The organism is Actinosynnema sp. ALI-1.44 (genome assembly GCF_001984155.1).
Classification (GTDB): Bacteria; Actinomycetota; Actinomycetes; order Mycobacteriales; family Pseudonocardiaceae; genus Kibdelosporangium.
In genome coordinates, this window is the sequence record NZ_MTQO01000052.1 from 794,879 (window position 1) to 852,022 (window position 57,144).

The 57,144-nt window shown below is 68.8% G+C and carries 55 protein-coding genes (2 of these 55 only partly in view); 32 read left to right on the forward strand and 23 right to left on the reverse strand.

The features are described 5' to 3' along the window. Positions 1-453, reverse strand: the 5' end (the start) of a protein-coding gene (locus tag ALI144C_RS41520) for an MFS transporter (protein ID WP_076992680.1). The gene continues 927 nt to the left of window position 1, outside the view; 453 of the gene's 1,380 nt are visible here — the first part of the coding sequence; its start codon is at positions 451-453; its stop codon lies off the left edge, out of view. Positions 454-555: 102 nt separating this feature from the next. Here ALI144C_RS41520 and ALI144C_RS41525 point away from each other — a divergent pair, with 102 nt between their 5' ends. The 5 genes from ALI144C_RS41525 to ALI144C_RS54965 all read left to right on the forward strand — a co-directional run bounded on the left by ALI144C_RS41525 (position 556) and on the right by ALI144C_RS54965 (position 4,880). Beyond that, the gene (locus ALI144C_RS41525) at positions 556-1,416 is read left to right on the forward strand and encodes a helix-turn-helix domain-containing protein (RefSeq protein WP_076992681.1); all 861 of its coding nucleotides are present in this window, start codon (positions 556-558) and stop codon (positions 1,414-1,416) included. A 15-nt stretch (positions 1,417-1,431) separates the two neighbouring features. Next, positions 1,432-1,776: a VOC family protein gene (locus ALI144C_RS41530; RefSeq protein ID WP_076992682.1), complete on the forward strand. Its 345-nt coding sequence runs from the start codon at positions 1,432-1,434 to the stop codon at positions 1,774-1,776. A gap of 67 nt (positions 1,777-1,843) precedes the next feature. Then, positions 1,844-2,761, forward strand: a complete 918-nt coding sequence (locus tag ALI144C_RS41535) for a DUF2207 domain-containing protein (protein WP_076992683.1) — start codon at positions 1,844-1,846, stop codon at positions 2,759-2,761. Between the two features lie 39 nt (positions 2,762-2,800). Next, a complete protein-coding gene (locus tag ALI144C_RS41540; protein ID WP_143231166.1) occupies positions 2,801-4,297 on the forward strand; it encodes an amidase in 1,497 nt (498 codons plus the stop codon). A gap of 85 nt (positions 4,298-4,382) precedes the next feature. Further along, on the forward strand, positions 4,383-4,880 hold the full coding sequence (locus tag ALI144C_RS54965; RefSeq protein WP_143231167.1) for a hypothetical protein: 498 nt from the start codon (positions 4,383-4,385) through the stop codon (positions 4,878-4,880). Between the two features lie 20 nt (positions 4,881-4,900). Here ALI144C_RS54965 and ALI144C_RS41555 read toward each other — a convergent pair whose 3' ends face one another. Continuing rightward, positions 4,901-5,518, reverse strand: coding sequence for a response regulator (locus ALI144C_RS41555; RefSeq protein ID WP_076992686.1), 618 nt, complete (start codon positions 5,516-5,518; stop codon positions 4,901-4,903). Continuing rightward, positions 5,515-6,696, reverse strand: a complete 1,182-nt coding sequence (locus ALI144C_RS41560; protein ID WP_076992687.1) for a sensor histidine kinase — start codon at positions 6,694-6,696, stop codon at positions 5,515-5,517. The genes ALI144C_RS41555 and ALI144C_RS41560 overlap by 4 nt, the downstream gene beginning before the upstream one ends. Before the next feature lie 112 nt (positions 6,697-6,808). Here ALI144C_RS41560 and ALI144C_RS41565 point away from each other — a divergent pair, with 112 nt between their 5' ends. Continuing rightward, positions 6,809-7,333 (forward strand): hypothetical protein, encoded by a 525-nt coding sequence (locus ALI144C_RS41565; protein WP_076992688.1) that lies wholly within the window; start codon positions 6,809-6,811, stop codon positions 7,331-7,333. Positions 7,334-7,399: 66 nt separating this feature from the next. Here the strand turns inward: ALI144C_RS41565 and ALI144C_RS41570 are convergent, their stop codons facing one another. Both ALI144C_RS41570 and ALI144C_RS41575 read right to left on the reverse strand, forming a co-directional pair. Continuing rightward, entirely contained in the window at positions 7,400-7,957 is a 558-nt protein-coding gene (locus ALI144C_RS41570) for a hemerythrin domain-containing protein (protein ID WP_076992689.1), read from the reverse strand. Positions 7,958-8,048: 91 nt separating this feature from the next. Beyond that, entirely contained in the window at positions 8,049-9,053 is a 1,005-nt protein-coding gene (locus ALI144C_RS41575; RefSeq protein WP_076992690.1) for a hypothetical protein, read from the reverse strand. A 249-nt stretch (positions 9,054-9,302) separates the two neighbouring features. Between ALI144C_RS41575 and ALI144C_RS41580 the strand changes: the two genes are divergently transcribed. The 4 genes from ALI144C_RS41580 to ALI144C_RS41595 all read left to right on the forward strand — a co-directional run bounded on the left by ALI144C_RS41580 (position 9,303) and on the right by ALI144C_RS41595 (position 14,154). Further along, a complete protein-coding gene (locus ALI144C_RS41580; protein WP_076992691.1) occupies positions 9,303-11,099 on the forward strand; it encodes an FAD/NAD(P)-binding protein in 1,797 nt (598 codons plus the stop codon). Positions 11,100-11,163: 64 nt separating this feature from the next. Continuing rightward, positions 11,164-12,399: a putative PEP-binding protein gene (locus ALI144C_RS41585; RefSeq protein WP_076992692.1), complete on the forward strand. Its 1,236-nt coding sequence runs from the start codon at positions 11,164-11,166 to the stop codon at positions 12,397-12,399. A gap of 217 nt (positions 12,400-12,616) precedes the next feature. Next, complete coding sequence (locus ALI144C_RS41590; protein ID WP_076992693.1) at positions 12,617-13,732, forward strand: S1 family peptidase; 1,116 nt, start codon at positions 12,617-12,619, stop codon at positions 13,730-13,732. 149 nt (positions 13,733-13,881) lie between these two features. Further along, the gene (locus ALI144C_RS41595) at positions 13,882-14,154 is read left to right on the forward strand and encodes a hypothetical protein (RefSeq protein ID WP_143231168.1); all 273 of its coding nucleotides are present in this window, start codon (positions 13,882-13,884) and stop codon (positions 14,152-14,154) included. Between the two features lies 1 nt (position 14,155). Here ALI144C_RS41595 and proS read toward each other — a convergent pair whose 3' ends face one another. Continuing rightward, positions 14,156-15,598, reverse strand: coding sequence for a proline--tRNA ligase (proS, locus tag ALI144C_RS41600; RefSeq protein ID WP_076992695.1), 1,443 nt, complete (start codon positions 15,596-15,598; stop codon positions 14,156-14,158). Between the two features lie 156 nt (positions 15,599-15,754). Here proS and ALI144C_RS41605 point away from each other — a divergent pair, with 156 nt between their 5' ends. From ALI144C_RS41605 to fusA, 5 genes are all read left to right on the forward strand, one after another. Further along, positions 15,755-16,096, forward strand: coding sequence for a GntR family transcriptional regulator (locus ALI144C_RS41605; RefSeq protein WP_076992852.1), 342 nt, complete (start codon positions 15,755-15,757; stop codon positions 16,094-16,096). Further along, a complete protein-coding gene (locus ALI144C_RS41610; protein ID WP_237774565.1) occupies positions 16,093-16,881 on the forward strand; it encodes an ATP-binding cassette domain-containing protein in 789 nt (262 codons plus the stop codon). Before ALI144C_RS41605 ends, ALI144C_RS41610 begins: the two co-directional genes overlap by 4 nt. Further along, positions 16,878-17,627, forward strand: coding sequence for a hypothetical protein (locus ALI144C_RS41615; protein ID WP_076992696.1), 750 nt, complete (start codon positions 16,878-16,880; stop codon positions 17,625-17,627). The genes ALI144C_RS41610 and ALI144C_RS41615 overlap by 4 nt, the downstream gene beginning before the upstream one ends. A gap of 65 nt (positions 17,628-17,692) precedes the next feature. Next, positions 17,693-17,839, forward strand: coding sequence for a hypothetical protein (locus ALI144C_RS56000; RefSeq protein ID WP_168211484.1), 147 nt, complete (start codon positions 17,693-17,695; stop codon positions 17,837-17,839). A 310-nt stretch (positions 17,840-18,149) separates the two neighbouring features. Next, positions 18,150-20,180: an elongation factor G gene (gene fusA / locus ALI144C_RS41620; protein WP_076992697.1), complete on the forward strand. Its 2,031-nt coding sequence runs from the start codon at positions 18,150-18,152 to the stop codon at positions 20,178-20,180. 38 nt (positions 20,181-20,218) lie between these two features. On the opposite strand, the gene ALI144C_RS41625 is transcribed toward fusA, so the two are convergent. Continuing rightward, the gene (locus ALI144C_RS41625) at positions 20,219-21,928 is read right to left on the reverse strand and encodes an amidohydrolase (RefSeq protein ID WP_237774566.1); all 1,710 of its coding nucleotides are present in this window, start codon (positions 21,926-21,928) and stop codon (positions 20,219-20,221) included. A 120-nt stretch (positions 21,929-22,048) separates the two neighbouring features. On the opposite strand from ALI144C_RS41625, the gene ALI144C_RS41630 reads away from it, so the two are divergent. Further along, positions 22,049-23,071: an LLM class flavin-dependent oxidoreductase gene (locus ALI144C_RS41630; RefSeq protein WP_076992698.1), complete on the forward strand. Its 1,023-nt coding sequence runs from the start codon at positions 22,049-22,051 to the stop codon at positions 23,069-23,071. On the opposite strand, the gene ALI144C_RS41635 is transcribed toward ALI144C_RS41630, so the two are convergent. Beyond that, entirely contained in the window at positions 23,068-25,089 is a 2,022-nt protein-coding gene (locus tag ALI144C_RS41635) for a hypothetical protein (protein WP_076992699.1), read from the reverse strand. The genes ALI144C_RS41630 and ALI144C_RS41635 overlap by 4 nt on opposite strands. A 114-nt stretch (positions 25,090-25,203) precedes the next feature. On the opposite strand from ALI144C_RS41635, the gene ALI144C_RS41640 reads away from it, so the two are divergent. Together ALI144C_RS41640 and ALI144C_RS41645 are read left to right on the forward strand one after the other, a co-directional pair. Next, the gene (locus ALI144C_RS41640) at positions 25,204-25,830 is read left to right on the forward strand and encodes a ClpP family protease (RefSeq protein WP_076992700.1); all 627 of its coding nucleotides are present in this window, start codon (positions 25,204-25,206) and stop codon (positions 25,828-25,830) included. Beyond that, positions 25,827-26,417 (forward strand): ClpP family protease, encoded by a 591-nt coding sequence (locus ALI144C_RS41645; protein ID WP_076992701.1) that lies wholly within the window; start codon positions 25,827-25,829, stop codon positions 26,415-26,417. Before ALI144C_RS41640 ends, ALI144C_RS41645 begins: the two co-directional genes overlap by 4 nt. A gap of 4 nt (positions 26,418-26,421) precedes the next feature. Here ALI144C_RS41645 and ALI144C_RS41650 read toward each other — a convergent pair whose 3' ends face one another. The 4 genes from ALI144C_RS41650 to ALI144C_RS41665 form a co-directional block, all read right to left on the reverse strand. Next, complete coding sequence (locus ALI144C_RS41650; RefSeq protein ID WP_076992702.1) at positions 26,422-26,781, reverse strand: helix-turn-helix domain-containing protein; 360 nt, start codon at positions 26,779-26,781, stop codon at positions 26,422-26,424. 71 nt (positions 26,782-26,852) lie between these two features. Beyond that, positions 26,853-27,317: a DUF4396 domain-containing protein gene (locus ALI144C_RS41655; RefSeq protein WP_076992703.1), complete on the reverse strand. Its 465-nt coding sequence runs from the start codon at positions 27,315-27,317 to the stop codon at positions 26,853-26,855. Positions 27,318-27,403: 86 nt separating this feature from the next. Next, entirely contained in the window at positions 27,404-29,974 is a 2,571-nt protein-coding gene (locus ALI144C_RS41660) for an FtsX-like permease family protein (RefSeq protein WP_083753881.1), read from the reverse strand. Between the two features lie 5 nt (positions 29,975-29,979). Next, positions 29,980-30,720 (reverse strand): ABC transporter ATP-binding protein, encoded by a 741-nt coding sequence (locus tag ALI144C_RS41665; RefSeq protein ID WP_076992704.1) that lies wholly within the window; start codon positions 30,718-30,720, stop codon positions 29,980-29,982. Between the two features lie 143 nt (positions 30,721-30,863). Between ALI144C_RS41665 and ALI144C_RS41670 the strand changes: the two genes are divergently transcribed. From ALI144C_RS41670 to ALI144C_RS41690, 5 genes are all read left to right on the forward strand, one after another. After that, a complete protein-coding gene (locus ALI144C_RS41670; RefSeq protein WP_076992705.1) occupies positions 30,864-32,063 on the forward strand; it encodes a sensor histidine kinase in 1,200 nt (399 codons plus the stop codon). Next, positions 32,051-32,695, forward strand: a complete 645-nt coding sequence (locus tag ALI144C_RS41675) for a response regulator transcription factor (protein WP_076992706.1) — start codon at positions 32,051-32,053, stop codon at positions 32,693-32,695. Before ALI144C_RS41670 ends, ALI144C_RS41675 begins: the two co-directional genes overlap by 13 nt. A 160-nt stretch (positions 32,696-32,855) precedes the next feature. Further along, positions 32,856-33,347 carry a DUF6294 family protein gene (locus tag ALI144C_RS41680; RefSeq protein WP_076992707.1) on the forward strand — a complete coding sequence of 164 codons (492 nt, stop codon included), beginning with the start codon at positions 32,856-32,858 and terminating at the stop codon, positions 33,345-33,347. Between the two features lie 128 nt (positions 33,348-33,475). Beyond that, positions 33,476-34,114: a hypothetical protein gene (locus ALI144C_RS41685; RefSeq protein ID WP_076992708.1), complete on the forward strand. Its 639-nt coding sequence runs from the start codon at positions 33,476-33,478 to the stop codon at positions 34,112-34,114. Then, positions 34,111-35,370 (forward strand): hypothetical protein, encoded by a 1,260-nt coding sequence (locus ALI144C_RS41690; protein ID WP_076992709.1) that lies wholly within the window; start codon positions 34,111-34,113, stop codon positions 35,368-35,370. Before ALI144C_RS41685 ends, ALI144C_RS41690 begins: the two co-directional genes overlap by 4 nt. 87 nt (positions 35,371-35,457) lie before the next feature. On the opposite strand, the gene ALI144C_RS41695 is transcribed toward ALI144C_RS41690, so the two are convergent. Continuing rightward, the gene (locus ALI144C_RS41695) at positions 35,458-36,396 is read right to left on the reverse strand and encodes a LysR family transcriptional regulator (RefSeq protein WP_076992710.1); all 939 of its coding nucleotides are present in this window, start codon (positions 36,394-36,396) and stop codon (positions 35,458-35,460) included. 163 nt (positions 36,397-36,559) lie between these two features. On the opposite strand from ALI144C_RS41695, the gene ALI144C_RS41700 reads away from it, so the two are divergent. Next, positions 36,560-37,489, forward strand: coding sequence for a M64 family metallopeptidase (locus tag ALI144C_RS41700; RefSeq protein ID WP_330359644.1), 930 nt, complete (start codon positions 36,560-36,562; stop codon positions 37,487-37,489). Positions 37,490-37,543: 54 nt separating this feature from the next. Here the strand turns inward: ALI144C_RS41700 and ALI144C_RS41705 are convergent, their stop codons facing one another. From ALI144C_RS41705 to ALI144C_RS41715, 3 genes are all read right to left on the reverse strand, one after another. Continuing rightward, positions 37,544-38,755 (reverse strand): Cmx/CmrA family chloramphenicol efflux MFS transporter, encoded by a 1,212-nt coding sequence (locus tag ALI144C_RS41705; protein ID WP_076992712.1) that lies wholly within the window; start codon positions 38,753-38,755, stop codon positions 37,544-37,546. Positions 38,756-38,828: 73 nt separating this feature from the next. After that, positions 38,829-39,413 (reverse strand): TetR/AcrR family transcriptional regulator, encoded by a 585-nt coding sequence (locus ALI144C_RS41710; RefSeq protein WP_076992713.1) that lies wholly within the window; start codon positions 39,411-39,413, stop codon positions 38,829-38,831. A 386-nt stretch (positions 39,414-39,799) separates the two neighbouring features. Beyond that, entirely contained in the window at positions 39,800-41,029 is a 1,230-nt protein-coding gene (locus ALI144C_RS41715) for an MFS transporter (RefSeq protein WP_202819175.1), read from the reverse strand. A gap of 307 nt (positions 41,030-41,336) precedes the next feature. On the opposite strand from ALI144C_RS41715, the gene ALI144C_RS41720 reads away from it, so the two are divergent. From ALI144C_RS41720 to ALI144C_RS41750, 7 genes are all read left to right on the forward strand, one after another. Next, positions 41,337-42,116 carry an MTAP family purine nucleoside phosphorylase gene (locus tag ALI144C_RS41720; protein ID WP_076992715.1) on the forward strand — a complete coding sequence of 260 codons (780 nt, stop codon included), beginning with the start codon at positions 41,337-41,339 and terminating at the stop codon, positions 42,114-42,116. 2 nt (positions 42,117-42,118) lie between these two features. Beyond that, positions 42,119-42,775 (forward strand): HAD family hydrolase, encoded by a 657-nt coding sequence (locus ALI144C_RS41725; RefSeq protein WP_076992716.1) that lies wholly within the window; start codon positions 42,119-42,121, stop codon positions 42,773-42,775. A 16-nt stretch (positions 42,776-42,791) separates the two neighbouring features. Then, positions 42,792-43,985 (forward strand): YqcI/YcgG family protein, encoded by a 1,194-nt coding sequence (locus tag ALI144C_RS41730; protein WP_076992717.1) that lies wholly within the window; start codon positions 42,792-42,794, stop codon positions 43,983-43,985. 34 nt (positions 43,986-44,019) lie between these two features. Next, positions 44,020-44,571, forward strand: coding sequence for a non-canonical purine NTP pyrophosphatase (locus tag ALI144C_RS41735; protein ID WP_076992718.1), 552 nt, complete (start codon positions 44,020-44,022; stop codon positions 44,569-44,571). Positions 44,572-44,583: 12 nt separating this feature from the next. Next, complete coding sequence (locus tag ALI144C_RS41740) at positions 44,584-45,522, forward strand: nucleoside hydrolase (RefSeq protein ID WP_076992719.1); 939 nt, start codon at positions 44,584-44,586, stop codon at positions 45,520-45,522. Between the two features lie 46 nt (positions 45,523-45,568). Then, positions 45,569-45,979, forward strand: a complete 411-nt coding sequence (locus ALI144C_RS41745) for a hypothetical protein (RefSeq protein ID WP_143231169.1) — start codon at positions 45,569-45,571, stop codon at positions 45,977-45,979. A gap of 97 nt (positions 45,980-46,076) precedes the next feature. Then, positions 46,077-47,282, forward strand: a complete 1,206-nt coding sequence (locus ALI144C_RS41750) for a PucR family transcriptional regulator (protein ID WP_076992721.1) — start codon at positions 46,077-46,079, stop codon at positions 47,280-47,282. Here ALI144C_RS41750 and ALI144C_RS41755 read toward each other — a convergent pair. Continuing rightward, complete coding sequence (locus ALI144C_RS41755; protein WP_076992722.1) at positions 47,279-49,057, reverse strand: AMP-dependent synthetase/ligase; 1,779 nt, start codon at positions 49,055-49,057, stop codon at positions 47,279-47,281. The genes ALI144C_RS41750 and ALI144C_RS41755 overlap by 4 nt on opposite strands. A 344-nt stretch (positions 49,058-49,401) precedes the next feature. On the opposite strand from ALI144C_RS41755, the gene ALI144C_RS41760 reads away from it, so the two are divergent. Next, positions 49,402-50,511 carry a ricin-type beta-trefoil lectin domain protein gene (locus ALI144C_RS41760; protein WP_076992723.1) on the forward strand — a complete coding sequence of 370 codons (1,110 nt, stop codon included), beginning with the start codon at positions 49,402-49,404 and terminating at the stop codon, positions 50,509-50,511. 54 nt (positions 50,512-50,565) lie between these two features. Here the strand turns inward: ALI144C_RS41760 and ALI144C_RS41765 are convergent, their stop codons facing one another. From ALI144C_RS41765 to ALI144C_RS41790, 6 genes are all read right to left on the reverse strand, one after another. Beyond that, positions 50,566-51,471: a hypothetical protein gene (locus tag ALI144C_RS41765; protein ID WP_076992724.1), complete on the reverse strand. Its 906-nt coding sequence runs from the start codon at positions 51,469-51,471 to the stop codon at positions 50,566-50,568. Positions 51,472-51,533: 62 nt separating this feature from the next. Beyond that, complete coding sequence (locus ALI144C_RS41770) at positions 51,534-52,694, reverse strand: epoxide hydrolase family protein (protein ID WP_076992725.1); 1,161 nt, start codon at positions 52,692-52,694, stop codon at positions 51,534-51,536. A gap of 14 nt (positions 52,695-52,708) precedes the next feature. Further along, the gene (locus tag ALI144C_RS41775) at positions 52,709-53,446 is read right to left on the reverse strand and encodes a thaumatin family protein (protein ID WP_076992726.1); all 738 of its coding nucleotides are present in this window, start codon (positions 53,444-53,446) and stop codon (positions 52,709-52,711) included. Between the two features lie 26 nt (positions 53,447-53,472). After that, complete coding sequence (locus ALI144C_RS41780; protein ID WP_076992727.1) at positions 53,473-54,276, reverse strand: glycoside hydrolase family protein; 804 nt, start codon at positions 54,274-54,276, stop codon at positions 53,473-53,475. Between the two features lie 192 nt (positions 54,277-54,468). Further along, positions 54,469-55,872 carry a hypothetical protein gene (locus ALI144C_RS41785; RefSeq protein ID WP_076992728.1) on the reverse strand — a complete coding sequence of 468 codons (1,404 nt, stop codon included), beginning with the start codon at positions 55,870-55,872 and terminating at the stop codon, positions 54,469-54,471. A gap of 89 nt (positions 55,873-55,961) precedes the next feature. Beyond that, positions 55,962-57,144, reverse strand: the 3' portion of a protein-coding gene (locus ALI144C_RS41790) for a choice-of-anchor P family protein (protein WP_076992729.1). The gene runs 920 nt beyond the window's last position; 1,183 of the gene's 2,103 nt are visible here — the last part of the coding sequence; the start codon falls outside the window, past its right edge; it ends in the stop codon at positions 55,962-55,964.

The window sequence follows — 57,144 nt, forward strand, 5'->3', positions numbered from 1 at the left end:
GGGACCGGCCGCGAGCCCGATCCCGTTGATCGCGAACAGCATCCCGATCGCCCTGCCGCGCTGTGCGTGCGGGAACGCGTCGGCCACGATCGTGCTTGAACTGGTGTAGAGCACGGCGCAGGCAGTGCCCTGCACGAACCTGAACGCGGTCAGGGTTCCCACGTCGGACGCCAGCCCCGCACCCAAGGAAGACAGTCCGAAAAGTATGGTCCCGGCGTACAGCACGCGGCGGCGGCCGTACCGGTCGGACAACCTGCCCGCCGCCACCATGAACATCGACAGCGCGACGACGAAGATGTTGACCACCAACTGGGTCCGCGGCACGCTCGCGCCGAGCGACCGGCTGATGTCAGGGGCAGCCGTGTTGACGATGGTCAGGTCGACGCAGCCGAGGAAGCTGACGATGCCGACCCCGGTCAGCACCCACCACTTGCGACTCTTCTCGGTGATCACGCCGCCACTCTGGCGACGGCGGCGGCACCCGCCCAGCCCCGGTTTTTCCTACCACTGAGCGGGTGTGGCCGGCGCACGCGCGGATCGCGCATACTCGGGACCATGAGCGTCCTCGGCGAGTTCCTGCAGGCCCGGCGGGCACAGGTGCGGCCGGAGGACGTCGGGCTGTCCCCCATCGGCGAGCGGCGCCGCGTGCCCGGTCTGCGGCGGGAGGAACTCGCCCAGCTCGCCGGGATCAGCGTGTCCTACTACACCCGCCTCGAGCAGGGGCAGTCACGCGGCGCGTCCGGGCCGGTACTCGACTCGATCGCCGAGGCGCTGCGGCTCGATCGGGACGAACGCGAACACCTGCGCCGCCTTGCCTCGGCGCCCCGCCGGGCCGTGGCCGCTCGGCCCGCACCGGAACGTGTCCTGCCCGCCACGCTCGATCTGCTGGCGATGATGTCCGGCGTGCCCGCGCTCGTGCAGGGCCGCTGTGCCGATGTGCTGGCGTGGAACGCTCTCGGACACGCCCTGCTCGCCGGTCATCTCGACGCCGACGTGCGGTCCCGGCCGAACATGGCCCGGTTGGTGTTCCTCGACGCACGCACCCGGGAGCTGTACGCGGACTGGCCCCGCAAGGCCCGTGCGGTGGTCGGCAACCTCCGCCTGGCCGCCGGCCGGTATCCCGACGACGCGGCGCTGGCGGCGTTGATCGGGGAACTCTCGGTCAAGAGCCCCGATTTCGCCACGATGTGGGCCGATCACCGGATCCGTCCGTGCGACGCCGCCGACTACGAGCTGCACCACCCGGCTATCGGCCGGATCACGTTGACGCAGCAAGCGTTCGACGTCGCCCGCGCACCGGACCAGATGCTGGTCACGCTGACCGCACCACCCGGCTCCCCAGCTCGCGAGGCACTGGCCCGGCTGGTGCCCGATGAGTTTTCGCCGCGGGCGTGGTCCACCCTCCGAACCAGCTGACAGGGAGTGGTCCGAGTGGACTTGTACAGCATCGTGCCGGTGAGCGACTGCACCAGGTCTCTGCCGTGGTACGAGGTGTTCTTCGGGCGCCCGGCCGACGAGGTGATCGGCGAGGAGTACCTGTGGCAGGTCGGTGCGAACGCGTGGGTCGTCCTCGACGACCGCGAGCTGCGTGCCAAGGGCGTCGGCACGGCCATGATCACGCTCGGGGTGACCGACTTCGACGACATCATGGCCCGGCTGGCCGCCAACGACATCGCCCATGACCCGGTGGAGACCTACGGCAACGGCGTTCGCCACGTCGATGTGCCGGACCCGGACGGCAATGTGCTGTCGCTCGCGCAGGGGCCTACGCCGTAGGGAACCGGGGCGTGGGCGCCTGCGTCGTAGGCGGTGATCGAACCGACATGACGCTGGGAGGTCGAGCATGCGGGCAGCAGCATCGCTGGCCGCGGCCGGGACGCTGGGCGCCGCGCTGGCTTTCGCCCCGGCGGCGTCGGCGGAGCCGGGCGAACGGATCTCTGCCTATGACGTGGCGGTCACCATCGCCGCGAACGGCAGTGCGCACGTCACCGAGACGATCGTCTACGACTTCGGGGCCAACGACCGCCATGGCATCACCCGCAAGGTCACGGGCAAGAAGATGATCGGGAAGGCGACCGCGTCCAGCCCGGACGGCGCGCCCGCCGGGGTGACCACGACCGGCGGCGTGATCCGCGTCGGCGATCCCGCTGTCACAGTGACCGGGAAGCACACCTACGTGCTGAACTACGACGTGGCCGTCGCGGCGGAGTCGAGGGGGACCGACGCGGCGGTGTTCTGGCATGTGGTGGACGGCAGCTGGGACGTGCCGGTGGCCGCCGTCACCGGCACAATCACCGCCCCGGCGGCCGCGACTCTCGGCTCCTGCACGGTGTCCGGCACGACGCCATGCGACAGCGCCGCTTCCGCTGACGGCAACGTCGTCCGCGTCAGCCAGAAGAACCTCGTCGCACGCGACGTCGTGTTGGTGGCGGCGACGTTCCCCGCGGCAGGCCTTGCCCTGCCCACTTCGACGCGGCCGACGTCACCACCGGCCACCAGCCGCACCACCCCGGCCTCCGCCGGGTCCTCAAGCCGGACCAGCGGCTCGTCGGCCTTCGGGTGGGTGTTCGGGCTCGGCATCGTGGGCCTGCTGATCGTGCTGCTGGCCAGTGCGGGCAGGGGGCGCCGGTCAGGCGGCGGTCACCACTCCTCGTACGACAGCGGCAGCACCTGGTCGGGCAGCAGTTCCTCGGACAGCAGCAGCTCGTCCGACAGCGGCAGCTCGTCCAGTTCGTCCGGCGGAGGCAGCGGCAGCTGGTGAGCGCGGTCACACCGGACTGAGAGGACACTCTGGTTAGGGTTGATCGTGGTCGACTACGAAGAGTACCGGCGTTTTGACGCGGTCGGACTGGCCGGGCTGGTCGCGCGGGGCGAGGTCACGGCCGCCGACCTGCTCGAAGTGGCGATCGAACGCGCCGAGCAGGTCAACCCGAAGCTGAACGCGATCGTGTACCCGATGTACGAGATCGCCAGGAAACGGGCGGCAGGGCCGCTGTCGGGTCCTCTCGCCGGGGTGCCGTTCCTGCTCAAGGACCTGGGGCAGGACTACGCGGGCCTGCCGACCGGGTCGGGTTCGTGGTCGCTGCGCGGGCACGTCGCGGCCGCGCACAGCGTGACCGTCCAGCGGTGGCTGGACGCCGGGCTCGTCGTCTTCGGCAAGACCGCGACGCCGGAGTTCGGCACCAAGGCGGTGACCGAGTCGAAAGCGACCGGGCCGACCCGCAACCCGTGGAACCCCCGGCACACCCCAGGTGGGTCGTCGGGCGGCGCCGCCGCGGCCGTGGCCGCCGGTATCGTGCCCGTCGCCGGGGCGAGCGACGGCGGTGGCTCGATCCGCATCCCCGCCGCGTGTTGCGGGCTGTTCGGGCTCAAGCCCGGCCGGGGACTGCTGTCGAGCGGCCCCCGCCGCGCCGAGAGTTTCCACGGCGCGGCAACGGATGGCGTCATTTCCCGGACAGTCCGCGACACCGCGGCGATGCTGGACGTCCTGACCGCCGCGCAGGACCTCGGCGGCCCGTATCTGGCCGCGCGGCCGGACGTCTCCTTCGCCGAGCTCGCCGCTCGCGAACCAGGCAGGCTCCGGGTCGGGTACACGACGCGCTCCCCGCTCGGCACCCCGGTGGACAAGGAAGCAGTCGCGGCGGTGAGCCATGCCGCGACCGTGCTCACGCAGCTCGGCCATGACGTCGAGGAAGCCGAACCGGACATCGACGGCAGGCGGATGGCGGGTGACTTCCTCACCGGGTGGGGCGCCAACGCCGCGACGATCATCGCGGAGATCCAGCGTGAACACGGCGCCAGGCTCGAGGACTTCGAACTCGACACCCGCATGCTCGCGGCCTCGGCCTGGGCCGTCAAAGCGCCGGAGTACGTCGCCGCGCACCTTCGGTGGAACGGCTACACGCGTGCGTTGGCCGCGTTCCACGAACGCTACGACCTGTTGCTCACCCCGACGCTCGCGCGCCCGCCGGTCCGAGTCGGCGAGCTCGACACGCCACCCGCGGTCCGCGCGTTGGGGCAGACGCTGGAACGGTTGAAGCTGATCGGCGCGTTCAGCAAGACGAAGGCGTGGAACGACCAGATCATCACCAACCTCGCGCCGGTCCCCTACACCCAGCTGGCCAACATCACCGGCCGCCCGGCCATGTCGGTTCCGCTGCACCGCACCGCACAGGGGCTTCCGCTCGGGGTCCAGTTCGTCGCCGGTCTCGGCGGCGAAGGCACCCTGCTGGCACTGGCCACCCAGCTCGAAGCCGCCCACCCGTGGGCTCAGGATGAGCCGCCCTTCTGCCGGTGACGGCGTCGCGGTTGGCCCGCCCAGCGCCGTACCAGCACGGCGTCACGCGGGACCGGTCCCGGAAAACCGGCGTACAAACCGGACCATGCGCCGTCATATCACTGTTCTCGCCGCCATCGCTCTGGTCGTGTCCGGTTGCGGCAACCAAGCGCCGACTGCGCAGCCACCGGCATCCGCACCCTCGACGACCACGCCGCAAACCACCACCACCGTCCCGACCACAACCAGTGCACCACCGACAACGACAACAACAACCCCGTCGACGAACACGCGTCCGCTCGCCCCGGCGAGCTCGAACGTGAAGGACTGCTTCGACGGCGACTGCGTGCTGCTGCTGTCCAAGCCGGCGACCATCCGGCTGGACGCGAAGAAGCTGCACTACCCGTCCATGCGCGTGACGGCCATCAGCGCGGACAGCCTCACCTACCAGGTCACCTACCCCGGAGGTGGCGGCGCCACGTCGACCGTCGGGCCGGGCGGCCGCGGGGCCTTCAGTTTCCAGGGATTCCCCAAGATCGAGGTCGGCATGACCTTGGTCGACGGCAAACCCGCGCTGGTACTCCAACTCGGCGACCCCGGGTGATCACGCGGGAGGGAAGCAGGTCACCTCAACAGGCCGCGTTCCTTGGCCGTCACCACGGCCGCGGTCCGGCTGGAGACACCGAGTTTCTTGAATATCCGCAACAGGTGCGTCTTCACCGTCGCCTCGGCGACGAACAGCTCGGCCGCGATACCGGGATTGCTCATCCCCTTGGCCACCAGCCTGAGCACGCTCTGCTCCCGGGTGGACAGCGTGGTCGCCTCGGCTCCCCTGGCGCGGTAGAGGGCCGGGGCCAACGACGGCGTCAGCACCGTGGCACCACCGGCCGCCGCGCGCACGGCGTCGACCAGTTCGGTCCGGGAACTGCCTTTCAGCATGTACCCGGCGGCGCCCGCCTCGATGCAGCGCAGGATGTCGGCCGCGTCGTCGTACGTGGTCACGATGATCACCACCGTCTCCGGGGAGATCTCGCGGATGTGGCGGGTGGTGTCGGCGCCGTCCATACCGTCCATGCGCAGGTCCAGCATGACGATCTCGGGCCGGTGCAGCCGCACCAGCGCCACGGCTTCCGCACCCGACCCGGCCTCGGCGACGATCTCGATGTCCGGCTCGGTCTCCAGGGTGGCGATCAGGCCGGTGCGGACTATCGGGTGGTCGTCGGTCACGAGTACGCGGATCATGTCGTCGCCTGGTAGTAGGGAATCGTCACCGACAGGGTCGTCCCAGCCGGGTCGCTGGTGATGTCCGCCGCGCCGCCCGCCTCCACGGCGCGGGCGCGGATGCCCGGCAGGCCGTGCCCACCGGTCTGGGCGGCCGGGTCGAAGCCCGGACCATTGTCCGTCACATTCAGGTGTACCTCGTCCTCGGTCAGTTCGAGGGCCAGTTTGACCAGGTCCGCACCCTGCGCGTGCTTCGCCACGTTCGACAGCGACTCCTGCGCCGCGCGGAGCACGACCACCGCCACGCGGGTGGGCACCTCCTGGTCACGCCCTGACGTCCTGACCGCCACGTCGATGCCGTGCCGCTCGGTGAACGCGTTCGCCGCCCGGCGCAGCGCCTCCCCCAGCGAGTGTTCCTTCAACAGCGGCGGCGTCCCCGCGGCCACGAACGCACGCGCCTCCGCGAGGCCCTCGTCAGCGGCCCGGCGGGCCAGCCGCAAGTGTTCGCGGGCGTTGTCGGGCGCGCTCTCGATCTGCGCCTCGGCCGCCTGCACCAGGGTGCTGATGCTGGTCAGGCCCTGCGCCAGGGTGTCGTGGATCTCCTTGGCCAGCCGTTCGCGTTCGGCCGCCATACCCGCCTCACGGGACAACGCCGCCAGCCGCTCCCGGCTCTCGCGCAACTCCTCGATCATGTCAGCGCGTTGCCGTGACTGCCGCACGACCTGTGTGACGAACAAGCCCAGGAACATGGCCAGCGCGACGCCCATGAGCAGGAACAGCAACTGACGTGACATATCAGCCGTGACGCCGCCCCACACCAGGACCGACCACGTCACTGGCCACGCGTGCGCGACCAGCACCAACGGCATGGCCACCCGCAGTGGCATGCTCATCACCAGCAGCGGCACCACGCCGAACAGGGCGAACGTCGCGGTCAGGTCGGCGGCGACCGCCACGACGTAGCCGACCATCAGGCCGACCGCGAAACGGACCGCACGCGCCTCCTTGAGGATCGCGCGTCTGCCGAAGGCCGCGTACCAGACCACGAGCAGGGTGAGCACGCCGATGGCGACCGTACGCCCCGTCGCGGGGCTCTGCGCGATCAGCAACAGCACAAGCACCACCGCGTAGGCGACGGAGAGGTAGCCGTCCCACAGCGCGAACCAGCGGATGCGCGCCTCGGTCTGCGAACGGTTCACCCCACAGTCCTATCAGGACATGCCCGGGTCCGTTGTCCACCTACCGGTGGACACGGGATGACGACGGTCGGCTGACACCACGGCACCACGGGCGTACCTAGCGTGAGGACTCGTGAAAGAAGCAAGTCCATTCTGGATAGCCCTGATCGCGAGTGTCTCCGTCCTGGCGATCGTGCTCGCCACCGACCTTGGACACCGCGCGTTGACGAGGTGGCGGCTGGCGCGGTCGTTGCTCGCGGTCGTCATCGTGTGCGGCATCTTCGTCCGGTCGTTGCCGACTGGGGGCAACGACGTACCGCTGCAGCTCGCGGGCATCGGGGCCGGGGTGCTGGCGGGCGTCGTCGCCGCGAAGTTCCTGGTAGTGGAGCGAGCATCCGACGGCCGGGTGATGACCCGAGGCGGGTTCGGTTACGCAGCCGTGTGGGTGGTGTTGTCGGCCGCGCGTGTCGTGTTCGCGTACGGCGCCGAGCACTGGTTCGCCGAGGACATCGTCATGTTCAGCATCGAGCACGGCATCAGCGGCCAGGACACGTACGCCAACGCCTTCCTGTTCATGGCGTTGGCGATGGTGCTCGCTCGTTCCGGTGTGCTGCTTGTACGCACCCGCCGCACCACGCCCGTGGACGTGTCGGCATGAGCGTGCACAGCACCGCGCTGACCATCGCCCAGGACGTGACGCCCGGCCTGCTGCGCCCGTTCACCACTACCGTTTGAGCACCGAGCGGATCGCGTCCCTGGCCCGGTCCATGATCGCCAACGGCGGTCCGAGCAAGAGGTTCGCGGTCGCGCTCTCGACACCCGGGTGCGGCCGCGTCGGCGCGATCATCTCGGCGGCACGGACAGCACCAGCCATGGAACGCAACCTGTCCTCGTCGTGCAGCTTGCGCAGCAACGGGAACTCCTCCCGTTCCTCGTGCTCGGCATGTGCGAGCACGTCCGCCTTCAGCTCCGTGAGGAGGATGTCGAAGCCCTCCGCGTCCGGCCCCAAGTCGTGCAACGTGGACAGCAACCGCTTCGCCCGGTGCTCCTCCCCGACTCGGGCGTCCACCACGGCATCGCCGCCATCGACGTTGCGGACCTCGGGGTGCACCACCTCCTCCTCGGCGGTCTCGTGCACAGCGAGCAGCCGTACGAGGTCGTGGAACGCGTCCCGGCGTTTGTCCCCGGTCGCGCTTTCCACGACCTCGAACAACGTGCGGATCTCGACGTGCTGGCGCTCCAGCAGCGCGATGACGTTCTCGTCCTCTCGGCGGTCGGTCATGGGTCTCCTCCTACTCGGTCATCCAGTAGAGGGATTACCCGTCCTGGCCGCCATCACGCACCGACTGCCTCACATCGAGTGTGACGAACGGTCAGTACCGGGGCGGAGCCGCCGGGTAACCACCGTTGGGCGGCTGCCCCTGGGGGCCTGGGTGCTGGGACCACGGGTTCTGCTGGGGATATCCCGGCTGCGGCTGCGGATACCCCGGCTGGGCGTATCCGGGCTGCGGGTACCCCGGCTGCTGCGGGTATCCCTGCTGGGGCTGGGGCTGCCAACCGCCCGGCTGCGGATACTGCCCCTGCTGTGGTGGCATCGGCTGTGCCATGGGCTGCTGCACGGGCATCGGCTGGGACATGGGTGCGGCGGCCGGGACCTGGGTGGCAGGGGTCTGCGGAGCAGGCAACTGGGCGCCGCCCCACACCTCGGCCGGGAACGCGCGGACCAACGCGACCACGCACCGGGCGGTGTCCACGATCTCCTGCGCGGTGGTCCTCGTCATCGTGTTGACCATCGGGTACACGAGCTCGTCGCCGTGGATCGTCCAGTCGCCGAGCCGCAGGTGCTGGATCGTGCCGGTCACCTGCGGGGTGAGCAGCTGCGCGGCCAGGTTCACGTCACCGTCCGACACCACGAAGCGCTTGTTGAACTCCGGGTCGGCGGTGCGCACCTCGGTCGCGTTGCCCATGAACAGCTTGCGGGTGCTCAGCTCCAGGTACGGCAACGCCTTCGGCAGCTTGACCGTCCAGACCGTGACGACCTGGTTGGTGTCGTTGTAGACGACCGCGCTGTAGGACGTGCTCTTGGTGCGGCGCTGGTAGTCGAACGTCGTGACCTGCATCCCGTCGACCTGGCCGGTGATCAGGCCGAAGACCACCCGGCGGTCGCCACGCTCGGTGAACGGCGGGCACCCGTAGCGGCTGAGCACCTCCGGCGCGTACGGCTGGAAGTACCAGCCCTGGCTCAGCGCGAACGCCTGCCGCTCGGCGTTCTTCACGTCCTGGCGCTTCTTGAGGAATTGCCGTGGCAACACCAACGTGAACACGTTCAGCAACCCGAACACCGCGATCAGGATCACGATGAACAGAACAACGAGCATCTCGTTCCCCCAGCAGTGGTTCTTCCCTTAGCCGAGGTGACCGGCCGTGATCATCGTCGCATGCCCCGATCCGGGCCGCAGCGGTATGCCGACAACCGGCGGCACGAATGGGGCGAAAGCGACGCGGGAGGAAAACGCCGTCATCCCACGGCCGCCCGTAGCACGACCGGCGACCGGCGCGATTGAATCTCGTCGAGCCGAGAAATACGTCCCTCACCTGCCGTGCCGGACAGGACAGGAGTGCCACGGGTGCGATCCCCCGACCGATTTCGCAGGGTGGTCATCGTCGGAGCGGGCTTGGGTGGCGTCGCCACCGCCGTCCGCCTGTTGCAGTTCGCGCGAGAACCGGTGGAGGTGGTGCTGGTCGAGCAACGCCCGGAGCACCGCAACGCCGGTGTGGCCTACCACAGCGCGGGCAACCCATGGCACCACGTGTTCAACATCCAGGCGGGCCGGATGGCGATGTTCCGCGAGGACGTCGACGACTTCGTCGCGTGGGCCAACGACGAGGCCGACCGCGCGGACTGGCCCGCCGAGTGGCGGGACTTCACCTTCACCGAGCCGGGGCCCGCGCCACGCCGGATCTACGCCGACTACCTCGCTGAACGCCTCGCCGCAGCCGCTCGGGAGGCCACGGACGGCGTGCGACTGGTCGAGGTCGACGGCGAGGTCGTCGACGTGAAGGGCGAGGGCGACCTGGTGCGGGTCGTCATCGGCGACTCCCCGGACGCGGGCACCATCCTGGCCGACCACGTCGTCATCGCGACCGGCCTGCAGGAACGGGATCTGCCGTTCGCCGCCGACGTGGCGGACCACCCCGCCTTCGTCCGGCACCCCTACTCCCAGGCGGGCGTGGAACGGATCCTCGGCATCCACCCGGAAGCCGCGGTCGCGATCGTCGGCACGTTGCTCAGCGCGTACGACTCCGCCGCGCTCCTGCTGCGGCGCGGCCACACCGGCAAGATCCACATGATCTCCCGGTCCGGCATAACCCTGCGGACCTATCCCACCGACCACCAGCACCAAGTGCTCGACCTGCCGTCCCCGAAACTGCACAACGACGGCTACGAGGGCCGCGACAACATCGTGCGACTGCTGTGCGAGGAGTGGGAACGGATCTGCGCCATCGTCGAGGACGAACACCCCGACGTGGCGAAAGCCGTGGTGACCGAACGGGTTTCCAAGTCGTGGGAACCGCACCTGCCGGAAGTGCTCGCCCGCATTCCGTCGCCGGACCTGCGCGCGCTGCTGGACAGTCATTCGAGTTTGCTGGCCACGTTGCGGGTCAGCGCGGTCGCGTACACGACCGAAATCGTCCACGCGGCCATGGCCGACGGGCGGATCTCGCTCGTCACCGGGAAAGTCGACCGGATCGCGACCACGGCGACCGGCGGGTTGACGGTGTTCGTCGGCGATACCAGGGGCGACACGGGGATCGACGCGGATCTGGTGATCGCGAACTTCGGCAGGGAGCCGGACTACGAACGGGTCAGGTCCACGCTCTGGCAGAACCTCCTGCGCGCGGGAACCGCCGTGCCCCACCGGCGGACCGGCCGCGGGGTGGAGGTGGACGACCTCGGCACCCTCGTCGGGCCGACCGGCACGGCGTCCGCGCGAGTCTCCGTGGTCGGCGCGCCTCGCGAAGGCGACGAGATCGTGCGGTACGGGCGGATGGGCGCGTTCGCGTTCAACCTCGCCGCGATCAAGAACCACTCGGTCGGTGTGGCGGCGGCCGTCCTGCGCCGTCTGGAATCCTGCTACGAGGATCGACCCGTCGACCTGGCAGGCGCACCGGACAGCGCGGTCCGGCAGGCGTTCGAGCGCTCGGTCATGCTCGACGTGCACCGGATGTCCACCCGGCGACGCGCGAACCGCGAGGTCCTGGCGGCGCGGCTGGACGAAAGCCTGTCCGCCATCCGCGAGGCGATGCCCGCACCGATCGCGGACCAGGCGTTGCGGCACGCGGTGAACACGGCCGCCGTGATCAAACTCAACGACTTGTCCGTGACGCCACGCGAACTGCGCTCGGTGCTCGAACTCGATTGACGCCGACCGATACCGCGCAAGGGAGAAGATGCGTCAATGGCTGTCAGGCTGACAACCTCGGATCATGACAGCGATGGGTCTTCGGGAAATGCCAGGGGTTCTGCTCGTCGGCTCGCACCCGTCGAGCGTGCGCGGCGTCTGCAACCGCACCAGGACACCGGTCGGCGGCGGCGTCCTGGTCGTCGACGAACTCGGCCCGGAACTCTACGACGCGATCGTCACGTCGGCGGCGGTGATCTGCGCCAGGGGCGGCCGCACCGGCCACATGCAGTCCCTGTGCCGGTCACGGGGAATCCCCGTCCTGCGTGTCGAGGAGTCCGCGCTGGACGCCCTCACCGGTGAGGTCACCGTTCGGCTCGACCGGCAGTCGGTCGTCGTCGGCGAACTCGACCACGCGCCACGGGTTCTCACCGATCCCGTCGCCGGGCTCGACGCGATCGAGTCGATCTGCGTGGTGGTCACGGCCGCGTCGGACATCCGGTCGACGAACGCCCTTGTCCCCCGCGTCGAGCAGGTGGACTGCTTCTTCATCCGCGAGGAGTTCGCCTGCTACGCCGCGAGCCTGAGCCCGATCGACTCGCTCAGGGCGGGCCCCGACGAGGCCGAGCGCTACGGCCACGCCATCGCCGCGCAGCTGTGCGCGATGGCGGACGAGCTGCTTCCCGGCCAACGGCTCGTCATGCGGCTGCTCGACCTGCGGTCCGACGCCGCCGCCGAGATCACCAGCAACGTCGAACTGGCCGACGAACCCAATCCCGAAATGGGACTGCACGGCGCGCGGTGGCTGCTGGCCGAGCGCACCTATCCGCACGCTTTCCGGGCGATTCGCACCCACCTGCGGGAACGCCTCGGCGCCGGCGCCGACCGGGTCAGCTTCGCCGTACCGTTCATCAATGACCTGGACGAGTTCCTGCGATTGCGCCGGCACCTCGGACTGACCGCCGAAACGCCGCTCGGTGTCTTCGTCGAGACGCCCGCGGCCGTGCATTCCGCGGCCGAGTTCTGCGCGTCCGGGGCGAGCGAGCTGTTCGTCGGCACCAAGGACCTGATCCAGTTCTACCTCGCCGCGGACCGGGGAAACCACCTGGTCGCGTCGTCGTACCAGACCAGGCACGCGGCTGTGCTGGCCGCGTTGCGCCAGGTCGTCGCGTCGAGCGGCGAAACCGGCGTGCCCGTGCACGTGTTCGCGCTGGGCGCGGACGTGGACCACTACGCGCGACACCTTCCCGTCCACCGAATCATGATGTGCACGGCGGAACTGCGCCAACTCGCCACGAGAATCGCGGCCGACCACCGGTAACGGGATCAACGCGTCCATAGTGGACGCCGTTTCCGATAGCGTTTCGTCATAACTTTTCTTTGTGGGCATACCGACTAAAGGTGGTACCGGAGTACCGCGTCGGAGAACACGCTGGGATACGCCGGAAAAGTCCGGTGCCGGTCGCGTACAACGTGGTCGGCGCAACCCACTGGTCAGCGCGGAAACCTCGCGCCCCCTGCGAAAGTGAGTTGTCGGTATGCGCAAGATCGTCAAGGGGCGGCATTTCGCCGCCCGTTCCGCCATAACCCTGGCAGCGGGTGTCGCTGTCGCCGGTTTCGCCGCCGCACCCATGTCCGCCGCGGCCACCATCGACGGGTACTCGCCCGAGGTGGCCCAGTCCGCGATCTCCGACCTGACCGCACGGGAAGGTGTCTCGTCCGCTGAGGCAGTCCAGATCCTGCGCACACAGGAAGCAAGCGTCCGCACGCTGGACCAGCTCAACGGCGCGCTCGGCGCCCGCACCGCGGGTGGTTTCCTCGACGCCAAGGGCAAGCCGGTCGTGAACGTGCTGGACGCGGCCGCGGCCGACCAGGTCCGCGCGTCCGGTGCCGAGGCCAAGCTGGTCAAGCACTCCACCCAGGCGCTGACGTCCGCGCAGGACCTCCTGCAGTCGGTGCCCGCGGTGAAGCACACCTCGATCGGCCAGGACCCGAAGACCAACCAGGTCGTGCTGTCCGTCTCCGACGCGGCGACCGGCGGCGACATCGCCGCGCTGCTGCGCACCGCCGACCAGCTCGGCGACAAGGTGCGGGTCGAGCGGGTCACCGGTGAGATGCGGCTGGCCATCTACAACGGCGAGGCCATCACCGGCGGCGGAACGCGCTGCTCGGTCGGGTTCAACACCAACAAGGGCGGCCAGAACTACATCGTCGACGCCGGGCACTGCACCCGAGCGGTGAGGCAGTGGAACGTGGGCCCGTCGGAGGGCGCCAGCTTCCCGACCAACGACTACGGCCTGATCCGCAACACCTCCAGCAGCGCTCCCGGTGCGGTGACCTTGTGGAACGGCTCGACCCAGCCGATCAGCTCGCACGCCGCGGCCACGGTCGGCCAGCGGATCCAGAAGAGCGGCAGCACCACGCGGCTCACCGCGGGCAGCGTGCAGCGGCTGAACGTCACCGTGAACTACTCCGAGGGCTCGGTGCACCAGCTGATCCAGACCAACGCGCTGGCCAACCCCGGTGACTCGGGTGGTTGCCTGTTCGCGGGCAGCGTCGGCCTGGGCATCACCTCCGGCAAGGGCAGCGGAACCTCGTACTACCAGCCGGTCGGCGAGGCGCTGAGCGCGTACGGTGTGACGCTCAACAGCTGAACCCGATGACACACACGCGGCAGGATCGGGATGTCACGCCCGGTCCTGCCGTTTGTGCGATCCGCACAGCGCGTGCGGCGACGTTCAGCCGCGCGCCCACCCACCAGGTGGACGTCGATAACACGGCGAATCCTGCCTACCGTCGAACCATGCCGACCACGAGCCGCAGGGTGTTATCCGCATGTGTACTAGCGACGACCATGTTCTCGCTCACCAGCGTCCCGGCATCCGCCGACCCCATCACCAAGGAGTACCACGGTTCCGGGTACAGCGACTGGGGATTCGCCATCCACTACGCCAGGGCTCAGGCGTCGCAGCGGGCTAGGGCCGACGGTTTCGAGTACGAGCAGTGCGTCGAGACCGAGACGGTGATCAAGATGTTCGAAGCGCACGTCACCTGGGAGTGCACGCGCGACGCGTGACCTAGTACGCGCGTCCGAAATGGACACGCTTGCCGTACGCCGACGGCGCCGAGCACCGGACGCAGGCGCCCGATTCCCCGGCGGCTTCGAGCGGCACGCACCGCGGGGTCGCGGCCGTCTCGGCCTTGATGTCGTCCTCGCACTCGGACCGGCCACAGTGGAACGCGCGGGCCCAGCCACCGGCGACCGCACCACGGAAGTCGTCGAACGAGTCCACGGCGACCGTGCGGCTCTCCCGGAACTCGACCGCGCGGTCGAACAGCCACTGCTGGAACTCGTCGAGCACGCCCGGCAGCGCGGCGGCCACGGCTGCCAGCGGCATCGTCTGCTTGCCGTCACCACCCAGGCGTTTGACGAGCGTCACACTGTCGGCTTCGAGGTCGCGCCTGCCGATCTCCAGCCTGATCGGCACACCCCGCATCTCCCAGTCGTTGAACTTGAAACCGGGTGAGAGCTGGGTCCGGTCGTCGACACGCACGCGCACGCCGGTCGCCTTGATCTCCGCGGCGAGCTTCCGCGCGGCTGCCGTGGTTTCCTCCGCCTGCTCACCCCGGCCGATCGGAACGATCACCACCTGGACGGGCGCCACCTTCGGCGGGAACACCAGGCCCTTGTCGTCGCCGTGGGCCATGATCACAGCACCGATCATGCGCGTGGTCATCCCCCATGACGTGGTGTGGCACAACTGCTGCTCGTCGGCGGCGTCGGTGTACCGGATGTCGAACGCACGCGCGAAGTTCACGCCGAGGTAGTGCGAGGTTCCCGCCTGCAGCGCCTTCCCGTCGCGCATCATGGCCTCGATGGTGTACGTGCGGACCGCGCCCGCGAACCGCTCACCCGGGGTCTTCTCGCCACGCACGACCGGGATGGCGGTGATCTCCTCGGCGAGACCGGCGTACGCGTCGAGCATCGTCAGGGTTTCGCGCATCGCCTCGTCCTCGTCGGCGTGCGCGGTGTGGCCTTCCTGCCACAGGAACTCGGTCGTGCGCAGGAAAAGGCGCGGCCGCATCTCCCAGCGGACCACGTTCGCCCACTGGTTGAGCAGCAGCGGCAGGTCGCGGTGCGACTTGATCCACTTCGCCATCATCTCGCCGACGATCGTCTCCGAGGTGGGGCGTACCACGAGCGGTTCTTCGAGCTGTTTGCCGCCCGCGTGCGTGACCACGGCGAGCTCCGGCGAGAACCCCTCGACGTGCTCGGCCTCCCTGCTCAGGTAGGACTCCGGGATCAGCAGCGGGAAGTACGCGTTCTCGTGCCCGGTTTCCTTGATCCGCGCGTCCAGATCGGACTGGATCAGTTCCCACACGCGGTAACCGTACGGCCGGATGACCATGGTCCCCCGCGCTGGGCCGCGCTCGACCAACTCGGCTTTCACCACCAGTTCGTTGAACCATGCGGAGAAGTCCTCACTCTGCGGGGTAACACCTCGGTCGTCTCGTGCCATGGACGACGAGGCTACCGACGTGGCCGGGAACGGCCACCGAATTACACCCCTTGGCGAGACGGCCGTGATTGCTCTATTGTCCTAGGTAACTAGAACACTTTTCGGGAGGCCGCGGTGGAGTTCCGAATCGACCGCGGTAGCGGCGTGCCGCCGTACATGCAGGTCGTCCGGCAGGTGCGGGAAGCGCTGCGCCTCGATTGGCTCAAGCCGGGCGACCGCCTGCCGACCGTGCGCGACATGGTCAAGTCGTGCGGGGTGAATGCCAACACCGTGCTGAAGGCGTACCGCGAACTCGAACTGTCCGGTCTGGTGGAGGCACGCCAGGGGTCCGGCACGTTCATCCGGGCGGCGCTGGGTTCCGCGCCCCCGGAGGCGATGGAACAGCTGCGGAAACGCCTGCACGAATGGGTCGGCGAAGCCCGCGCCTCGGGACTGGACAACGAGGACATCGACGCTCTGGTACGCACGGTCCTCAACGACAAGGGGGAACAGCGGTGACAACCATCGCGGAGAAGGGGTTCATCCAGCGTGTCGACGGCCTCGGCAAGCGGTACGGCGACACATGGGCTCTGCGGGAGTGCACGTTCGCGCTGAAGCCGGGCCAGGTCACCGCGCTCGTCGGCGCGAACGGCGCGGGGAAGTCCACTTTGCTCACCATCCTCGCGGGGCTGTTGCCGCCCGACGCGGGGAAGGTCGACACCGCGGGCAGAGTGGCGTTCGTCGCGCAGGACAAGCCGCTGTACAAGAACTTCACCGCGGCCGAGATGTTCCGGCTGGCACGCAACCTGAACGCGGTGTGGGAACAGGACCGCGCCGAGCGGTGGCTGCGGACGTTCGGGGTGCGGGCGGATCGCCCGTGCGGCAGGCTGTCCGGCGGCCAGCAGGCGCACGTCGCACTGGCGATGGCCGTCGCCGCCCGGCCGGACCTGCTCCTGCTCGACGAGCCCTTGTCCAATCTGGACCCGCTGGTGCGGCGTGAGGTGACCGCGGAGCTGCTGGCCGACTCGGCGGAGTCCGGCATGGCGATCATGCTGTCCACCCACGTGATCACCGAAGTCAGTGGGGTCGCGGAGAACCTGATCCTGCTGGCGGGCGGGAAACTGCTGCTCAGCGGCGAGACGGACGATTTGTTGGCCAAACACGTGTTCCACGTGGGGCCTGGCTCCGAGGTACTGGTGGGCGACAACCGCCCACCACCCGACGGCTGGATCACGCGACCGGCCACCCTGGAGGACATCGTCCTGTCGAACCTGGCAAGCGCACGCGACGGAGGTGCGGCATGATCTGGATCGTCTGGCGGCAGCACCGAACGGCCATCGTCTCCACCGCCGTTCTCGCGGTCGCGATCATCGTGTTCCTGATCGCGTTCGGCAACGGCTTCTTCTACCGCGGCGGCTGGTACTTGGACTACGTACCGCTCGACCCGGCATGGAAGCTCGCCCCCAGTGCCTTGGGGTTGGCAGTCGCGGTGTTCTGGGCGGCACCGCTGATCGGCCGGGAGTACGAGCAGCGCACGTACCTCGTCGCGTGGGGCCAGGATGTCAGTCTCCACCGGTGGCTGGTGAGAAAAGTCCTCCTGCTCGCGGCGGCGGCCGTGGCGCTTTCGGTGATCGTCGGCGTCATCGCGGGCGGCTTGGTCGACCAGCACACGCCGAGCCGGTTCAGTTTCGCGGCGTTCGAGGCCGATCCCGCCATCCAGGCTGCGCACACGCTTTTCGGGTTCGCAGTGGGGCTCGCGTTCAGCGCGCTGCTTCGACGGACACTGCTCGCCATGGGCGCGACGCTGGTCGTGGTCTTGGCGGCCCACGGCCTGTACGTCGTAAAGCTGCGCGAGCGGATCATCCCCCGAAGCACTCGTTCCGCACATGGGAAGAATCCGGTGACCCGTATCAACGACAGATCCCAGACGGTGCGTGGCATGTCGACAGCGGGTATGCCAACGCGGCGGGCGAACCGATCTCGATCACCTCTACGGAGGCGTCGCAATGCGGGCGGGCCGGTTCCTCGGCCGCCCAGACCGAGTGCCTGAAGGGCAAGGGCGTCGCCGGGCACTACGCCGACTACCAGCCCTACGGCCGATTGCCCTGGTTGTACGTGATCGAGATCGGCATCTTCGCCGGGCTCGCCGCGATCCTGTTCACCCTCGTGTTCCGCTGGGCGGCCAAGGTGTCGTCGAACCGGCCCCGACCAGCCCGTACGGCGGTGTGGCGGAAAACCGCTTCACTGTCCACTGGGGTTTGACTACACTCACGACGAACAACGCGACGAGTCGAGAGGAGACAGGCCATGCGAACCCGCACGGTCGCTGTCGCTCCTCGCTCGCGTTACGAGGTGATCCTGATGTCTTCGTCCCTCCGGTGCCGGCTGCGCGGCCGTCCCCGGAACGCCTGACGAAGACCCGATCAACCGCGCCTTCCACACCGTTATGCCCGGCTCGCGCGCGCTTTTGCCGCGCCCGCCGGGATTTCGGTGTGCCCCGAAGGTGCCCCGCTTCGTCCGGTGAATCGCGCTGCCATGTTCTCTTGCCAGAACCCCGAAAGGGCCATGTGCCGTGCGTACCGTCCACCTGTCCATCGACCACGTCCGCAACCTGGGCATCCTCGCTCACGTCGACGCGGGCAAAACCACCGTCACCGAACGGATCCTCTATGCCACGGGTACCACGCACAAACGCGGTGAGGTGCACGACGGCACGACCGTCACGGACTTCGACTCCCAGGAACGCGACCGCGGCATCACCATCTTCGCCGCGGCTGCCAGCTGCGAGTGGAACGACCACCGGATCAACCTGATCGACACGCCCGGCCACGTCGACTTCGCCGACGAGGTGGAACGTTCGCTGCGCGTGCTCGACGGCGCCATTGTGGTCTTCGACGCCGTCGCCGGTGTCGAGCCGCAGAGCGAATCGGTGTGGCGGCAAGCGGATCGGCACGGCGTGCCCAGGATCGCGTTCGTCAACAAGCTGGACCGCGCGGGCGCCGACCTCGACACGGCTGTCGAGTCGATCCGGGCGCGGCTGCACCCGGTGCCGCTCGTGGTGCAGCTGCCGATCGGCACGGAAGGCGGTTTCACCGGAGTGATCGACCTGCTGCGCATGCGGTCCTTGACCTGGCCGGACGGCGAAACGGTCGAAGTGGGCCCGGTTCCGGACGCCCTGCTCGACGAGGCACGGCGTCGCCGCCGGTCGATCGAGGAAACCGTGGCCGAGCTGCATCCGTTGGCACTGGAGGAGTTCTGCGCCGAGTCGACGGTGTCCGCGCCGACGCTGGTGTCGGCGTTGCGCGAGCTGACCCGTACCGGGGACGCCCTGGTCGTGCTGGCGGGTTCGGCGTACCGCAACCGCGGAATCGAACCGCTGCTGGACGCTGTCGTGGACTACCTGCCGTCGCCGCTGGATGTTCCCGCGGTGCGCGGCACGCGGGACGACGAAGTGCAGGAACGCGAAGCCGATCCGTCGGCGCCGTTCGCCGCTTTGGTGTTCAAGGTGGTCTCGACGACGACCGGCCGGTTGACGTTCCTGCGGGTGTACTCCGGCACAGTCCGAAAAGGAGAGGTGGTGCACGATGCCGTCGCGGGGCGCAACGAACGGGTCTCGCGGATCCTGCGCGTGCAGGCCGACCGGCACACCGAGGCCGACCACGCGGTGGCCGGGGACATCGTCGCGGTGGTGGGGATGAAATCCGCCCGCGTCGGCGCGACGCTGTGCGTGCCTTCGGATCCGCTCGTCCTCGAACCGCCACCGGTGGCCGATCCCGTCGTCACCGTCGCGGTGGAAGCACGCCGCAGTGCCGACACCGACCGGTTGTCCTCGGCGTTGGCCTGGCTGGTCGAGGAGGACCCGTCGCTGGTGGTGCGCAACGACTCCCAGACCGGCCAGACAGTGCTGTCGGGCATGGGTGAGCTGCACCTGGAGGTCGCGGTGGAGAAGATCCGCCGCCAGCACGGGCTCGAGATCAGCGCGGGCCGTCCGAGGGTGTCCTACCGGGAGACGGTCGTGCGTGGCGTGTCCGGGCTGCTTTACCGGCACGTCAAGCAGGCCGGTGGCCCCGGTCAGTTCGCGCACGTCGTGCTCGACGTCGAACCCCTGGAAGGGAGCACGGAGTTCGAGTTCGCCTCGACCGTTGTCAGCGGACGAGTGCCGCGCGAGTACATCCGTGCCGTCGAGATGGGCTGCCGGGACGCGCTGTCCGAGGGTCCGCTCGCCGGGCATCCGGTGACGGGGCTGAAGGTCACGTTGACCGACGGCGCCACCCATCCGAACGACTCGTCGGAGATGGCGTTCCGCGCGGCGGGTCGGCTCGGCCTGCGTGAGGCGCTGCGGTCCTGCGTGATGGAACTGCTGGAACCAGTGGTGGAGGTCGCTGTGACGGTGCCGGACGAGGCCGTCGGCGGTGTGCTCGGTGACCTGTCGGCGCGCCGTGGCCGTGTGTCGGGTTCGGCGACACGGTCCGGCACGTCGATGATCACCGCGGTCGTGCCGTTGGCGGAGTTGTTCGGCTACTCGAACGCGCTGCGCAGCCGTACCCACGGCCGTGGCACGTTCACCTCGCGGCCGACCGGCTACGCCAGCGTCCAGCGGTAGCCAGTGCGTTGGCCCCGCCCGGCTTGGGGCGGGGCCAATCACAGCTGGCCGTAGTCGCCGACCCGCTTGCCGCCGAGCCAGGTCTGCAGCACCTGTGTCTGCCAGAGCGCCCGGCCGGGTTCGAGGGCGAACGGGTCCTGGTCGACCAGGATGAAGTCGGCGTGCTTGCCCGGTTCCAGCGAGCCGAGCAGCCGTTCCTGGTGCGCGGCGTACGCGCCGCCCCACGTGAACGCGCGCAACGCCTCGACCGGGGTCATCGCCTGTCCCGGGTACCACCCGCCGACCGGTTTGCCTTCCCTGTCGGTGCGTGTGACGGCAGCGTGCATCCCGTCGAAGGGGTTTTCCGGCGACACGGGGAAGTCCGAGCCCGCCGCGATCACCGTGCCCTGGTCCAGGAAGGTGCGCCAGGCGTACGCGCCGGCGATCCGGGCCGCGCCGACCCGGTTCTCGGCCATGTTCATGTCCTCGGTGGCGTGCACCGGTTGCATCGACGCGATCAGGTCGAGTTGCCGGAACCGCGGGATGTCCGTGGTGGCCAGCACCTGGGCGTGTTCGATGCGGTGCCGCATCGAGCCACGGGGTATCCGCTCGTAGGTGTCGAGGACCAGCCGGTTGCCGCCGTCGCCGATGGCGTGCACGGCGCACTGGTACCCGGCGTCGACGATCCGCCGCATCCTGCTTTCCAGCTCCTGCGACGTCAGCTGGAGCAAACCCTTGCTGCCCCCCGAATCGCTGTAGGGCTCGAGCAACGCCGCCCCGCGACTGCCCAGTGCCCCGTCGACGTACAGCTTCACCGTGCGGATCCGCAGCAGGTCGTCCGCCACGGAGTCGGTGCGCACGGCCGAACCCACCTCGGCGAACGCCTCCCAGGTCAGGAAAGCGTTGACGCGCACGGTCAGCGACGCGGCCTGCTCGCGGAGAACCACGAGCTCGGCCGATCTGGTCCCGGCGTCGCTGGCCGACGTGACACCGACCTTGTTCAGCAGCTGTTGCGCCGCCGCCAGCCGCTCGCGGTGATCACGTTCGCCGATCGCGGGCAGCTTGCCGTCGACCAACGCCTTCGCGGCGTCGACGAACACCCCGGTCGGCTGGCCGTCCGGGCCGCGGACGATCTCGCCGCCGGTCGGCGCGGCCGTGCCCGCCACCACCCCGGCGATCCGGAGCCCGGCGGTGTTGGTCACCGCGGCGTGGCTGTCGGCCCGAACCAGCCAGACCGGACGATCGCTGACCACCCGGTCGAGGTCGGCAGCGGTGGGTAGTCTGCCCAGACCCCAGACCACCTCGTTCCAGCCGCGTCCCCTGATCCACGGCTGGTCCGGGTGTTCACCCGCGTAACGCTTCAACGCGGCCATGGCCTCGTCGAGGGAACGGGTACCGGCCAGGTCCAGCTCGGTCGCCTTCGCCCCGAGCTGCCAGATGTGCCCGTGCGCGTCGTGCAGGCCCGGCAGGCACACGCGACCGCGACCGTCCACCCGGCGCGCGCCGTTCGCGTTGCCCGGGTCCAGGGCTGAAACCCGGCCCTGGGCGTCGACGAGCAGACTGCCGAACCTGCGCGGCTGCCCGTCGGCGACGGTGTACCCGCGCACGTTGTCGACCAGGACCGGTTCGACCTTGCCCGCCGGGGTCGCGGGTTCGCTGCACGCGGCCAGCGAACCGGCCACCAGGCCCATGAGCTTGAGAAACTGCGCCCTGGTCAACCCCGCCCCAGGTCCGTGCCGTTCACACATGGCGTCCTCCTTGACACGCACTGTGACGAACGTATTGCGCAATGGTCACGGCGGTCAACGGTCGTTCGCGAGCCTGGTCACAGACAGCGGGAATTCATGTAGTTGAGGAATCAACCAGCTGGCCCGTGCGTTGGGGCGGGCATGAAGAAGATCGGTTTCCTCTCGTTCGGGCACTGGTCGGAGACGCCGTACTCGCAGACGAGGACGGCATCCGACGCCCTGCTCCAGGCAGTGGACCTGGCCGTGGCCGCCGAGGAGGTGGGCGCGGACGGCGCCTACTTCCGGGTGCACCACTTCGCCAGGCAACTCGCGTCGCCGTTCCCGCTGCTGGCCGCGATCGGTGCGAAGACCGAGCGGATCGAGATCGGAACCGGCGTGATCGACATGCGCTACGAGAACCCCATGTACATGGCCGAGGACGCGGGCGCGGCGGACCTGATCGCGGGTGGCAGGCTGCAGCTCGGCATCTCCCGTGGCTCACCCGAGCAGGTGATCGACGGGTGGCGGTACTTCGGCTACGAGCCGTCCGAAGGCGAGACCGAGGCCGACATGGCCCGCAAACACGCCGAGGTGCTGCTGAAGCTGCTTGAGGGCAAGGGCTTCGCCCAGCCCAACCCGCGGCCGATGTTCCCCAACCCGCCGGGCCTGCTGCGCCTGGAGCCGCACTCGCCGGGACTGCTCGAACGGATCTGGTGGGGCGCGGGCTCCAACAGCACCGCGGTGTGGGCGGCCGAACACGGCATGAACCTGATGAGCTCGACGCTGAAGAACGACGAGGGCGGTGCGCCGTTCCACGTCCAGCAAGCCGAGCAGATCCGGGCGTTCCGCAAGGCGTGGGCGGACGCGGGCTGGCAACGTGAACCGCGCGTGTCGGTGTCGCGCAGCATCTTCGCTCTCACTTCGGAACAGGACCACAACTACTTCGGCGCCGACAGCGAAAGCAGCGACCAGGTCGGCTACATCGACGCGAGCACCCGGGCGATCTTCGGCCGCAGCTACGCGGCGGAACCCGACGTGCTGGTCGAGCAACTCGCCGAGGACGAGGCGATCGCCGAGGCGGACACGCTCCTGCTGACCCTGCCGACCCAGCTCGGCGTGGACTACAACGCGCACCTGCTGGACAACGTGCTCACGCACGTGGCTCCGGCTCTTGGCTGGCGCTAGGCGATCGCCGCCAACGCTGAGGCGCAGGCTCGCATGTACGCTGGACTGCCGAAGAAGTCGAGCTCGTGCTCCCGGAGGGTAGCGAGTTCGGCGCGCAGCAGCGCCTCAGCTGGGCGGGCGGCCGGGCCCATCTCCACAAGTGTGTCCACGATGACGTGTCGCAAGTGGATGCTGATCGGCCACAAAGCGATCATCAAGGGCACCGTCGTTTCGGTGTCCGCGGCGATCCGCCACAACGCCGTCGCGACGCGCAGGCGTAGCCAGCCGTAGTCGTCAGGGCGATCCAGCAACGCGCGCAGCTGCGGCAGGTAAGGCTCGGCGGCGGGACCGACCATGGCCATTCCCGCCGCGGCGCTGATCGCGGCGTTCTCGTCGCCATCGAGGCAACGGGCGTAGGCAGGCAGGACCTGGGTCGGATCGCCTTCGATGTGCCACAAGGCATTCGCGACTTCCATGACGACAGACCGGTCGTCGTGGTCCAGCAGCGACCGCAGGGTCGGCACCGCCGCCACCGCTGCCGGGCCCATCTCCGCCAATGTTCGAAGCAACCAGTGTTCGGGCGGCAGCGAAAGCAGCTCAGGCATGGCGGTGGCCGCCGCGGGACCGATCTTGCCCAGCGCGTGGACGAGGTCACTTTGGCGACCGTCGAATGGCTGCCCCGTGGGCAGCTCACGGATGCGCCGTCGGATCAGCGGGACAAGGTGAGCGGCAGCCGTGCCGAAGCGACCGATGAGTGTTCCGGTGCTGGTGGGCATCTCCGGGTGCTCCAGCGCCCACTGGATCAGAGGTAGTGCTCGTTCGTCCCGGGTGTTCGCCAAAGCGACGAGCGCCGGGTGGAAGCTGTTCGCGAGGTACCCGCCCCGGAGGATCACGGCACGTTGTTCGCCGGTGTACACGTACTCCGCCGGTTCACGGGGCAACGCGTCCAGAACGGCGACGAGGCAGTCGGCCGCGGGCGCGGCCGATTCGCCGATCAGCTGCAGGGTTTCCGCTGCCTTGCGGCGTACCCACGAGTGCGGGTCGGTGAGCTTCGCGCCCAGGTCCTCGACGAGTTCCCGGTGATCGCCCGGCCAGTACTGGATCAGCGGACCTGCCGCGTGGACCGCGTCATACCGGCATTCCCAGTCGTCGACGGTGAGCAGGGACCGAATCAGCCTCGTCCGCTCCGGCACCAGGGCGCCCAGAGCCGCGCTCACCTCGGCTATCAGGCGATCCAGGTCACGTGTCCGCCGGATCGGGCCCTCGCGTTCGGCTTCGGCCTTGCGGATGAAGCCGCGCAAGGTGTTGGTCGTGAAGTCGACGGGCTCCGGTACCGGCACCCCGCTGGCATAGGTCGCGACGACCAGGTCTGTCACGGTCGCGACGGTGTCCTGCGGCAACCGCGCGGGCTCGAGAATCGCCAACTCGGTCAACGCGGCCAATCGCTCGCGTGCCTGCCCGGGACCCGCCATCACCGACACCAAATCGGCAGCGATGTCCGCTCTGGACTCTCCCCGGCCGCCGAAGACACCGAGCGCCGAGATGACAGCGAGCCGCGCCTCGGCATCGGTCTCGACGGCGAGCCGTGCCCGCATCGCGGTCACCACCCCGGCGACGTCGGCACGGCAGACCAGCAACGTCCTCGCCACGGCGACGCGGACGTCCCGGTCGGGATCGGCGAGCAACCGCAGCAACACCGGACGCGCCTGGGCCACCGCCACGGCCGCGGCACGGCGCAGCGGGTCGTCCGGAAGGGCCGCCAGACCGGCGCTGCCCATGTTGGACAGCAACTTCAGGATCTCACCACGACCGGGCAACCCGGCCGTGCCCACCGTTTCCAGCAGGAACGGGATCACCGCGACTGTGCTGTCATAGACACTGCCCTGGTGGTGCACACCGCCTTCCATGCCGTCCAACGCGATCTCGCGTTCCGCGGGATCATCCGAAACCAACCCGCGTACCAACTCCGGTACCTCGACGGCCGGTCCGTAGGCGTGTCGCAGCGAAGCCCAGTCGACGTCGTCCAGTCCGGCGAACATCCCCACCCCCAAGGTTCCGCTCGCAGCCTATCGGGATCCGGCGCTGCCGTGAGCTGATCCGCCCACAGCAGCATGGGCGGACAACCGTGCCGCGTTGGCGGCATCGTCGAGTGCATGACGAACGACAACAAGCCGCCGCAGTTCGACTACCGGCTGCGGGAAAGGTTCCTCAGCCAACGGGTGCTGGTGCTCGACGGAGCGCTTGACGACGACAACGGCGCGGCGCTCGCGACCGAGATGCTGTCGCTCGCCGCGGAAGACCCCAAGAAGGACATCGCGCTGTGGATCCACTCACCGGGTGGTTCGGTGCCGTCGATGCTCGCCATCCGGGACGTGATGCGGCTCGTGCCGTGTGACGTGGCCACGCTCGCACTGGGCCTCGCCTGCAGCGCGGGGCAGTTCCTGCTGTCGGCGGGCACACCGGGCAAACGCTTCGCCCTGCCGCACGCCCGGATCCTGATGCACCAGGGCTCCGCGGGCATCGGCGGCTCGGCGGTCGAGGTGGAGGTGCAGGCGGATGCCCTGCGCCACACCAGGGACACCGTGCTGCGGATCATCGCGGACGACACCGGCCAGGACATGGAACGGATCTTCACCGACTCGCTGCACGACCGCTGGTTCACGGCCGAGGAAGCCAAGGATTACGGCTTCATCGACCACATCGTCGAAAGCCTCGGACAGGTCGTGCCTGTGCGCACGCACGAAATGGGGCTGCGCCCCCTGACGGGAGCCCGGTCATGAGCACGTACACCATCCCCAACGTGATCACGCGCACCACATCGGGTGAGCGCATCATGGACGTCTACTCGCACCTGCTGTCGGAGCGGATCGTCTACCTGGGCACGGCGATCGACTCCGGCGTGGCGAACGCGTTGATCGCCCAGCTGCTGCACCTGGAAGCGGACAGCCCGGACAGCGAGATCAACCTGTACATCAACTCCGAAGGCGGCGACCCGTCGGCGATGCTCGCGCTGTACGACACCATGCGCTACATCAAGGCACCGGTGGCGACGACGTGCGTGGGCCAGGCCGTGGCGGCCTCAGCGGTCCTGCTCGCCGCGGGCGCGTCCGGGCGCCGGGCGGTGCTGCCGCACACCAGGGTCGTGCTGCACCAGCCAGCCGCCCGGGGCAGCGGGACCATCCCCGACCTGATCCTCCAGGCCGACGAAGTGGTGCGCGTACGTGCCCAGCTCGAGGAGATCCTCTCGTCGCACACCGGACGGGGCGTCGCGGACCTCCGGCACGACACGGACCGGGACAGGGTGTTCGACGCGGCGGGAGCGGTGGCCTACGGACTCGCGGACCACGTCCTCGAAAACCGCGCCTGAACACTCACGCGGCCATCAGCACCGGCCCAGTCGGACGACGACGGCCCATGGCAAGCGGGGCAACGCTGGTGCTGGTGTGCCGCCGCACGTCACCCGCGACACCGACGAGCAGATCGGCCAGGCCGACACCGAGCGCACCGGCGACCGCCGAGATCATCTCGCTGGACGGCTCCTTGCGCCCGCGTTCGATCTCGGACAGGTACTGCGGTGAGATACCCGCGCGCTCGGCGACGTCGACCAGTCGTCCGCCCTGCTCGTCCCTGATCGCGCGCAGCTTCCGCCCGAGTGCCTCCCGCCACAACGGCTCCGGCTCCGGTTCGGGCGCGGAGGCGCGGTGCCGGTCGAAGGGAAGGATGTCCGCCATACCGACATCCTGTCACCGGCACGGCACCGACGGCGCCGATTACGCTCCAGGCGGAACCGGGGTTCGGCCGCTCAGTGGTACGCGTGCACCACCGCGTGCCCCCGTCCGCGGCCGATCATCCACTTGTTGACCGGCACGGTGAGCACGAACGCCACCGCGAGGGCGAACGCCAGCGCACCCCAGAACAACCCACTGCCGAGCCCGGCGTCCATGGCGCCGGGGACGGTGATCATGATGGCGTTGTCGACGATCTCCATCACGATGATCGACACCGTGTCGGCGGCCAGTGCCACCTTCAGCGCCCGCCTGACCGGCAGGCCCGCCTTAAGCACGCCGCGCATCGTCAGCGCGTAACCGAACACGAACGCCAGTGCGACCGCCAGCACGATCGTCGCGACGTTGCCCAGTCCCAGCCACGTGCCGATGACCATGCCGAGCACCTCGCCGATGGCGCAGCCGGTGAGGCAGTGCAGCGTCGCCGACGCGGCGGTGGACCAGGTGGCCTTCGGGTGGTGGTGCGCGTGGGTGTCGCTCATGTCCAGCCTTCCTCCGTCGAGGCCGGGATACCCGTTGGGGGTATCCCGGCGTCGACAGTTATATACCCCCACCCTGTATGGGGCAACTAATCGCGGAGCCCGATCGCGTCGATCGGCCTCGCTCGCAGCGTCACCCTCGTGGCGATCCCCAGCGAGAGCAGTCCGAGCAGGACGGCACCGCCGACGATCCCGCCGAAGACCGCGGGCGACCCGGACGGCAGCGGCGTGCCGCGCATGATGAGGTTGAGCAGCACCAACGGAATCCCGGCCACCACCGTGCCGAGCACCGCCGCGACGCCCACCGTGGTCAGCGCCTCGAACCGCATCATCCGCACCACCTGGCGCCTCGACGCGCCGATCAGCCGCAGCAACGCGAATTCACGGGAGCGCTGCGCCGTGCTCATCACCAGGGTGTTCGCCACCGAGATCACGACGTAGCCGAGGATCACACCGACCGCGACGAGGTTCAGGTAGAACTGCGCCTTGCCCTGGCTGCCGCCCACGGCGGCCACAGTGGAGCCCGGCGTCACGGCGAGGCCCGGGTACCGGACGGAGAGGTCCTGCAGGGCCGCGGTCACGGCCGCGGTGTCGGCACCGGGCTCCTGGCGCACCAGCACCGTGTCGTCCATCCGGTCGCCGGTGTGCGCCCTGGCCAGGTCCGCGGGCAGCACGTACTGGCCGAAGGCCTGGTTGTGGGTGTACGTGGCGACCAGCCGCAGTTTCGCGGGGGCTCCGTCACCGAACCAGAACTCGACCTCGTCCCCGATCTTCTTGTCGTACCAGTCGGCCTCGGACCTGCTCATCGCGACCGTGTCGCCTGCCAGGTCGGTGATCCGGCCCGACACGACCCCGAGATCCAGTGTGCCGGGCACCTGGTCGCCGGTCAGTCCCTGGGCGGGGTACCGCTCGACGCGCAGGTTCTCCTGTTCCTGCACCGTGTTGATCACCTCGGTGCGGACGACCGAGGTCGCGGCGGCGACACCGGGCACCTGCCGCACGGCCTGCGCCACCTCCGGTGAGAGAGCACCGGTAGTGCTGCTGATCACGTGGTCCGCCGTGGTCGACCGCGCCGCTTCCTCCTGCTTCGCGGCGGCCGCGGAGGTCTGGCTGTAGAACATCGAGATGGCGAACGTGACCGCCAGCATCACCGGTGTCACCGCGGCGGCCAGCCGGCGCGAGTTGGCGTGGTTGTTGGCCCCGGCCAGGTAGCCGCTGATCCGCGAGACGCGGGTGAGCACCGGCGCGATCAGCCGGTTGGCCAGCGTGATCACCTTCGGCCCCAGCACAGCCAGTCCGATGACCACGATCAGCGCGGACATGGACGACGCCGCGAGCGCCCCGTCACCGCTGACGAACACCGGTACCGACGAACCCCCGAAACCGAGCGCCACCAGCACCCATCCGGTGATGACCCGGACGCGGCCGAGTTCGCGCCGCTCCACGGCGGCCTCCCCCAGCGCCTCGACCGGGCGGATCGCCGACGGACGCCGGGCCGCCGACCAGGCGGCCAGCCGGGCCGCACCCAGACCGAGCAGGAAGGCGGCAGCCAGCGGGATCGGACTGATCGCCAGCTCGAAGTCCGGGGGGATCACCCCGACGGCGCCGAAGGCGTTGCGCAGGCCTTGGCCGACGAGCACCCCCAGGCCGCTGCCCAGCAGCCCGGCGACCGCGGCGACCAGCATCGTCTCGGTCGCGATGAGCTTGCGGATCTGCTTCGGCGTGGCCGCGATCGCCCGCAGCAGCGCGAACTCCCGGCGGCGTTGGTTGACGACCAGAGCCAGCGTGCTGGCCACGACGAACACCGCGATGAGGATGGCGAAACCACCGAACGAACCGGCGATCGCGAACAGCAGCGTCCTGGTCTGGCTGACGTCGAGGAACTCGACCGTGCTGCGCTCCATACCGGTCGTGACAGCGACCGTGTCCTTGCCCACAGCGGCCTGCACGCGGTCGGCCAGGGCGCCCGGGGACACCCCCGGGGCCGCCAGCACGCCGAGCGCATGCGCCTGACCCGGTTTCCCGTCCAGCCCGGCGGCCCGTTCCTGGCTGAAGAACAGCGCGGACTGCCTGGTCAGCGCCTCCCCGGAGGCCCGGGAGGCCAGCCCGACGACCTCGAACTCCACCGGTGTGGACCGGGTCGCGATCTTCACGCGCTGCCCGACACCCACTCCACCGCGGGCCGCCAGGTCGGCGTCGAGCACCACGTCATCGGCGCCGGTGGGTGCTTTGCCCGCACGCAGGGTGAACGGCGCCAGCGCGGCGGACGCCCAGTTGTGTCCCCACGACTGCGTGCCGTCCGGGCCGGTCAGCGCCTTGCCGTCGGCCGTGACCACGTTGGCGGGGAAAGTGTGCTCCACCAGCACGTCACGCACGCCGGGCACCGCCTTGACCCGCCCGGCCAGCTCCACGGGCACCGACGCCTGCTCGGCTACTTGTTTGGCTTCGAGGGCACCCGTGCCAGGTGGATCGACTGTCTGCTTCCCGCCGACCACGACGGCCGCGGCGGCGTACCGCTCGGTCGGGACGCCGGCGCGGATGCCGGATTCCATCAGGATGCCGCAGCCCGCGACCAGGGCCGTGCCGCACAGGATCGCGACGAACGCGCCGACGAAGCCGCTCAGCCGGGTCTTCATCGTCTGCCAAGCCAGATCCAACATGCCGGTCACCACTCCCCGAGGTGGGTCATCCGCTCGGCCACCCGGTCCGGGGTGGGCTGCGGGAGATGACCGGCGAACTTGCCGTCGGCCAGGAAAAGGACGCTGTGCGCGGCCGACGCCGCCACGGGGTCGTGGGTGACCATCAGGACGGTCTGGCCCATGCCGTCGACCACGCCACGCAGCAGGTCGAGCACCTGGCGGGCGGTGCGCGTGTCCAGCGCGCCGGTCGGCTCGTCGGCGAGGACGACCTCGGGCTGGGTGATCAGCGCGCGAGCGATCGCGACCCGCTGCTGCTGTCCGCCGGACAGCTCGGACGGGCGGTGCTCGAGCTTCTTCGAGATCCCGACGCCGTCGACGACCTCGCGCAGCCAGCGCGGGTCCGGTTTGCGGTTGGACATGCGCATCGGCAGGGTGATGTTCTGCAGCACGTTCAGCGACGGCAGCAGGTTGTAGGCCTGGAAGATGAACCCGATCCTGGTCCGCCGCAGCTCGGTGAGCGCGTTCTCCTTCAGCTTGTTCAGTTCCGTGGTCCCCAGCAGCACCCTGCCCGAACTCGGCCGGTCCAGCCCGGCCGCGCAGTGCAGGAAGGTGCTTTTGCCCGACCCCGACGGTCCCATCACGGCCGTGAACGTGCCCTTGCGCACACCCACGCTCACCCCGTTGAGCGCGGTGACCGCGCCGCCACCCGATCCGTAGACCTTGCTGACGGCGTCCAACTCCAAGGCGCACGCGCCCTCTGACCTCATCGTTTCCCCTTGACCGTGGTGATCTGTCGTAGAGAAAGGTACGTCCGCGACGACTCGCCATCGATCCCTCAGGTGCGACGATTCGTGGTGGGGCTAGCACCACCATGGCGCGCGCTGTCCGGTCCAGATGAGACACTGCGGGAGTGGGAACCAGGGTGCGTGCCTGTTGGTCCGCGATCCGGTACCTGGCGATCGGCGCGGGCTCGTCCGCCGTCTACTGGTTCGTCCTCGTCGGCGTGTTCTTCGTGCTGGTGATGTGCCTGTTCGGGGTCGGGATCCCGGCGTTGCCCATCGCGTTCACGCTGATCCGCCGTCCGGTCAACTTCGAACGCCGCCGTGCCGCGCGCAGGCTCGGCGAGCCGATCCCCGAGCCCTACCGGGACGGGTCGCCGCTGAAGGACCCGGCCAGCCGCCGCGACCTCGCCTGGCTGGCGCTGCACGGCGCGACCGGTTTCGTCATCGGCATATTTGCCATCGCCCTGCCGCTCGGCGGGATACGTCAGATCATCACGGCCGCGATCTGGTGGCTGTTCCCCGGTGGGTTGGAGACCTCGCTGGCCTTCACCGTGACGTCGTGGCCGTTGGCCGCGCTCTGCCTGATCAGCGGCATCGCGATGATCGCGGTGGCGCTGTGGGCGCCTCGGGTCGCCCGCTGGCAGGCGACCACCGCGCGGTCGTTGCTCTCCCCCGCACCCGGTGTCGTGCTGACCGACCGGGTCGCCGAACTGGCCGCGTCCCGAGCAGCCGCGCTGGAGGCGCACGGCGCCGAGTTGCGCCGTCTCGAACGTGACCTGCACGACGGTACGCAGGCAAGGATCGCCGCCGTGGTCCTGCAACTCGGCATCGCCGACAAGCTCTTCGACAAGGACCCGCAGCGGGCACGGGAGCTGTTGGGCAAGGCACAGGACACCGCGACGGGTGCGCTCGCCGAACTGCGGACCGTGGTGCGCAGCATCTACCCGCCACTGCTGACCGACCGCGGCCTCGACGGCGCGGTGACCGCACTCGCCGACCGTTGCCCGGTCGCGTGCACTGTGGACGTTCGCAGCCGGGCCCGCAGACCCGCGGCGGTCGAAGCGGCCGCGTACTTCATCGTCGCCGAGTCGCTGACGAACGTGACCAAGCACTCCGGCGCGGACCACGCCTGGATCACCCTCGACGGCACCGCCGACACCCTGCTGATCGACATCCGCGACAACGGGGACGGCGGCGCCGACGAGTCCGGCGGCAGCGGGCTGGCCGGGATCCGCAAGCGCGTCGAGGCGTTCGACGGGACCATCACGCTGTCCAGCCCACCCGGTGGACCAACCGAGCTGAAAGTGGTGTTGCCATGCGGGTTGTGATCGTCGAGGACGACGCCCTGCTGCGCGAAGGTCTCGTGCTGTTGCTGGACACGGCGGGCATCGACGCCGTGGCCGTCGACAACGTCGACGACTTCATCGCGGCCGTCACCGCGCAGCGGCCGGACGCCGTGATCACCGACGTGCGCCTGCCCCCGACACACACCGACGAAGGCCTACGCGCCGCGGTGGAGGCAAGGCGGCTACACGCCGGTCTGCCCGTACTCGTGCTGTCGGCTCATGTCGAGACCAGCTACGCGACGGAACTGCTCGCCGACGGCAAAGGCGCGGTCGGCTACCTGCTGAAGGAACGGGTCGGCAAGGTCGAACGCTTCATCGACGCGCTGGAACGCGTCGCCAAGGGCGGCACGGCGATGGATCCCGAGGTGATCAGCCAGCTGATGGCGCACCGGCGGGCGACGGATCCGTTGGAGGTGCTGACCGCACGGGAGCGGGAAGTGCTGGCGCTGATGGCCGAGGGCTACAACAACACGACCATCGCCGAGCTGCTGGTGGTGAGCGACGGCGCTGTGCACAAGCACATCCGCAACATCTTCGCCAAGCTCGGCCTGCCGGAGGACAGCGGGCACCGGCGGGTGCTGGCCGTTCTCACGTACCTGAGCGGGAAGAACTGATCCGGGCGCGATCATCGGACACTTCGGACCGAGGCTGAGTTCGCCCCTCCTTCGTGCGGCTTCGAAGCGGCCCATGAGCCGCCCCTTCGTCCCTTCTGGCCGGACCGGGGCGGCTGCCAGGGTTTGCGTCGCCGGGAGATTCCCGGTCGGAGGAGGGGTAATGAAGCGAACGATTCCTTTCGGGCTGAAGGCCGTCGTGACCACTGCGCTCGCCGCCGTCATCGGTTCGGTGGCGCTCACCGGCCCGGCGACCGCCGCGACGCCGCAGGCCGGGGCTCCGGCTGAGGTGCGGCCGGGCGCCCAGGCGCTGTCCTGGCAGTCCTGGGTGACGAGCGCGGACTGGAACGTGGGCGACTGCACCATGTTCAAGGGCGCGACGTGGATCCTGTACTCGGACGGCACCATGACGTTCGACGGCACGGTCACCAGCAGCGACGACCACGACGCTTTCCTGTTCTGGATCGACGTCTGGGACCACAACAACGCCTACCTGGGACGGGTAGCCAACCGCTACCCCGACACCCCGGACCACACCGTGTTCGCCAAGAACATGCCGGACAGCGACCTGCAGTACCGGTGGCTCGCGTACGGCAACTTCCCGACGGACTGGTACCCCCGGATGGGACGGTTCCAGCCGCACGGCAGTTGCTAGGACTCAGCCCGGTGGCCGGGCTCACGAGCCCGGCCATCTTTCAGACCCGTTGATCTCGGCGGCGATCACGCCTAGCACTTGTGCGTTCCGGTCGTCCCCCGCCGACCGCCGGGTGGGACACTTGTGGGGTGAGTGCGATCGAGTACTTCTGCTATGTGTCGCGTAACAAGATCGACCAGCTGTACCAGCAAGTCGATCCGGAAGCCGAGTACGAGGTGACCGAACTCGCCAAGCAGGAGACCGACCGCAAGTCGGACTGGAAGGTCGGACAGGTCCTCAAACTGTTCTCCAGCGGGCGTTCCTACGGCAAGAAGGACGTGCTGCAACGCGAGCGGAAGGTCAAGCAGACCTACCTGGAGAAGCTGGAACGGGTCATGCTCGCGCTCGCCTCCGAAACGGCGATTCCGGCCGCGTCGGATCTGGACCGGTGGGACGCCGGTCTGTCGGCGTACTACCACCACTCCGGCGTTTTCCGTTTCGGGCAGGGGATCGCCGACCTGAGCACGAGTGCCGTCGTGACGCTGAAGTCGTCGATCGGACAACGGCCGCTGCTGCTGGACTGCTCGCTGCGCAACTTCAGCGAGGGGCCTCAGGCCGACGGCAGTTTCCAGCTGACGTCCGCCAACAACCGCTTCTTCAGCGAGGGCATGCCGTTGACCATGACCACCGTTTTCCTTCTACTGGAAGCGGGGCAGTCACGGGTAGTCGGCAGTCCGTTGTTCCTCAAGCTGTCCGTTCCCGAGACGGACTGGATGACGATGCTATGACCGACCTCGACCTGACCGTGGACGATCCCGAGGAGTTCGAAGGCCGCGTGGTCCGCATCGACGACGCGGAGTACGAGATCGGCCGGTATCTCGGCGAGGGCGGCGAACGGTTCGTCCACGAGTTGGTCAACCGGCGGTTCGGCCGTGGCACACACGCGATCCTGATCCTGCGCAACCAGCCGAAGGCCGTCGAGATCGCCACCAGTGCCCGGGAGGCGCTGCAACAGCTGCGAGACGTCGGGATGCCCACCATCCACGATCCGTTCCTGGTGCGGGCGCACGGCGGCGTCTTCGAAGTCCGCGAAGGCGTCGACCGCACGGACGCCGAGGTCCGGATGGAGCGCCTGACACAGGCCGGGCAGCTCGACGAAGCCTGGGCCATCACCGAGGAACTCCTTGCCGCGAACCCGGACAACTTCCTGGCCCTGATCACCCAGGCCACGGTCCGCGGTCGCGGCGGCGACGCCTTCGAGGCGTTGGACCTGGCGCTGTCCGCCTTGCGGATCGAGCCGAACACGCGGGCGTGCAAGGTGATCACCATGCAGTGCGCGCTCGCGGCCAACGCGTTCCGGACTTTCTGGTGGCAGTACGAGGACCTGCGGGCGAAGTGGCCGAACGACCGGTCCTTCGACGACCTGGCCGCCTCGGCGCACATGACCGTGGGAACGCCGGAGAAGGCGCTGGACCTCGAGCTCAGCGAGAAGGTCGCCGAGGTGCTGCGGCGGGAAGTGGCGGCGAAGCAGGCGGCCGACGAGGTCATGAGAACCACGTTCACGCTCAGGGACACGCCCGAGGACAACGAACGCAACCGCGGCGTCCTCGCCCAAGCGTACCGGCTCTACGCGTACTCCCCGAACATCGCGATCAACTACGGGCTCGTACTGCTGCGTTCCGGCGAAGGGCGCGCCGCTTTCGAGGTGCTGTCCCGGATCGTGCCGGTGGTCCAGCCACGGCGACAGTACGAGTTCTACGGCTACATGGCGTTCGGGCTGGCCGTCGACGAGGACTGGCCTGCCGCGTACCGGCTGCTCGACGTGATGACGCGGCGACTGGGCGACAACGACATCCAACCCGCGGATCTCCCCGGCTGGCCGCTGTGGTGGGCCGACAGCGAGGCAGCGGTGATCTGCGCCCGGACACACCGGCCGTTCCGGCTGATCGCACAGGTGCTCCGCCAAGTCGGCGCCGACCAGGTCCGTCCCGAGGTCCGGGCTATGGCGCTGCTGTACGCCCAGCACCCGGCAAACCCCGAGTAGCGGCGGTCAGGAGGTCCTGACGTCGTGAGGTATGGACGCGCTGGCGTGCTGTGCGGCCGTGAGAGCGTGTGGGAGTGCGTTTCTTGATCAGGGGCTTCGGAGTTGGTGGTGGAACGGCGTCGTCGCGCGGACATGTGCCCAGTACGCGTCGCGTGCCAATGCGGCGAGCTTGGGCAGTCTGGGCGCCATGTTCCCGTTTCGTGGGCAGGCGATCAGGTGTCGCATCGACAACGGGTTGCCTGCCAACGGGCGGACCACCGCGCCTTCGCCGGGTTGGTACACCGGTTGGCAGGCTGTCACCGCTCGGCCTGTTCGTACCAGTGTGCGGATGGAGTCGGTGCTGTGTGTCGTGTAGCGGACGTTCGGGCGGAAGCCCTCGTTCCCGCATGCCGCGTGGAAGCAGTCTGGCCAGCCTGCGCCGTCCGACGGCGTCATCACCCACGTCCGCTGCGCCAGTTCGGCCAACGGCACTTCCGGCAGTGAGGACAACGGGTCCGATTCGGCCAACGCGATGAACACCGGCTCACGGACGATCACCTCGCACAGCACTGCCGGTGTGGAACGCTGCTCGTAGCCCGGGTAGTCCACCAGCGTCGCCACGTCGAGCCGTCCGGCTACCAGCAGATCCCACAGCAGCAGCGGCGAATACTCCATGACCAGGCGTACGTCGATGCCCGAGAGGCTGTCGCCGAGCCGTTCGACCAGGCCGACCGAGACCGATTCGATCGTTCCGCCCAGTGCGAGGGCCGACGAGGAATCGTTGGTGAGCCTGGCCGCGTCCCGTGCCAACTCGTCCACTCCGTGCAGGATCGCCCTCGCCCGGAGCAACACGAAGTCGCCGACCTTGGTCGGGGTCATGCCCTGCGCGGTGCGGATGAACAGCGTCGCGCCGATCTCCTGTTCGAGCCGGTTGAGTCGCGCGGACAGCGCCGGCTGGGACATCCGCAGCACCGCCGCCGCCTTCGTCAGGCTGCCGGCTTCGGCGATCGCGCACACCGTGCGCAGGTGGCGTAGCTCCAACTCCACCCGTCAGAGGGTGCCCCATCGACCGCGTGGATGGGATAGGGGATTTCCCACAACGCGCCGGACGGAACAGCCTTTTCAGTGGGCGTCTCCCTGCACCGACGCCCATCCCTGCACCCTGCTCTGAACGGAGCCGCTCATGCGCGTCCGTCCATTATCCGTGGTTATGGCTTTGGTGGCGTCCGCGTTCGTGATCATCCACCCTGCGGCGGCCACTGAACGCACGGTCGTGAAAGAGGTCTTCTCGCCCGATGGCACGATCTCCCGTGTCCGGGTGGTCGAACCGCCGTCCGAGCCCGCGCCCCTGTCCGCCGTCGCGGCCGAGGTCGTGCCGATCCAGCAGACCGGGCCGTCGGCGTCCCGCTTCGACCTGGTCTTCGTCGGTGACGGCTACACCGCCTCCCAGATGGCGACCTACCACCAGCACGTGGTCAACCGCTGGAACGAGCTGACGAGGATCGAGCCGTACAGGTCGCTCAAGGACTCCTTCAACGTCTGGCAGGTGAACGTGGTGTCCAACCAGTCCGGTGTGGACAACGATCCCTCGAACGGGGTGCGCCGCGACACCGCGCTGGACATGAACTTCTGGTGCGGCGGCACCGAGCGCCTGCTGTGCGTGAACGAGACGAAAGCCAAGCAGTACGCGGCATCCGCGCCCCAGGTCGACCAGGTCCTCGCGGTCGCCAACAGCACCAAGTACGGCGGCGCGGGCGGCGGAGTGGCCACGTCCTCCGGTGGCAACGCCCAGTCCGGCGACATCGTGGCGCACGAACTCGGCCACTCGATCGGCGGCCTGGCCGACGAATACGACTACCCCAACGACCTCTACACCGGCTCGGAGCCGCGTGAGGTGAACGTGTCGGTGTACCCGAGCGCCACCATGTCCCAGTACAAGCTCAAGTGGTACGCCTACCTGGGCAGGACCTCGCCCGACGGCGGTGTCATCGGCACCTATCAAGGCGGGTACTACCACCGCCGCGGCATCTACCGGCCCACGGACAACTCGCTGATGCGATCGCTCGGCCGCCCGTTCAACCTGATCGGCCTTGACGTCATGCGCACCGCGATCCAACGCAAGGCAGGCGGAGTGGTCTAGCGTTCCCCGGGCTCGTCCGCACGGTGTGGACGAGCCCGGACGGCCACTCCTGGCTCACGACCGCTGTGCCTGCGCCGGACTGTCCTGCCGGGCAACGGTTTCGCGGACCAGACGGGCGTTGCCGGTGCGGTGGATGCCCGCCGCGAGGGTGAGCACGAGCAGGGTGGCGACGCCGAGACCAACGCTCACCCATGCCACGCTCGGGTAGCCCAGTCGGGCGTCGATCGCCTCGCCGCCGAGCCATGGGCCGAGGGTGTTGCCGACGTTGAAGGCGGCCGTCGTGCTCGCGCCGACGAGGGTGGGGGCGTTGCCCGCCACCGTGAACGCGCGCACGTTGAGCGCCGGGTTGACGCCGAAACCCGCGACGCCGAACAGGAACACGGCGAAGATCGCCACCGGTGTCGTCGGGCCCGAGACAGCGAGCAACACCAGTGCGAGCAGGGCGATGGCGAGGCCGCCGTAGAGCGTCAGGAACGGTTTCGCGTCGGCCAGCCGTCCCCCTGCGGTGATGCCGATGAGCGCACCGAGACCGAACAGGGACAGCACGCCCGGCACCCAGCCCGCCGGCAGGCCGCTGACCTCAGTCAGCAGCGGGGCGAGGTAGCTGAAGGTCGCGAAGATCATCGCCTGAGCCAGTGCGATCACGCCGAGCGCCAGCCAGAACCGGCCACCCCGGTAGAGCCGCAGTTCGGTGCTGATGTGGGTCTTTTCGCTGCCGTTCTGCGTTTCCGGGACGAGTGCGAACACGCCGATCAACGCGATGACAGTGAGTACGGTGACAGCCCAGAACGCCGAGCGCCAGCCCGCGTGCTGGCCGAGGAACGTTCCGGCGGGGACACCGGCGATGTTGGCCACGGTGAGGCCACCGACCAGGATCGCGAGTGCACGACCGCGTCGCGCGGCCGGAACCAGTGCGACCGCGGTGGCCGCGGCGACGGCCCAGAACCCGGCGCAGGCAACGGCGCTGACGACGCGCGTGGCGAACAGCAACGCGTATCCAGTCCCCAGCGCGCCGACGACGTGGGAGATGCCGAAGACGACGAGCAGGCTCATCAGCGTCGCCCGCCGTGGCACGCGGAGGGTCGCGATGGCCAGCAGAGGAGCGCCGACGACCATGCCGATCGCGAAGGCGGAGATGAGCAGCCCGGCCTCCGGGATGCCGACACCGAGGTCGGCGGCCATCCCCGGGAGCAGGCCGGTGATCATGAACTCGGACGTGCCGAGCGCGAAGACGCTCAGCCCGAGCACAGCGACTGCCAAGGGCACGGGAATTCCCTCCAGTTTTGTATTGATTAGTCCAAAATGTCGCCGTGTGACGGCATCGCGTGTGCCGCGGGGACTACTTGGCGGCGATCGCGTCCACCGCGAGGTCGGCGACCGCGCGCATGGCCGCCTGTTCGGCGCCGCGCCGGGACATCATCCGCAGTCCGGCGACGGTGCTGTGGGCGAACTCGGCGATGTCGCTCGGGCGACGGTCGGCGTTGACCGTGCCGTCCCGCTGGCCTTCCACCGCACACGTGGTCAGCAGGGCGAGTTGCCGCTGGGTGTCGGCCTCGATCCGGGCGCTGATCTCCGGGTCCCGGTCACCGAACTCGGCGACGGCGTTGACCACCAGGCAGCCGCGTCGGCCGTGGGCGACGTCCTCGTCGATGGTGTACGCGAACAGTGCGCGGAAGCGCTCGATCGCGGTGCTCCTGGCCTCCAGCAACGCCGCCCTGTCCCGGAACCCGCGCTCGGCGTAGTGGTCGAACGCGCGCAGGAACAGCTCGTGCTTGCTGGTGAACGTGTTGTAGATGCTGCTGCGGCCCAGGCCGGTGGCGTCGCAGAGTGCCTGGGTCGACGTGCCTTCGTAGCCACGCGACCAGAACGCGTCCATGGCGCGCCCGATCGCCGCGCGCTCGTCGAACTCCTTCGGCCTGGCCATGCGGACGACCGTACCAGGTTTTGGATCGGTCAGTTCAAAACGAGCGGGGCGTCACAACTCGTAGGGGTCGTACGCGGCCAACGCGTCGGCTTCGGACCACGCTTTCCCACAGTGACCACCGCCCAAGCGCCATTCCAACGCATGCCTGTCACTCTTCAACTTTGTCCGAGTCCTTGAACGGGACTGGTCAAGGCACGGATGCCCAGAGGGCAGAGCGCCAATTCTCAAAGTCCCCATTGCTTGCCACCGCATGACTGCCCGAGAACCGAGAGTGCGGCAGTGGCGCAGCCCTCTGGCGATGACGACCAGGCCAACGGCGACCAAGAACCACCCTGAGGGTCAGATCACTCAAGCATGTGCCAGGAAGGAGACCCGCCCTCTCCTGCTCAGAGATCTGCCTCCCGGCGAGGAACCCCGTCTGTAGAACCAGAAACCTCGAGCAAAGACCGCTCATCAGGCAACCAAGCACCACGCCCCCGATCAACGACCAAAACACCCACCGCGAGCACCAGTGCCACTGCAGCTGTCACCGGCGCGACAATGAAAGCGCCCATCGCGCCGTGCTCGTCCGCCAGATTTCCGGCGACAGCCCGACCAAGAGCGGTACCAAGCGGCCCCCCAGCACACAGGATGGTCATAGCGACAGCAGCCTTGTGAGGCGGAGCCAACCGTTCCGTCAACGCGTACAAACTGATCATGTACGGCGCGACAGTCACGCTGGCAACGGCAATAGCCGCAGGAAGAGACACCACAGCCCCATTGGCCAGCAGAAGCGACATACCTCCCAACAAAGTGGCGGAGAACGTCACATACCGGTGGCGCATCTTGAACCGCCGCGGCAACCAAGCACAAGCCACCCCGGCAAGCGCACTGCCGATCCCGAGCTCGGCGTACAACAGCCCCGCGGCAGCGGGCTGTCCCGTACCAGTGGCGTAAGCGGCAACACCAGTCTGAATCGCGCCGAACACTGCCCCGATCAAAGCCATGGCAAAGAACATCACGGCCAACGGCCCACGCGGCAACCGCTCAGCCGAAGCGGCCGGACGATCGGCGAGCGCCACATGCGGACGCGCGTGCACGAACGCGAAGGGCAAAGTGGCACCGGCAAGCACGGCGATCGTCGCCACCGTCGGCGCTACCGGAGAGATCACCGTCAGCACCCCGACCAGCGCCGGGCCGATGACGAAAGTGGTCTCGTCAGCCGCCGCCTCATAGGACAACGCAGTGGGCAACAACTTCGCTTGCCCCTGTGTGTGCGCGAGATGTGACCAGTACACGCGCACAAGTGGACCCACCTGGGGTTGGGTCAATCCGGTCAACGTCGCCGCGACGAACATCGCCGGACGGTCCATCTGCGTTGCCAGCAGCAACAGGGCCATCGCGACGACGTTGCACACAGCGGCCGTGGAACCCACGACCCGGTGGCCGAAGCGGTCGGCCAGCGCACCGACCACCGGACCGCCCACCGCGGTCGCGATGGACTGCGCCGCGCCGGCCAGACCGGCGAAGGTGTAGCTGCCGGTGACGGATTCGAGCAGGATCAACGTCGCCAGCGGGGCCATGGCGTACGGCAGGCGAGCGAGCAGGCCCAGCGGGAAGAACGTCGGGCTGACCACCCGGAGCAAAGCTCGGTAGGACATCGGGTCTCCATTTGCGCACCATCGACTGGCACGCCTACCCAGCCACCTAGCGTGCTAATGCGCCCGATTCTGCGCGCGAGCATACCAGAAAGGCATACACACCAGGGTTTTCTCATTTCATAACGTCACATGGCGAGCCTATTGACCACTTTGTCGTTGCTGTGTAGCGTGCGAATGGGGGTTGATCTCACAGATATCACAGCAAATTCGTTCGCCGCCTTCGACAGTTGACTCACTGGTTCAGGGCGGCCATTTCGTGCTGCGATCCCGAAAGGACTTTGGTGTGACCGACCTGGCCGTACTCGGTAGTCAGGACGTCGACGCTCGCGAATGGCTCGACGACGTGGAACGCGTCGAACTGCCCGCGAAGGGGAAAGCCGTACCCGCGGTCAAGGGCAGACTCGCCGGACACGAACTGATCGTGTTGCCGCGCAACAGTTCCGGCAGGCCGCGGCCGCCGCACTCGATCGACTACCGGACGAACATCGAGGCGCTGGCGGCCGCGGGCGTTACGAAGGTGCTCAGCACCGCCATGGTGGGGACGTTGCGCACTTCGTTGCCGGTGGGCAGCATGATGCTGGTCGACCAGTTCATCGACTTCACCAAGGACCGGCAGTTCACCTTCTTCGGCGACGACGAGTTCGGCTTCGCGGACATGACCGAGCCGTACTGCCCCGCGCTGCGGGAGCAGCTGCTCGAAGCCGCCGACCGGATCGCCGTTCCGATGGCGCCGACCGGGTGCTACGTCGGTGTGCCGGGGCCGCGGTTCGAGACGCGCGCCGAGGTCAGGATGTACGGCTTGCTCGGCGGCGACGTGATCGGGCACACCGGCACCACGGACGCGATCCTCGCCAGGGAAGCCGGGATGTGCTTCGCGACGGTGGCAGGCGTGATCACGTTGGGCGCCGGGCTGTCGGACCACAGGATGAACGCCAACCACTGGCACGGATCCCGCAGGGAGCACGCCGCCAGGTTCCGCCGCATCGTCGCCGAGCTCACCGGCAAACTGGGCACCGGGCCGTCCGCGTGCGGGTGCGCGGAGTCGGCGCCGATCGAGAAGTAGCCGTGGCACCGAAACCGCACATCGTCTGGGACTGGAACGGAACACTGGTCGGCGACAGCCGGGCGCTCATCGAATCGGTCATCGCCGCGTTCGCCATGACGGGGCTCGGCGCGGTGACAGTGCGGGACCACCAGCGGCTCTTCACCCGCCCCATCTCGGCCTTCTTCGGCCTGCTCGCGGGCCGGACGCTGAACGAGCGCGAATACGCGCGACTGCGCGAGAAGTTCGACCAGGTCTACGACGGGAAACGAGAGCGCATAGGCCTCACGCCCGGTGCGCACGAGGCGCTGGAGACGTGGTCGAAAGCCGGTGGCACCCAGTCGATCCTGTCCATGTGCCCGCAGGACGCGCTGACCGCGCACGTGCGGCAGCACCGCGTCACCGAGTTCTTCACCAGCGTCGACGGGTTTCCGGGAACAGGGCCGGACACCAAGGCCTGGCACCTGCGCAATCACCTGACCGGCCTCGATCCGCGCACCACCGTGCTGATCGGGGACACCACCGACGACGTGCTCGCCGCCCGCGATGCCGGGATCACGTGCGTGGTCTACCACCAGGGCCCGGATTCGCTGCAGTCCATCGACCATTTCGACGGCCTCGACGCGCACGTGGTGCCGACGCTGTCCGACGCGATCGCCCGAGTCGCACACATCCGTTAGACGCCAGGGGGACCCGATGATCGAGCCGGTGGCAGCAAGACTGCCGGTCGCGCAGATCCAGGCGGCGGTCAGCCGGACGGCGATGCGCGCGGACCACAGCGTCGCACCGTTGTCGGCGGTGTTCTACCTGCAGGAACGGCACGCCTTACTGGAAACGGCTGTCGAGGAGGACAACCGCACGGTCATCGAGTCCGCCTTGGTCGACCTCTACGCCGCGAGCGCGTGGATCGCGGACGGATACGGTGTCGTGCTGAAGAAGGCGTACCAGGGCCTCGGGCACAGCGCGTCCTTGGACAAGGTCATCGAGGAGCGGCGCGGCCATGTCCGCGGCGGCTGCGAGATGGCCACCCCGCGGGCGTTGCTGACCGAGGTGGTCCGCAACATCGGTCTGTACGAGATCGGCTACGACACGGTGAACGCCCAGTCGCTGCGGCCGTTGCACCAGCTCATCCCCGAGTACCACATCGCCTTGCTGGACATCGCCATCACGCTGGACCTGCAGGTGTTCGACCGGCTGCGGTCGGCGTTCACGTCCGAGCCGGTCGGCCAGCTCGCGGCGACGTTCCACAACCCGATGTACGCCCAGTCGGCCAGGCGGTTCGAGCCGGTCGTCAACCACACGTACTGTCCATTCGCGACGGTCGCACGGCTGTGGGGAGCGCCCGACCACGACAGCTCCTTGACGGTCGCCGACAACGTCAGGGCGGCGCTGGACGGCGTACTTCGGTTCACGAGGGCGGCGCAGCGCGAGGTTCTCGACGGGTTCGTCTTCGCGTTCCCGTCGGACCAGTTCGGCGGCACCTTGGCGCGGTTGGGCCGGTTGCTGCGGACGGTGCTCGGCACGCTGATGGCGAGCGACCCACGCGAACCCCGGGTGCTGAACCGCGGCGACGTGGTGCGCGAAGGCTGGCGGTTCTCGTTCGACGGCGAGGACTACTTCGTCCCGGTCTTCGCGCCGCTGTACGGGCAGGACCACAGCCGGTACACCTACGGCGTCGACGACACCGTGTTCATCCTGCTGCAACCCGACAGTTCGTTCCACGCACGGCTCGGCCGCGATTCCGGACAGATCCGCAAACAGATCCGGCAGCGGTTCAGCGACGGCCTGCAGTCGTACTCCGGAACAGGCGAACTGGAGGCTCATCGATTCCTTCCCGCCCTCGGTGACGGAACACCGGCGCCCGCCTGGTACGACGCCGCTATCCTGTGAGGAAATCCCTGGAACGAAAGAAGTCGTCCTTTCCATGCACCCGATCCGGTTCGCCAGTGGAAACGCCATCAAACTCGAAGAAGCGCGGCACGTCTTCCCCGATGTCGAACAACTCCGAATCGACGTCCCGGAAATCCAGGCGACCGAACCGGCGATCGTGGTGGCGCACAAGCTCGACGCCATCGCGAGCCTGGGCGTGACCGGCACGGTCGTCGTCGAGGACACGGGCCTGCACATCGAGGCGTGGGCGGGACTGCCCGGCGCGCTGGTCAAGTGGTTCGTCGAGGAGATGGGCACAGCACGGCTGGCTTCGGCCGCGTTGGCACCCACGGGAAGCTCCACGGCCGAGGCGGTCAGCGCTGTCGGCGTGCTCCACCGGGGTGAGACGGCTGTCTGGGAAGGGCGGCTCAAGGGGACGATTGTGGCCCCGCGCGGCGATCTCGGCGGCTGGACACCGATCTTCGAGGTGGACGGATCGGACAAGACGTTGGCGGAGTTGACGTTCACCGAACGGATGGCCGTGACGATGCGCCGTGGCCCGTTCGAGTCGGCCAAGGCCTGGCTGGCGGACCGCGGCACGGAGTGACTGGAGACCCTGATGTCGTCAACCGGTGTTCCGTTGATCATCGACACAGACCCTGGAATCGACGACGCGTTCGCGCTCGCCATGGTGGCGCGGAGCCCCGAGGTCGACCTGCGGGCCGTGACCACGGTGTTCGGCAACGTGCCGATCGAGCGGACCACCCGCAACGCCTTGCGGCTGCTGGCGTTGTGCGGCGTCGACCACGTTCCGGTGAGCCGTGGGGCGGCGCGGCCGTTGGTCCACGAGCAGCCGCACGACGCCACGCACGCGCACGGCGGCGACGGGTTGGGCGGTGTGGCCGACACGTTGCCTGGCCCACGGCGGGTTGTGGAGGCCGAACCCGCGGTGGAGACCATGGCGCGGATCCTGGATTCCGCCGAGCGCCCGGTCACGATCGCGGCGATCGGGCCGCTGACCAATGTCGCACTGACCCTGGCGGTGTACCCGGAACTGGCCGGGCGGATCGGACGGCTGGTCGTCATGGGTGGCGCGCTGGCGTGCGGCAACATCACCGCTGCCGCGGAGTTCAACGTGTGGTCCGATCCGGAGGCCGCGCGCCGGGTGCTCGCCGGTTCCGGCGTCCCGACCACCTTGGTGCCGTTGGACCTCACGCACCGGTCGTGGGTGGATTCGGCGTGGCTCGACCGACTCGGTGCCTCGGGCCGGACCGGCGCCGCGTTGACGGCGATGGCACGCCCCTACCGTGCCCACTACCGGGATCTGCTGGGCAAGGACGTCCTCGTGTTGCACGACGCCATCGCGCTCGCCGAGGTGATCTGGCCGGGCGTCCTGGACTGCCGTCCGACGCCGGTGGACGTCGAATGCGGGCTCGGGCCGAGACGCGGCGCACTGGCAGTCCGCTCCCCCGGCGACAACCAGGTGCTGATCGCGGTCGAAGCCGCACTGGACGACCTGCGCGAACGAATGCTGGCCCGGCTGGTCGAAAACCCGTGACCCGGGGTTCGGGAACGGTCCCCGACGGGCACCGCACACTGATCGCATGACTGAGCCTGTGCAGCGCCCGAAGCGCCCCGGCGTGCTGATCGGGGCCCTGATCGTGCTGCCACTGGCGGCTCTGCTGTTCAGCATGACCGCGACGAACCTCGGCGGCCCGGGGAGTTCGACCACGACCCCGCCGTCGGCGGCCCTGCTGTTCGCCCTGCTGGCGATCCGCTTCAGCTGGGCCCGTGCGGTCTCGACGGTCTTCCTCGCCCTCTCGGCCTTCCAGTGGCTGCCGGGTGCGATCGAGCACGTGGGCGACAGCCGGACAGGGCAGGAAGCGATCTACGTCCTGATCGGGGCAGTCCTCTTCGTGGTTGGTGCCGTCATGGTGTACGCACCTCAGTCGAATGACTACTACGGCTCGGTCGCCCGCTGGCGGCACGCCCGCAAACACCAGCAGCCGACCTGAGCGCAGACAGCCCCGGAGCACGTGCCCCGGAGTCTCCGGTGCTTTGCGAGTTGCCCGTTGGGTTTGTGCACGGTGACAATCACGGCGACAATGCGGTATGGACACCGATCCGGCCGACCAGGCGGTGGCACCGGGCGTGCCACCAGCCGTGGCCGCGGTGCTGTCGCGGGTCGACGAGATCGCCGCGGCGATGGTCGCCCGTGCCATCCAGGAGATCCCTGCCTACCGCCTGCTCCCGGCCAGCGTGCTAGACAGCGATCTGCTCGCGAACACCCGCGCCATCGTCGAACTGTTCCTGACCGCGGTGGCCGAGGGCCGGGCGCCGACCGAACGGGAACTGGCGCTGCCCATCGCGTGGGGCGCGGAACGCGCGCGGGACGGTCTCCCGCTGGACGCCGTGCTCAAGGTGTATCCGATCAGTGCGCAGGAGGCATGGCGCCTTGCGCGAACTGTGGCCGACGAAGCCGCGCTGAACGCGCTCGCCGAGCACGTCCTCGAATTCCTCGCCGTGGTAATGCCTCAGGTCGCGCAGGCGTATCTGCGGGAACGGGAGGACATCGACTGGGAGGAGCGCGAGCACCGCCAGAACCTGGCCGGGAACCTCCTCGCCGGACGGCCCGCGCACCGCGCCGCGCAGCGGTCCGGTCGCACCCTGGCCGAACGCTACGACGTGGTGGCGTTCCACATCCGCGCCGACTCCGCCAGCACCCGGGTGACCACCACCCTGTTCCGCGCGATCCAGGCCGAACTGGACACCGAGCCCGGCGTCCTGGTGACCTTCGAGGGTGACGGCGGCGTCCTGCTGGTCCCGGCCCGGTCCGGGGCGGAAACACGGTCTCGTGTCGCACAGCTGCTTGCCCGGATGGACAAGGCGGCGGGCAACCCGTGCCTGGCGGGAGCCGCCGCGGCGGCCACGCACGCCGACATCCCCGCCGCGCACGACCAAGCCACCGAGGTGCTGACCCTGGCCGAACGGCTGGACTGCCCGCCCGGCCCGTACTGGCTGGCCGACCTGGCCATCGAGTACCAGCTGGCCAGACCGGGAGCGGCCCGCACGGCCCTGGCCGAGGTGCTGAGTCCGTTGGCCGGCCACGAGCACCTGCTTGAGGCACTGCGGGTGTTCATCTCCACCGGGTACAGCCGGTCCGACGCCGCGGCGGCGCTGAACCTCCACCGCAACACGCTGACGTACCGGCTGGACCGTGTCCGCGCCCTCACCGGCTACGACGCGACCCAGCCCGCGGACGCCCGCCGCCTCGCGGCCGCGCTGACCGCACACGACGTCATCGCCAGGGAAACCTAGGCGTAGAAGGCGTCCAGTGTGGTGCGGTTGTTGGCTTCGACGACCTTGCGCCGGACCTTCATGCTGGGCGTCAGTTCGCCGGACTCCACGGTGAAGTCCCGGTCGAGCACGGCGAACTTCTTGATCGTCTCCCAGCGGTTCAGCCCGGCGTTCAGCTTGTCCACATAGGATTTCACGAGCTCGGCGACCGGTTCCGAGCCGAGGACCTCGTGGTCGGCGAGGCCCCTCTGCCTCGCCCAGGCAGCGATGGCGTCGGCGTCCAGTGTGACCAGTGCGGTGCAGTAGTTGCGGCCGTCGCCGTGCACGAAGAACTGGCTGGCGTACGGGCAGATCGCGACGAACCGGCTCTCGATCGCCGACGGCGCGATGTACTTTCCGCCGGAGGTCTTGAACAGGTCCTTCTTGCGGCCGGTGATCCGGATCAGCCCGTCGGGGTCCCTGGCACCGATGTCCCCCGTGTGCAGCCAGCCGCCAGCGTCGACGGCGCCCGCGGTGTCCTGGTCCAGGTTGTGGTAACCGGCCATCACGCCGGGGCTCGCGACCAGGATCTCGCCGTCGTCGGCGATCCGCAGTTCGGTACCGGGCAGCGGCGGGCCGACCGTGCCGAACCGGAAGCGGTCGGGGCGGTTGATGGTCGCCGCGGCGGTGGTCTCGGTGAGGCCGTACCCCTCCAGGATCAGCACTCCGGCCGCGTGGAACCACTCGGCGATGTCGGTGTTCAGCGCGGCGGACCCGGAGACGAGGAACCGGATCCGGCCGCCGAAGTGGTCGCGGATCCTGGCCAGCACCAGCCGGTCGGCGATCCGGTGCCGCACCGACAGCCACGGCCCGGGTGCGCCGCCGTCCCGCCGAACGCGGGACACGGCCGTGCCGACGGCGAAAGCCCAGTCGAAAAGGCGTTTCCGCAGGCCGCCGCCGTGCTCCACGGTGGTGATGATCCGGGCGTGCGCCTTCTCGAAAATCCTCGGTGCCGCGGCCATCCAGGTCGGGCGGACGGCCGCGAGGTTGTCGAGGATGCGCTCGACACCGCCGTCGACGGCCGTGGGGAACCCGACCGACAGCTGTAACGACAGCAGCACCTTGCCGAACGCGTGTGCCATCGGCAGCCAGAGGAACTGGAGGTCGTCGATGGTGAGAAACCCCTGGGACGCCACCGCTTCGGCTTGGTAGGCCCAGCCGGAATGGCGCAGCCGGACGCCCTTGGGGACGCCGGTCGTGCCGGACGTGTAGATGATCGTCGCCAACCGGTCCGCGGTGGTGGCCCCGACCCTGTCGTCGACGGCCCCGGGCTTCAGCTCAAGCAGGTCGTCACCAAGCCGTCCCAGTTCGGCCAGATCGAGGACCCAGTCGTCGTCAGGGGCCGTTCCGTCGAGCAGGACGACGGTGCGCACCTGGGGGATCGTGTCGCGGTGTTCGCGCAGTTTGGCCACCTGCCCGGCGTCCTCGGCGAAAACCACCTGGCTGTCGGAGTCGGCCAGGATGTACGCCACGCCGTCGCCGTTCGTGGTCGGGTACACCGTTGTGGTCGCCGCGCCCGCGCACATGATCGCGAGATCCGCCGCGATCCACTCGTACCGGGTGCCTGAGACGATCGCGACCCGCTGTTCGGCCTGGACTCCCAACGCGATCAGCCCGGCCGCCAGCCTGCGCACGTCGTGCTCGGTCTGCGCCCAGGTCAGCGATCGCCAGCCGGTGCCGTCGCGGTGGCGGAACGCTTCGCGGTCCGGTGTGCGCGCGGTCCGGTCGAGGAACATCCGGCCCACCGACACGGTCATCGGGCCGTTCCTGCCGGGAAGGTCAGAACGGGGACGACGGCGACCAGCACCACGGCGGACACCACGGCGATCCGGGCTAACTGGGAAACCTGTGACATCATTGTCGCTCTCCGTCACGGTCAGTGATCAGGCCGAGGGCGCCGATCGGCGGCGGGATTCCGGTCAGGTGCACAAGCATGTGCCAGGACCAGGCCATTGTCAGCTGGCACGACACGCAAAGTATTGCCCCGCCGGTTTGTGCACGGCGCCAAACCGGGCGCTGGATTCCCCCAGGCGACGGCTGGCACTCCGGCGCACCGGCCTGGGAATCTGTACGTGGTTTCCCTGCGACCGGAGGTCACACGATGAGACTCCCGCGACTCGCCATGGCCGTCGCTCTCGGCCTGCTGGCGTCGATCACCACTGGGACCGGCCCTGTACAGGCGGATTCCACTGCGGCCGAATCGAATGGCGGCGTGCGCGTCATGCCGCTCGGCGACTCGATCACCGACGGGTTCAACGTGCCCGGCGGGTACCGGATCGGCCTCTGGCAACGAGCGGCCGGGCGCTACACAGTGGACTTCGTCGGCTCGGGCGCCAACGGGCCCGCCCACCTGGGTGATCACGACCACGAGGGCCACTCGGGCTGGCGGATCGACCAGCTGGACGCCAACATCGTGGCGTGGATCCGGTCCGCGAACCCCCGGACCGTCTTGCTGCACATCGGCACGAACGACATCAACCAGAACTACGGCGTCCCCAACGCACCCGCCCGGCTGAGCGCACTGATCGACAAGATCCGCGCCCACGCCCCGCTGGCCGAGGTGTTCGTCGCCCAGATCACGCCGGAAAGCAACGCGACGCGGGAACAACGCGTACAGGCATACAACGCGGCAATCCCCGGCATCGTGGCGCAGAAAGGTCCACGGACCCACCTCGTCGACATGCACACCGGGATGACGACGGCTGATCTCGCCGACGGCGTACACCCCAACGCGGCTGGCTACGACAAGATGGCGGCCCGCTGGTTGGCCGCGCTGGAGTCCGTACCGGGGAGCCTCAGTACCGTGCTCGCACCGCCTGTCGGGGCAACGACGGCATTGTCCAACCCGCAGTCCGCACGCTGCATGGACGTCAGCGGGGCCAGCACGGAACCCGGCAGCCAGGTGCTCATCTGGGACTGCCACAGCAGGGCGAACCAGCAATGGGTCCGTACGGCGGCAGGCGAGTTGCGTGTGTTCGGGGACCGATGCCTTGACGTCAACGGCAACGGCACCGCCAACGGGACAAAGATCCAGATCTGGACGTGCAACGGCACACCGGCGCAACGCTTCACCTTCGCCGCCAACGGTTCCGTCGTCGCCGCCGGGTCCGGAAAGTGCGTGGACGTGACATCGAGCGGCACCGCCAACGGCACGCTCGTGCAGCTCTACCAGTGCAACAACACGGGCGCACAACGCTGGTCAGCGCGCTGAGGCTCTAAGGCGACGCCGGGCGCGGCCCGATTGACGGCCCGGTTGACGACACGGTCACCCGTCGGGCAGATCGGGCAGCTCCCGGGGGAACGGGAACCCGTAGAACCTGAGCGCGAGTTCGCGAGTGTCTGGCTCGGGCTTGTTGTGCAGCAGGCAGTACCGGGTGAGCAACTCGTCGTACTCGGCCGTGAACCGGGCCAGGTCAGCCTCGGACAGGTGGAGGACCGCGCGGCTGCCCGTGGCCCACGCCCCGAACTCGGTGCGGTTGCGGACCGCCCACGTCAGCAGCCGCAGCTCGTTCTGGTACTTCTGCTCCAGGTACGCGGCCATCTGGTCGTCGGTCTCGGCGGGATCAGGCTGCAAGAGGTTCAGCGGTGTCGTACGCCAGCGGCCGTCCCTGCCCTGGCGGGCGTGCCCGGCCTGGGCGAGTGCGGTCAGCTTCGCGGCCACGTCGTCACCCGGCATGCCCAGCACGGTCGCAAGGGTGTCGGCGCTGGTGGGGCCGTTGTCGCTGAGGGCACGGGACAGCTCCCGGTACGAACCAGCGTTGTTCATCTCGACGTCCCGCGCGGTCAGCCTGCGCGACGGCATGCCCCCGTTGAGCAGGACCTTGGCCTGCCACAGCAGAACCACCGCCATCGGCACCTCGGCGCACACCGCCATCACCACGCTCGACCACCGGTCGTGGCTGGACCAGTCGAACACCACGTCGAACCACGCGTCGCACAACAGCATCGCGGCGGTGGCGGCCAGCACCGGCACGGCGGCCCGCCGCCTGCGCAGGCCCAGCCAGAGGGCCACGGCGAAGCAGCACAGCAGTGCGATGTCGAACCCGACCCAGGCCAGCCGCCACTCACCGACCCGGTGGTGGTCGGGCAGCACACCGGCCAGGTAGATCGTCCACGGCACCAGGCACACGGCGGCCGCGCCAACGATCAGCAACAGGAGGCGTCGGGGCACACCACCACGGTAGGCGCGTGAGCCGCACCTGAGCCATGCGGGTTTTCCCTGACCGGGTCGGGTCACCGCACCAGCCGGAAGAAGGCGCGCACCTCCCTGGCGAACAGTTCGGGCTGTTCGAAAGCGGCGAAATGCCCACCGCGCTCGGGTTCGCCCCAGTACCGGATGTCGGTGTACCTGCGGGCGGCCCAGCGCCGGGACGGGCGCGGGATCTCCTTCGGGAAGACCGAGCACCCCGCCGGTATGTCCACTGTGTCCAGCATGTCCGCTGTGTCGCCGCTTGACGCGCCGAACCACGCACCGACCTGGCGGAAGCTCTCCCAGTACAGCCGCGCCGACGACGTGGCGGTGCCCGTCAGCCAGTAGAGCGTGATGTCGTCGAGCATCTCGTCACGGGTCAGCACGGTCTCCGGGTCACCGCCGCAGTCCGTCCACGACCGGAACTTCTCCACGATCCACCCGGCGAGCCCGGCCGGGGAGTCGTTCAGTGCGTAGCCGACGGTCTGCGGCTTGGTGGTCATCTGCTCGTTGTAACCGGACTCGTGCGCCTCGGCGTGCCGCAGGTCCGCCAAGGCCCGGGATTCGGCCTCGGTGAGGTCGTCGAACGTGGCCGGGTCGGGGCCCGCGATCGGGGGCATCAGGTGGATACCCGCCAGGTGCGCGGCGTCCTGCTGCCCCAAGCTGGTGGTGACGCTGGTGCCCCAGTCGCTGCCCATCGCACCGTAGCGCTCGTAGCCCAGTCGAGCCATCAACCGCGCCCACGCGGCCGCGATCCGTTGCACACCCCACCCGGTCTCGCGCGGGCGGTCGCTGAACCCGTAACCAGGCAGCGACGGGATCACCACGTGGAAGGGATCAGCGGAGTCGTCGGTGAGCAGGGGGATGGCCTTCTCGAACTCGAGGAAGGAGCCCGGCCAGCCGTGCGTGAGCACCAACGGCAGCGCGTCCGCGTGCGGGGAACGAACGTGCACGAAATGGATGCCGACGCCGTCGATCTCGGTCCGGAACTGCGGCAACGCGTTGAGTCTGCGCTCGGTGGCACGCCAGTCGTAGCTTTTCGCCCAGTAGGCGCAGAAGTCGCGCAGGTACGCCAGCGGCACGCCCTGCGAGTGGTCGGTGACGGTTTCCGCGTCCGGCCAACGGGTTCGCCGCAGCCGGTCCCGCAGGTCGCCGAGTTCGACCTGCGGGACGTCGATGCGGAACGGGGTGATCTCGTCAGGCACCCCGCCACCGTACGCTACCGGCCGCTGTGGAAGGTGACAGTGAACCCGCTGCACTGGCGGCACTGCCGCACCACGCTGTTGCCCGGCTCGGTGTCCTGTTTGGACCACGCGTAGGCCTTCGGACAGCGGGACTGGATGGCGTTGCTGTACGGGGTCTTGGCGTCCCGGTTGGGGTTCGTGCACAGCATCGGCGTGCCGTCGTCCCAGCGCGTGAGGTTCGCGGGCGGGCAGTACGGCAACAGGTTCTGCGAACACCCCATCGTCTCGCACTCGGGCGATCCGGGCGGGGCCTTCGGGTCGCGCGGCGCGATCGTGACGGGCAGGGAGAAGGCGTTGACGTAGCTGACGTTGTACCACGGAGCCAGCGCGTCCTTGCGGTCGAAGTTGAACTCGGCGAGGCTGGCCGGTTGCTCGCCGGTGCCGCAGCGGTCAGCCCACGGCCCGCAGTCGCCGACCTTGCACCGGAACGTGCTGCCCGATGTGCCTGAGCAGCCCTGCCGGGCGAAGAACTTGCCGCGCCAGTGGTTCGGCGCGCTCGACTCAGGGATGGTGACCGTCGCCGACTGGCCGTTCTGCAGGACGGGCAGCCTGGCGAAGTTCACCGAGCCGTCGGCGTTGACACCGCTGCCCACCCAGATCGTCTGGCCGGACTTGTTGACGAACGTGACCGTGTGATCCGCCGCGGACACGGCAGGTGCCGCTGTCACCACGACGGCGATCAGCGCCATCACCGCGGACAGGATCTTGCGCATTTCTCCTCCTCTGGCGCGAAGGGCGACTACGCCGCCGCGCGGTACGCGGCGCCTGACTGGTTGGCGGTCGCGCCGGTGTACAGGCCGGTGGGACTGGTACCAGTCGACAACGTGAACCAGGCGTACCGCTCCACGAACGACAGGCCTTGCATCATGCTCGTGGAGTTGCGGATGAAGTCCGACTGCTGCGCCTGGTTCGGGTATCGCGGTGCGGGGCCGGTGAAGTCGATGAGCCCGTACTCGGTGACCCAGATCGGTTTGCGGTACCGGTTGTACACGGCCTGGATGTACCCCTTGAGGTGCCCAGTCGCCGCGGCGGAGAAGTCGCTGCCGTACCAGTGCAACGGGATGAAGTCGACACGGTGGCCACGAGCCGCCGCGCCGCTCATGAACCGGTCGAGCCACCCACCGGCTTTGTCGCCGCCGAACGCGACCGCGGGCGCGCCCAGCCGCATCCCTGTCCGCTGCAGCCGTGGCCACAGCTCGAGCGCCCGTTCCACGGACATGTTGGCCTGACCTGCCATGTCGGGCTCGTTGAACCCGAGCAAGGTGGTGCCGAGAGCTTTGGCCTGGTTCAACTCGGCGTCGGTGACCGAGCCGGGGCCCCAGATCATCGGCACGAACTCCACCCCGCCGGGCGCGCTGATGCCCTGCTTGCCGGACGCCCATGTGTAGTACCAGCCCACCCGCGAATCCGCGAGCGCACTGGTGACACCGGAGAAGTTCGCCGCGCTGACGCCCTTCTTCGTCGCCTGGACGGCTGCCGCCGGGTCCACCGCGAGCGAGGACACGAGCAGCAAGAGCACGACCAAGTAGCGCAGTGATCGCATGGACATCTCCTAGCCTGCCGCTGGAGCGGTCCCGGCTATGAGCCGAGTCGGCTTGGCGGCGCAGGTCCGTGGTATTCGCCAGCTGACTCCGGCGTCGGAAGCTCGAACAACGAGAGAGCGCTCTCATCACCAGGTTACGGTTCACAGCGCCGCGCCGTCAACGCTTGGAGCGTCAGGGAACTCCTAGGACGTCTACGAGGTGAAGATCGGGGCGAAAGCAGTCCGGATGTCGGCGTCGGAAGGTTCGACGTACTTGTCCGACAGGACGCTCCCCTCGAAGCCGGTGATCAACTGCGGACACGTCGCACCGCCGACCTCCACCCTGGTGTCGATCACGACGTTGCCGGTGCGCAACTCGTAGGCCTTCACCGTGAAGGCCATCTTGTTGAACGTCACGTTCTGGATCCGGCTGTCCGACAGGCTCCGGTACCGACAGGTCCGAACCGCCGCGCCGAACTCCTTGGCTCCGATGCAGACGACCATCACGGCCTGCGTGTTGTCCGCTTTCCACTCGGCGGGCAGCTTCTCGATCTGGGGCGTCGCGGACTTGTCGGGGTGGTGGACGACCGCGCGGTTCGTGGTTCCCTTCGCGTACGGGGCCGCGCCGCTGTAGGTCGCCGGAGTCGTGCAGTAGTTGCTGCCCAGTGTGGCGAGACGGCTCAGCTCAAGTTGTCGCGTGGCTTGCGTGACGCCTTCCTGCGCCTTGGCCGCGAGCGCATGGCCGGGATACTGGTCCAGGAGTTGCTGGTAACGGCCCTTGGCTCCGTTCCAGTCCGCGGCCGCCGCCATCTTCTCCGCACACCCGGCCAGTGCCGCCGGAGCGATCTTCGGCACGACGTCGGCGGACCGGTCGAGGAGGTTCCTGCTTGCCGGTCGCTTGCGCAGCCAGTCGGTGAGTTCCGCGAGATCGCAGGGTGCACGGCCGGACAGGCTGCCGAGAAAGCCGTCGAGCACGGTACCGACCATCTTGTCGTGCCCGGGGAGATCCGTGAGCACGGCAGCGAGTTCGTGGTAGCTCGACCGCAGGCCATCGGGGTCGCGCCGCGACGCCGCGATCTCGAGCGTCTCCTTGGTCTTCGCCAGACGGTCACACGCCTGCGCGGTGCGTTCGCTGCGCACCGTCATCGGGCCGTCCACAATGGTGTGACCGAGCCAGATCCTGTCCAAAGCGGAGCGCGCCTTCCCGCAGTCCCCGCCGTCACGCGCCTCGACGATGCTGTCCTCGACACGAGCCGCGTCGAACCGCACGTACCCGACAGCCGCCACCACCGGAACCGCCATGAGCAGCGCTAGCAGCCTCGGCCGCCGCACAGCCGCCGCTCGGGACGGTTTGCCCGCGAGATACCACCCGTGTGCGATGAGAGCAGCCCACCACACAAGGAAGAGAACCTCGAACCACACACCCGGAACCACAGTCCCGAGCAGCACCACCAGGCCGATGGTGACCAGCGCCGTGGCAACCGCCCAAGCCCGCCTGCCCAGCATCAGATAGCCGACACCGAGCAGCGAGGCGTTGCCGATGGCCACCGCCGGCCGATCGTGCCGTACGTGCCGCACCGGCTCCGGCTCAGGCAACTGGTAGTACATGCGTGCCATCTTCACGCGCCACGCCGGGAGCGGTCCCGGGGTGTCCCGGTGCCGTGGGGCGGCACCGGGACGACTCGGCGGTGACTACGGGTTTTCGGCTAGAAACCCATCCGGCAGCCTGCCACGATGATCTCCTGCCCCAGCAAGGTGACCACACGCACGGCGTACTGCGCGTACTGGCCGTTCGGGCCGGTCACCGACTGGTTGAGGTGGACCGTCGCCACACCGGGGATGCCGATGGTCGCGGGCTGCGTTCCGATCGGCTGACCGTTCAGCGTGCCAACCCGCGACGAGCCGGACAACCCCTGTTCGTTGGCGATGCAGCTGGTTTCCAGGTCCGACAACGTGATCACGCCACTCAACAGGCTGGCACTGGACACATTGGCCGACGCGTCCGTGCGGCCGGTGTCGCTGTCCATAGTGCACTCGGCGTGCAGCGCCTGCACGGAAGCCAGGCCGGGTACGGTCAGCGACGCCGTGGTCTTGTTCGAGTTCGGCGGGCATTGCGCGTGCGGTGTCTTGGCCACGGTGATCAGGCCGTTGGCGCTCAGCGACCAGGCCTCGGCCCGTACGTACGAGACGATCTTCACGATCGCCGTGGCCTTGCCGCCGTCGTCATCGGTGATCGTCACGAGCACGTTGTGCGCTCCGACACCGGTGTAGGTGTGTGACGCGGTGCATGTGCCCGACCCTGCGCCCTGTGCGACCGTTCCGTTGACGACTGGGGTGCCATCGGCGAAGTCGACCGTGCAGGTGTGCGTGTCGTGCGTGGCGATGTCGGTGAACGGCGCGGTGACGCCGATCGGGGTGCCGCGCACGACCTGGGTGCCGTTGGTGGGCGAGGAGATGCTCACGTTCGGCGCCACGTTGGTCAGCGTCAGCGTCGTGGTCTTGACGACGTCAGGGTGCAGTGTGTCGTTGGCGCTCAGCCGCAAGGTCCACACGCCGTCGTCGTTGCACGTCACCGTGGTGTTCAACGCTGCCGCGTTGCCGAACGTACAGGTCGTGCCTTGATCCACATCGGACAGCGGGGTCGCGCTCCAGTTCGTCGTCAGGCTCGGGCCGTCCGGGTCCGACACCTGTCCGGCCAGTGCGACAGGCGTGCCTTCCTGGCCCGCGTACGGTCCGCCGATGGTCACCACCGGCGGGTCGTTCACCCGGACGTTCGTGCACTCGGTGACCTGCCCCGCGCCACCGCCGTCGGTCCCGTGTGCTGTCACGCACAGCTTGTGCAGCCCGGAGGTGAGCGTGCCCGTGTTCACGGTGTAGTTCACCTGGGCC

Excerpts from the sequence above, each read along its gene's own strand:
- proS (WP_076992695.1), bottom strand. The coding sequence starts at position 15,598 with ATGGCACGAGACGACCGAGGTGTTACCCCGCAGAGTGAGGACTTCTCC.
- ALI144C_RS41760 (WP_076992723.1), top strand. The coding sequence starts at position 49,402 with ATGAGACTCCCGCGACTCGCCATGGCCGTCGCTCTCGGCCTGCTGGCG.
- ALI144C_RS41710 (WP_076992713.1), bottom strand. The coding sequence starts at position 39,413 with ATGGCCAGGCCGAAGGAGTTCGACGAGCGCGCGGCGATCGGGCGCGCC.
- ALI144C_RS41555 (WP_076992686.1), bottom strand. The coding sequence starts at position 5,518 with ATGATCCGCGTACTCGTGACCGACGACCACCCGATAGTCCGCACCGGC.
- ALI144C_RS41605 (WP_076992852.1), top strand. The coding sequence starts at position 15,755 with ATGCAGGTCGTCCGGCAGGTGCGGGAAGCGCTGCGCCTCGATTGGCTC.
- ALI144C_RS41735 (WP_076992718.1), top strand. The coding sequence starts at position 44,020 with ATGCACCCGATCCGGTTCGCCAGTGGAAACGCCATCAAACTCGAAGAA.
- ALI144C_RS41680 (WP_076992707.1), top strand. The coding sequence starts at position 32,856 with ATGAAGCGAACGATTCCTTTCGGGCTGAAGGCCGTCGTGACCACTGCG.
- ALI144C_RS41635 (WP_076992699.1), bottom strand. The coding sequence starts at position 25,089 with ATGTTCGCCGGACTGGACGACGTCGACTGGGCTTCGCTGCGACACGCC.
- ALI144C_RS41645 (WP_076992701.1), top strand. The coding sequence starts at position 25,827 with ATGAGCACGTACACCATCCCCAACGTGATCACGCGCACCACATCGGGT.
- ALI144C_RS41740 (WP_076992719.1), top strand. The coding sequence starts at position 44,584 with ATGTCGTCAACCGGTGTTCCGTTGATCATCGACACAGACCCTGGAATC.
- ALI144C_RS41615 (WP_076992696.1), top strand. The coding sequence starts at position 16,878 with ATGATCTGGATCGTCTGGCGGCAGCACCGAACGGCCATCGTCTCCACC.
- ALI144C_RS41700 (WP_330359644.1), top strand. The coding sequence starts at position 36,560 with ATGGCTTTGGTGGCGTCCGCGTTCGTGATCATCCACCCTGCGGCGGCC.
- ALI144C_RS54965 (WP_143231167.1), top strand. The coding sequence starts at position 4,383 with ATGCGCCGTCATATCACTGTTCTCGCCGCCATCGCTCTGGTCGTGTCC.
- ALI144C_RS41575 (WP_076992690.1), bottom strand. The coding sequence starts at position 9,053 with ATGCTCGTTGTTCTGTTCATCGTGATCCTGATCGCGGTGTTCGGGTTG.
- ALI144C_RS41595 (WP_143231168.1), top strand. The coding sequence starts at position 13,882 with ATGCCGACCACGAGCCGCAGGGTGTTATCCGCATGTGTACTAGCGACG.
- ALI144C_RS41750 (WP_076992721.1), top strand. The coding sequence starts at position 46,077 with ATGGACACCGATCCGGCCGACCAGGCGGTGGCACCGGGCGTGCCACCA.
- ALI144C_RS41755 (WP_076992722.1), bottom strand. The coding sequence starts at position 49,057 with ATGACCGTGTCGGTGGGCCGGATGTTCCTCGACCGGACCGCGCGCACA.
- ALI144C_RS41665 (WP_076992704.1), bottom strand. The coding sequence starts at position 30,720 with ATGAGGTCAGAGGGCGCGTGCGCCTTGGAGTTGGACGCCGTCAGCAAG.
- ALI144C_RS41630 (WP_076992698.1), top strand. The coding sequence starts at position 22,049 with ATGAAGAAGATCGGTTTCCTCTCGTTCGGGCACTGGTCGGAGACGCCG.
- ALI144C_RS41655 (WP_076992703.1), bottom strand. The coding sequence starts at position 27,317 with ATGAGCGACACCCACGCGCACCACCACCCGAAGGCCACCTGGTCCACC.
- ALI144C_RS41780 (WP_076992727.1), bottom strand. The coding sequence starts at position 54,276 with ATGCGATCACTGCGCTACTTGGTCGTGCTCTTGCTGCTCGTGTCCTCG.
- ALI144C_RS41690 (WP_076992709.1), top strand. The coding sequence starts at position 34,111 with ATGACCGACCTCGACCTGACCGTGGACGATCCCGAGGAGTTCGAAGGC.
- ALI144C_RS41590 (WP_076992693.1), top strand. The coding sequence starts at position 12,617 with ATGCGCAAGATCGTCAAGGGGCGGCATTTCGCCGCCCGTTCCGCCATA.
- ALI144C_RS41785 (WP_076992728.1), bottom strand. The coding sequence starts at position 55,872 with ATGGCACGCATGTACTACCAGTTGCCTGAGCCGGAGCCGGTGCGGCAC.
- ALI144C_RS41730 (WP_076992717.1), top strand. The coding sequence starts at position 42,792 with ATGATCGAGCCGGTGGCAGCAAGACTGCCGGTCGCGCAGATCCAGGCG.
- ALI144C_RS41525 (WP_076992681.1), top strand. The coding sequence starts at position 556 with ATGAGCGTCCTCGGCGAGTTCCTGCAGGCCCGGCGGGCACAGGTGCGG.
- ALI144C_RS41535 (WP_076992683.1), top strand. The coding sequence starts at position 1,844 with ATGCGGGCAGCAGCATCGCTGGCCGCGGCCGGGACGCTGGGCGCCGCG.
- ALI144C_RS41585 (WP_076992692.1), top strand. The coding sequence starts at position 11,164 with ATGACAGCGATGGGTCTTCGGGAAATGCCAGGGGTTCTGCTCGTCGGC.
- ALI144C_RS41660 (WP_083753881.1), bottom strand. The coding sequence starts at position 29,974 with ATGTTGGATCTGGCTTGGCAGACGATGAAGACCCGGCTGAGCGGCTTC.
- ALI144C_RS41640 (WP_076992700.1), top strand. The coding sequence starts at position 25,204 with ATGACGAACGACAACAAGCCGCCGCAGTTCGACTACCGGCTGCGGGAA.
- ALI144C_RS41745 (WP_143231169.1), top strand. The coding sequence starts at position 45,569 with ATGACTGAGCCTGTGCAGCGCCCGAAGCGCCCCGGCGTGCTGATCGGG.
- ALI144C_RS41570 (WP_076992689.1), bottom strand. The coding sequence starts at position 7,957 with ATGACCGACCGCCGAGAGGACGAGAACGTCATCGCGCTGCTGGAGCGC.
- ALI144C_RS41650 (WP_076992702.1), bottom strand. The coding sequence starts at position 26,781 with ATGGCGGACATCCTTCCCTTCGACCGGCACCGCGCCTCCGCGCCCGAA.
- ALI144C_RS41775 (WP_076992726.1), bottom strand. The coding sequence starts at position 53,446 with ATGCGCAAGATCCTGTCCGCGGTGATGGCGCTGATCGCCGTCGTGGTG.
- ALI144C_RS41675 (WP_076992706.1), top strand. The coding sequence starts at position 32,051 with ATGCGGGTTGTGATCGTCGAGGACGACGCCCTGCTGCGCGAAGGTCTC.